This is a genomic window from uncultured Methanobrevibacter sp., assembly GCF_900314695.1.
In the GTDB taxonomy this organism is placed as follows: domain Archaea; phylum Methanobacteriota; class Methanobacteria; order Methanobacteriales; family Methanobacteriaceae; genus Methanocatella.
In genome coordinates, this window is record NZ_OMWD01000001.1 from 1 (window position 1) to 57,671 (window position 57,671).

53 protein-coding genes and 1 tRNA gene (1 of these 54 running past the window's edge) are annotated in these 57,671 nt (G+C 33.7%); 35 read left to right on the forward strand and 19 right to left on the reverse strand.

Going from position 1 to position 57,671, the window contains the following annotated elements; all coding sequences use genetic code 11:
* Positions 1 to 529, forward strand: a 529-nt coding sequence (locus tag QZN45_RS00005; RefSeq protein ID WP_296810301.1) for a transposase, incomplete at its 5' end; no start/stop codon positions are given.
* 36 nt (positions 530 to 565) lie between these two features.
* Here QZN45_RS00005 and QZN45_RS00010 read toward each other — a convergent pair.
* Entirely contained in the window at positions 566 to 1,213 is a 648-nt protein-coding gene (locus tag QZN45_RS00010) for an Ig-like domain-containing protein (protein ID WP_292609850.1), read from the reverse strand.
* Between the two features lie 167 nt (positions 1,214 to 1,380).
* Between QZN45_RS00010 and purD the strand changes: the two genes are divergently transcribed.
* The 3 genes from purD (at position 1,381) to argF (ending at position 4,536) form a co-directional block, all read left to right on the forward strand.
* Positions 1,381 to 2,691, forward strand: a complete 1,311-nt coding sequence (gene purD / locus QZN45_RS00015; RefSeq protein ID WP_292609849.1) for a phosphoribosylamine--glycine ligase — start codon at positions 1,381 to 1,383, stop codon at positions 2,689 to 2,691.
* Between the two features lie 270 nt (positions 2,692 to 2,961).
* Positions 2,962 to 3,558, forward strand: coding sequence for a TMEM175 family protein (locus tag QZN45_RS00020; protein ID WP_292609848.1), 597 nt, complete (start codon positions 2,962 to 2,964; stop codon positions 3,556 to 3,558).
* 66 nt (positions 3,559 to 3,624) lie between these two features.
* A complete protein-coding gene (gene argF, locus QZN45_RS00025; protein WP_292609847.1) occupies positions 3,625 to 4,536 on the forward strand; it encodes an ornithine carbamoyltransferase in 912 nt (303 codons plus the stop codon).
* A gap of 13 nt (positions 4,537 to 4,549) precedes the next feature.
* Here argF and QZN45_RS00030 read toward each other — a convergent pair whose 3' ends face one another.
* Complete coding sequence (locus QZN45_RS00030; protein WP_292609852.1) at positions 4,550 to 4,891, reverse strand: DUF2085 domain-containing protein; 342 nt, start codon at positions 4,889 to 4,891, stop codon at positions 4,550 to 4,552.
* Between the two features lie 98 nt (positions 4,892 to 4,989).
* Between QZN45_RS00030 and QZN45_RS00035 the strand changes: the two genes are divergently transcribed.
* From QZN45_RS00035 to QZN45_RS00045, 3 genes are read left to right on the forward strand one after another with little or no spacing between them, the layout of a single operon-like run.
* Positions 4,990 to 6,684, forward strand: coding sequence for an acetolactate synthase large subunit (locus tag QZN45_RS00035; protein WP_292609846.1), 1,695 nt, complete (start codon positions 4,990 to 4,992; stop codon positions 6,682 to 6,684).
* Positions 6,685 to 7,170 carry an acetolactate synthase small subunit gene (gene ilvN, locus QZN45_RS00040; RefSeq protein ID WP_292609845.1) on the forward strand — a complete coding sequence of 162 codons (486 nt, stop codon included), beginning with the start codon at positions 6,685 to 6,687 and terminating at the stop codon, positions 7,168 to 7,170.
* 2 nt (positions 7,171 to 7,172) lie between these two features.
* Complete coding sequence (locus QZN45_RS00045; RefSeq protein WP_292609844.1) at positions 7,173 to 7,700, forward strand: carbonic anhydrase; 528 nt, start codon at positions 7,173 to 7,175, stop codon at positions 7,698 to 7,700.
* Positions 7,701 to 7,707: 7 nt separating this feature from the next.
* Here QZN45_RS00045 and QZN45_RS00050 read toward each other — a convergent pair whose 3' ends face one another.
* The gene (locus tag QZN45_RS00050) at positions 7,708 to 9,786 is read right to left on the reverse strand and encodes a hypothetical protein (RefSeq protein ID WP_296810308.1); all 2,079 of its coding nucleotides are present in this window, start codon (positions 9,784 to 9,786) and stop codon (positions 7,708 to 7,710) included.
* Positions 9,787 to 9,961: 175 nt separating this feature from the next.
* Between QZN45_RS00050 and ilvC the strand changes: the two genes are divergently transcribed.
* Together ilvC and QZN45_RS00060 are read left to right on the forward strand one after the other, a co-directional pair.
* Positions 9,962 to 10,954 (forward strand): ketol-acid reductoisomerase, encoded by a 993-nt coding sequence (ilvC, locus tag QZN45_RS00055; protein ID WP_292609842.1) that lies wholly within the window; start codon positions 9,962 to 9,964, stop codon positions 10,952 to 10,954.
* Positions 10,955 to 11,014: 60 nt separating this feature from the next.
* Positions 11,015 to 12,019 carry a methanogenesis marker 12 protein gene (locus QZN45_RS00060; RefSeq protein WP_292609841.1) on the forward strand — a complete coding sequence of 335 codons (1,005 nt, stop codon included), beginning with the start codon at positions 11,015 to 11,017 and terminating at the stop codon, positions 12,017 to 12,019.
* A 6-nt stretch (positions 12,020 to 12,025) separates the two neighbouring features.
* Here the strand turns inward: QZN45_RS00060 and QZN45_RS00065 are convergent, their stop codons facing one another.
* The gene (locus QZN45_RS00065; protein WP_292609840.1) at positions 12,026 to 12,229 is read right to left on the reverse strand and encodes an LSM domain-containing protein; all 204 of its coding nucleotides are present in this window, start codon (positions 12,227 to 12,229) and stop codon (positions 12,026 to 12,028) included.
* A gap of 79 nt (positions 12,230 to 12,308) precedes the next feature.
* On the opposite strand from QZN45_RS00065, the gene QZN45_RS00070 reads away from it, so the two are divergent.
* On the forward strand, positions 12,309 to 12,452 hold the full coding sequence (locus tag QZN45_RS00070) for a hypothetical protein (RefSeq protein WP_292609839.1): 144 nt from the start codon (positions 12,309 to 12,311) through the stop codon (positions 12,450 to 12,452).
* A 5-nt stretch (positions 12,453 to 12,457) separates the two neighbouring features.
* On the opposite strand, the gene surE is transcribed toward QZN45_RS00070, so the two are convergent.
* On the reverse strand, positions 12,458 to 13,234 hold the full coding sequence (gene surE / locus QZN45_RS00075) for a 5'/3'-nucleotidase SurE (RefSeq protein ID WP_292609838.1): 777 nt from the start codon (positions 13,232 to 13,234) through the stop codon (positions 12,458 to 12,460).
* A gap of 128 nt (positions 13,235 to 13,362) precedes the next feature.
* Here surE and QZN45_RS00080 point away from each other — a divergent pair, with 128 nt between their 5' ends.
* Positions 13,363 to 14,262 (forward strand): restriction endonuclease, encoded by a 900-nt coding sequence (locus QZN45_RS00080; protein WP_292609837.1) that lies wholly within the window; start codon positions 13,363 to 13,365, stop codon positions 14,260 to 14,262.
* Here QZN45_RS00080 and QZN45_RS00085 read toward each other — a convergent pair.
* Positions 14,248 to 15,309 (reverse strand): oligosaccharide repeat unit polymerase family protein, encoded by a 1,062-nt coding sequence (locus QZN45_RS00085; RefSeq protein ID WP_292609836.1) that lies wholly within the window; start codon positions 15,307 to 15,309, stop codon positions 14,248 to 14,250. The two genes, QZN45_RS00080 and QZN45_RS00085, sit on opposite strands and share 15 nt — an antisense overlap.
* A gap of 3 nt (positions 15,310 to 15,312) precedes the next feature.
* Positions 15,313 to 16,668, reverse strand: coding sequence for a Ni-sirohydrochlorin a,c-diamide synthase (cfbB, locus tag QZN45_RS00090; protein WP_292609835.1), 1,356 nt, complete (start codon positions 16,666 to 16,668; stop codon positions 15,313 to 15,315).
* A 98-nt stretch (positions 16,669 to 16,766) separates the two neighbouring features.
* Between cfbB and QZN45_RS00095 the strand changes: the two genes are divergently transcribed.
* The 3 genes from QZN45_RS00095 to QZN45_RS00105 all read left to right on the forward strand — a co-directional run bounded on the left by QZN45_RS00095 (position 16,767) and on the right by QZN45_RS00105 (position 20,236).
* Entirely contained in the window at positions 16,767 to 18,590 is a 1,824-nt protein-coding gene (locus QZN45_RS00095; RefSeq protein ID WP_296810314.1) for a threonine--tRNA ligase, read from the forward strand.
* Between the two features lie 66 nt (positions 18,591 to 18,656).
* On the forward strand, positions 18,657 to 19,898 hold the full coding sequence (locus tag QZN45_RS00100) for a bifunctional 5,6,7,8-tetrahydromethanopterin hydro-lyase/3-hexulose-6-phosphate synthase (RefSeq protein ID WP_296801515.1): 1,242 nt from the start codon (positions 18,657 to 18,659) through the stop codon (positions 19,896 to 19,898).
* Positions 19,899 to 19,954: 56 nt separating this feature from the next.
* Entirely contained in the window at positions 19,955 to 20,236 is a 282-nt protein-coding gene (locus QZN45_RS00105; protein WP_292609833.1) for a zinc ribbon domain-containing protein, read from the forward strand.
* Here QZN45_RS00105 and QZN45_RS00110 read toward each other — a convergent pair.
* Positions 20,233 to 21,087, reverse strand: coding sequence for a phosphoserine phosphatase (locus QZN45_RS00110; protein ID WP_296810317.1), 855 nt, complete (start codon positions 21,085 to 21,087; stop codon positions 20,233 to 20,235). The genes QZN45_RS00105 and QZN45_RS00110 overlap by 4 nt on opposite strands.
* A gap of 204 nt (positions 21,088 to 21,291) precedes the next feature.
* Between QZN45_RS00110 and QZN45_RS00115 the strand changes: the two genes are divergently transcribed.
* The 10 genes from QZN45_RS00115 to hisB all read left to right on the forward strand — a co-directional run bounded on the left by QZN45_RS00115 (position 21,292) and on the right by hisB (position 34,799).
* Positions 21,292 to 26,343 (forward strand): cobaltochelatase subunit CobN, encoded by a 5,052-nt coding sequence (locus tag QZN45_RS00115; protein ID WP_296810323.1) that lies wholly within the window; start codon positions 21,292 to 21,294, stop codon positions 26,341 to 26,343.
* 11 nt (positions 26,344 to 26,354) lie between these two features.
* Positions 26,355 to 27,062 (forward strand): DUF2162 domain-containing protein, encoded by a 708-nt coding sequence (locus QZN45_RS00120; RefSeq protein ID WP_292609007.1) that lies wholly within the window; start codon positions 26,355 to 26,357, stop codon positions 27,060 to 27,062.
* Positions 27,063 to 27,070: 8 nt separating this feature from the next.
* The gene (locus tag QZN45_RS00125) at positions 27,071 to 27,715 is read left to right on the forward strand and encodes a MotA/TolQ/ExbB proton channel family protein (RefSeq protein ID WP_296810327.1); all 645 of its coding nucleotides are present in this window, start codon (positions 27,071 to 27,073) and stop codon (positions 27,713 to 27,715) included.
* Positions 27,716 to 27,727: 12 nt separating this feature from the next.
* Complete coding sequence (locus QZN45_RS00130) at positions 27,728 to 28,060, forward strand: DUF2149 domain-containing protein (RefSeq protein WP_292883697.1); 333 nt, start codon at positions 27,728 to 27,730, stop codon at positions 28,058 to 28,060.
* Positions 28,061 to 28,304: 244 nt separating this feature from the next.
* Positions 28,305 to 30,932 carry a DUF3344 domain-containing protein gene (locus QZN45_RS00135; RefSeq protein WP_296810331.1) on the forward strand — a complete coding sequence of 876 codons (2,628 nt, stop codon included), beginning with the start codon at positions 28,305 to 28,307 and terminating at the stop codon, positions 30,930 to 30,932.
* An 84-nt stretch (positions 30,933 to 31,016) separates the two neighbouring features.
* The gene (locus QZN45_RS00140) at positions 31,017 to 31,601 is read left to right on the forward strand and encodes a flavodoxin family protein (RefSeq protein WP_296810334.1); all 585 of its coding nucleotides are present in this window, start codon (positions 31,017 to 31,019) and stop codon (positions 31,599 to 31,601) included.
* A gap of 48 nt (positions 31,602 to 31,649) precedes the next feature.
* Entirely contained in the window at positions 31,650 to 33,215 is a 1,566-nt protein-coding gene (locus QZN45_RS00145; RefSeq protein ID WP_296810336.1) for a flippase, read from the forward strand.
* Positions 33,216 to 33,276: 61 nt separating this feature from the next.
* A complete protein-coding gene (locus QZN45_RS00150; RefSeq protein WP_292609023.1) occupies positions 33,277 to 33,969 on the forward strand; it encodes a TOBE domain-containing protein in 693 nt (230 codons plus the stop codon).
* A gap of 11 nt (positions 33,970 to 33,980) precedes the next feature.
* A complete protein-coding gene (locus QZN45_RS00155) occupies positions 33,981 to 34,181 on the forward strand; it encodes a 4Fe-4S binding protein (RefSeq protein WP_292609026.1) in 201 nt (66 codons plus the stop codon).
* Positions 34,182 to 34,220: 39 nt separating this feature from the next.
* On the forward strand, positions 34,221 to 34,799 hold the full coding sequence (gene hisB, locus QZN45_RS00160; protein WP_292881830.1) for an imidazoleglycerol-phosphate dehydratase HisB: 579 nt from the start codon (positions 34,221 to 34,223) through the stop codon (positions 34,797 to 34,799).
* Between the two features lie 104 nt (positions 34,800 to 34,903).
* On the opposite strand, the gene QZN45_RS00165 is transcribed toward hisB, so the two are convergent.
* Complete coding sequence (locus QZN45_RS00165) at positions 34,904 to 35,731, reverse strand: F420-dependent methylenetetrahydromethanopterin dehydrogenase (protein ID WP_292609032.1); 828 nt, start codon at positions 35,729 to 35,731, stop codon at positions 34,904 to 34,906.
* A 267-nt stretch (positions 35,732 to 35,998) separates the two neighbouring features.
* Positions 35,999 to 36,070, reverse strand: a tRNA-Val gene (locus QZN45_RS00170).
* Between the two features lie 123 nt (positions 36,071 to 36,193).
* Between QZN45_RS00170 and QZN45_RS00175 the strand changes: the two genes are divergently transcribed.
* Both QZN45_RS00175 and uppP read left to right on the forward strand, forming a co-directional pair.
* Positions 36,194 to 37,117: a branched-chain amino acid transaminase gene (locus tag QZN45_RS00175; protein ID WP_292609034.1), complete on the forward strand. Its 924-nt coding sequence runs from the start codon at positions 36,194 to 36,196 to the stop codon at positions 37,115 to 37,117.
* 12 nt (positions 37,118 to 37,129) lie between these two features.
* Positions 37,130 to 37,963 carry an undecaprenyl-diphosphatase UppP gene (uppP, locus tag QZN45_RS00180; protein WP_292609037.1) on the forward strand — a complete coding sequence of 278 codons (834 nt, stop codon included), beginning with the start codon at positions 37,130 to 37,132 and terminating at the stop codon, positions 37,961 to 37,963.
* Between the two features lie 28 nt (positions 37,964 to 37,991).
* Here the strand turns inward: uppP and cobT are convergent, their stop codons facing one another.
* Positions 37,992 to 39,059, reverse strand: a complete 1,068-nt coding sequence (cobT, locus tag QZN45_RS00185; RefSeq protein WP_292609040.1) for a nicotinate mononucleotide-dependent phosphoribosyltransferase CobT — start codon at positions 39,057 to 39,059, stop codon at positions 37,992 to 37,994.
* Positions 39,052 to 39,555 (reverse strand): hypothetical protein, encoded by a 504-nt coding sequence (locus QZN45_RS00190; RefSeq protein WP_292609043.1) that lies wholly within the window; start codon positions 39,553 to 39,555, stop codon positions 39,052 to 39,054. The genes cobT and QZN45_RS00190 overlap by 8 nt, the downstream gene beginning before the upstream one ends.
* An 82-nt stretch (positions 39,556 to 39,637) precedes the next feature.
* Between QZN45_RS00190 and QZN45_RS00195 the strand changes: the two genes are divergently transcribed.
* The 6 genes from QZN45_RS00195 to QZN45_RS00220 are packed head-to-tail and all read left to right on the forward strand — an operon-like array spanning position 39,638 to position 46,376.
* Positions 39,638 to 41,236, forward strand: a complete 1,599-nt coding sequence (locus QZN45_RS00195; protein ID WP_292609046.1) for a bifunctional N(6)-L-threonylcarbamoyladenine synthase/serine/threonine protein kinase — start codon at positions 39,638 to 39,640, stop codon at positions 41,234 to 41,236.
* A gap of 55 nt (positions 41,237 to 41,291) precedes the next feature.
* A complete protein-coding gene (locus QZN45_RS00200; protein ID WP_292609049.1) occupies positions 41,292 to 41,843 on the forward strand; it encodes an XTP/dITP diphosphatase in 552 nt (183 codons plus the stop codon).
* A 38-nt stretch (positions 41,844 to 41,881) separates the two neighbouring features.
* On the forward strand, positions 41,882 to 42,280 hold the full coding sequence (locus tag QZN45_RS00205) for a 30S ribosomal protein S15 (protein WP_292609052.1): 399 nt from the start codon (positions 41,882 to 41,884) through the stop codon (positions 42,278 to 42,280).
* The gene (locus tag QZN45_RS00210) at positions 42,270 to 43,604 is read left to right on the forward strand and encodes a DHH family phosphoesterase (protein WP_292609055.1); all 1,335 of its coding nucleotides are present in this window, start codon (positions 42,270 to 42,272) and stop codon (positions 43,602 to 43,604) included. The genes QZN45_RS00205 and QZN45_RS00210 overlap by 11 nt, the downstream gene beginning before the upstream one ends.
* Entirely contained in the window at positions 43,597 to 44,793 is a 1,197-nt protein-coding gene (locus QZN45_RS00215) for an aconitase X catalytic domain-containing protein (protein ID WP_342764019.1), read from the forward strand. Before QZN45_RS00210 ends, QZN45_RS00215 begins: the two co-directional genes overlap by 8 nt.
* 53 nt (positions 44,794 to 44,846) lie before the next feature.
* Entirely contained in the window at positions 44,847 to 46,376 is a 1,530-nt protein-coding gene (locus QZN45_RS00220) for a Mur ligase family protein (RefSeq protein WP_296810343.1), read from the forward strand.
* 11 nt (positions 46,377 to 46,387) lie between these two features.
* On the opposite strand, the gene QZN45_RS00225 is transcribed toward QZN45_RS00220, so the two are convergent.
* The gene (locus QZN45_RS00225; protein WP_292609064.1) at positions 46,388 to 46,789 is read right to left on the reverse strand and encodes a pyridoxamine 5'-phosphate oxidase family protein; all 402 of its coding nucleotides are present in this window, start codon (positions 46,787 to 46,789) and stop codon (positions 46,388 to 46,390) included.
* Positions 46,790 to 46,991: 202 nt separating this feature from the next.
* Between QZN45_RS00225 and QZN45_RS00230 the strand changes: the two genes are divergently transcribed.
* A complete protein-coding gene (locus QZN45_RS00230) occupies positions 46,992 to 49,313 on the forward strand; it encodes a DEAD/DEAH box helicase (RefSeq protein ID WP_296810347.1) in 2,322 nt (773 codons plus the stop codon).
* On the opposite strand, the gene QZN45_RS00235 is transcribed toward QZN45_RS00230, so the two are convergent.
* From QZN45_RS00235 to hisS, 4 genes are read right to left on the reverse strand one after another with little or no spacing between them, the layout of a single operon-like run.
* Positions 49,310 to 50,059: a sugar phosphate isomerase/epimerase gene (locus tag QZN45_RS00235; RefSeq protein WP_296810350.1), complete on the reverse strand. Its 750-nt coding sequence runs from the start codon at positions 50,057 to 50,059 to the stop codon at positions 49,310 to 49,312. The genes QZN45_RS00230 and QZN45_RS00235 overlap by 4 nt on opposite strands.
* A gap of 9 nt (positions 50,060 to 50,068) precedes the next feature.
* Positions 50,069 to 51,910, reverse strand: coding sequence for a PINc/VapC family ATPase (locus QZN45_RS00240; protein WP_296810352.1), 1,842 nt, complete (start codon positions 51,908 to 51,910; stop codon positions 50,069 to 50,071).
* A gap of 1 nt (position 51,911) precedes the next feature.
* Positions 51,912 to 52,316 (reverse strand): phosphoribosyl-AMP cyclohydrolase, encoded by a 405-nt coding sequence (gene hisI, locus QZN45_RS00245; protein WP_296810355.1) that lies wholly within the window; start codon positions 52,314 to 52,316, stop codon positions 51,912 to 51,914.
* A gap of 1 nt (position 52,317) precedes the next feature.
* Positions 52,318 to 53,613 carry a histidine--tRNA ligase gene (gene hisS / locus QZN45_RS00250; protein ID WP_292881854.1) on the reverse strand — a complete coding sequence of 432 codons (1,296 nt, stop codon included), beginning with the start codon at positions 53,611 to 53,613 and terminating at the stop codon, positions 52,318 to 52,320.
* Positions 53,614 to 53,698: 85 nt separating this feature from the next.
* Between hisS and aroE the strand changes: the two genes are divergently transcribed.
* Together aroE and QZN45_RS00260 are read left to right on the forward strand one after the other, a co-directional pair.
* Complete coding sequence (gene aroE / locus QZN45_RS00255) at positions 53,699 to 54,550, forward strand: shikimate dehydrogenase (protein WP_296810358.1); 852 nt, start codon at positions 53,699 to 53,701, stop codon at positions 54,548 to 54,550.
* A gap of 13 nt (positions 54,551 to 54,563) precedes the next feature.
* Positions 54,564 to 55,244, forward strand: coding sequence for an ATPase (locus QZN45_RS00260; protein WP_394346741.1), 681 nt, complete (start codon positions 54,564 to 54,566; stop codon positions 55,242 to 55,244).
* Here QZN45_RS00260 and QZN45_RS00265 read toward each other — a convergent pair.
* Both QZN45_RS00265 and QZN45_RS00270 read right to left on the reverse strand, forming a co-directional pair.
* Entirely contained in the window at positions 55,227 to 56,741 is a 1,515-nt protein-coding gene (locus QZN45_RS00265; RefSeq protein WP_296862973.1) for a replication factor C large subunit, read from the reverse strand. The genes QZN45_RS00260 and QZN45_RS00265 overlap by 18 nt on opposite strands.
* Positions 56,742 to 56,750: 9 nt before the next feature.
* Positions 56,751 to 57,671, reverse strand: the 3' portion of a protein-coding gene (locus tag QZN45_RS00270) for a replication factor C small subunit (protein WP_292609090.1). 27 nt of this gene lie beyond the right edge of the window; the window shows 921 of its 948 coding nt (coding positions 28–948); the start codon falls outside the window, past its right edge; its stop codon occupies positions 56,751 to 56,753.

Genomic DNA, 57,671 nt, shown 5'->3' on the forward strand with positions numbered 1-57,671 from the left:
ATACCAAAAAAGACTATCCCGACAAAAAAACAATAGCAACCGCTACAAAAAAACACTAAAAACCTACTGGAAATGGATAGACCAAAAAAAGAACAAAATAAATGACTACTATCACAAAATAACCACAAAAATCGTTAAAAAATACGACATAATCATACTCGAAGACCTAAACATAAAAGGAATGTTTCAAAATCCTCACTACAGTCCAAAATTACAAAAAATCGCATGGAAAAAATTTATCGAAATGCTCAAATACAAAGCCGAAATATACGGAAAAACACTAAGACAAATCAGCAGATGGTACCCATCAAGCAAAACATGTGGCAACTGCGGATACTACAACAAAGACCTAAAATATGAAACAGAATGGAAATGCCCACAATGCCAAAAAATACATGACCGAGACATAAACGCAGCTAAAAACATTCGAAAACAAGGATTAAAAGATTTAATCGATGAAACAATGAACCTCTGGAGCAGGGGGGATAGCACGGTAATTCTACTCTCGTGGGAGAGTATCAGCCCGTGAAGTAAGAATCCTCGACTTCTCCAAAGTCGAGGTAGTTCAATCTAAACCATTTTCAGAAACAATAGGTTGGTTGTTAACGAGGTCCCACATGCTCATACCGTCAGATTGTCCTCCTCTGATTATACCGTTGTCATCATACCAAACATTGAACTCTTCATCGTAGTATAAGTTAGGTCCTGGTCCTTCAGAAAGGCTTGAACCAGATGATGAATTGGATGATGTAGTTTTCTCATTATATTTTACAGTACTTGCAGTGGAATTTCCAGATACCTTTTCGGTTTCTGAAGTAGTTCCTTGTTCAATAGTTATGGTTTGGTTTGCTTTGCATCCGTTGTATTTATCGTTACCGCCATAGGTCACGGTAACTTCATGATTACCAGCAGCTTCATTGTTTAATACAAGTCCGCCTTTACCGTTATTGTCGGTTTTAATTGAGAAGTTTTGTTTTTGACCATTATCCTCAAAAGTAATGTTTATTCGTTGATCTGCAATTGCTTTTCCTTGAGAATCTTTAAGTTCAAATTGCACCATTTCTCCGTTTTTTAAGTGTGAGTTACTTAAGAAATTGATTTGTGTATTTTGTTTATTACCATCTGCAGCAGCGGATGTTTGTGCGAATGCAATTCCTCCAGCAACAGCAATGATGATAATAGCTAAAATAGCAATAATTATATTTCTATTCATTTTAATATCACCTATATTTTACATTATTTATATGTGATATATTAAATTTTCTAGGTCATGAACTATTTTGAAGTTTAATGAAATAGAAGTAATATTAATTCTGTTATATAATTGAAACATTTTAAATATTTTCAGTTACATATTTTAAACTAATAGGAGACTAGATTATGAAGGTTTTAGTTGTTGGAACTGGTGCTCGTGAACATGCTATCGCTGATGCCTTAAAGGATGATGTGGAATTATATTGTTACATGAGTAAGATTAACCCTGGTATGTCCAAAATCGCTGAGTTTAAACAAGGTGATGAGGGAGAAGTTGAAAAAGTAGCTGAATATGCAGTTGAAAATGACATTGATATTGCATTTATTGGTCCAGAAGCTCCACTCGGAAAAGGAATCGTTGATGAGCTTCAAAAAAATGGAATCAAATGTGTTGGACCGACACAAAGTGCAGCTAGAATTGAAACTGATAAGTCATTTATGAGAAAACTCTTTGAAGACTATAAAATCGAAGGATCTTTAGTTTACAAAGTATTTGATAATTCTGATGATGTTTCTGCATTTTTAGATGAATTTGACCGTGATGTTGTAGTAAAACCGGTTGGATTAACTGGCGGTAAAGGAGTAAAAATTGTAGGTGACCATCTTAAAGACAATGAAGAAGCAAAGGAATATTCCTGCGAAGTAATTGATAATGTAATGGGTGGATTTGCTCAAGTAATTATTGAAGAAAGATTGATAGGTGAAGAATTCACTATCCAAGCATTTTGTGATGGAGAACACTTGGCCCCAATGCCTGCAGCACAGGACCATCCTCACGCATTCGAAGGAGATGTCGGTGCAATCACCGGAGGAATGGGATCTTATTCTGATGTTGGTGGATTATTGCCATTCTTAAGCCAAGAAAATTATGATGCTGCCGTTGAAATTATGCAAGAAACCTTAAAAGCTATTGCTGAGGAAGCAGAACCATATAAAGGAATCCTATATGGTCAATTCATGTTAACTGCTGATGGGCCAAAACTCATTGAGTACAATGCCAGATTTGGAGATCCTGAAGCAATGAATGTATTGCCTCTTTTAAAAACTCCATTGGTCGATGTTTGTCAGGCTGTTGTCGACGGTACTTTGGATAATGTAGAATTTGAAGACAAGGCTAGCGTGTGCAAATATATTGTGCCAGATGGATATCCTGAAACTCAATATGCTGGAGAACTGATTGAAGTGGATGAGAAAGCTATTGAAGAAATGGGTGCCAAAGTATTCTATGCTGCAGTTTCCCAGGAAGATGATGGAATTCATTTGTCTGGTTCAAGGGCGTTAGGTATTGTAGCTAGTGGCGAATCAATTGAGGAAGCTGAAAAAGTAGCTGAAAAGGCATGTGAGTTTGTTAAAGGTAATGTTTACCACAGAAGAGATGTTGGTACTCAGGATCTTGTCAACAAACGTGTTGAACATATGAAAGAAATTTTAAACTAAATTTCTTTTTACTCTTTTTTTGGATTTGGTGGTATTATCAAAAAGGATGATGAATACGAAGAATTTCATGATTATGAAAGTTTAAGAAATTATTTCAACACTCAACTTTTAGATATAGCTGAAGACTTAGATGAAGAAGATGTCGAAAAAATCAGAAACTTTAGAGCTTATTTTCAAGAAAAATACTTAACTAATCTCGATGTCGAAAAAAAAGTAGACAATATAAAAACCGGCTTTTTTCATAGGGTTAGGCAATCTTTTGAAAGCAACATGGATATTGACCCTGGAAGATTGATTGGTTTGACTGATGGTATTTTTGGAATGGTTATGACTCTTCTGGTCTTTGGTATGGCTTTGCCTCAAGCTCATTTGATAACAGAAGGGCAGTTTATAACTTTTTTAAATTCAATTGCTCATTCTTTTGGGTTGACTATTGTTAGTTTTATTCTAGTCAGTTCTTTTTGGATTTATCATCATGAATTTATAAAAATTAATTCATTAAATATGCCTTTTTTATGGATTAATATATTATTTTTGGCTTGCATTTCATGTATCCCATTTACAACATCTATAATAGGTTCTTATTCAATGTTTTTCATATCTAATGTGCTGTTTGGATTAAATATATTTTTGACAATTCTGTTCTTTTCAATTATGTATATATATGCATATAATATGGGATTTTTAGAGAATAATCCTTCAAAAACTGAAAAGAGATATGTTTTAAAAACATTCCTCATTATTATGGGTCTTACTATTGCTGTAAATCTTCTTGATTTCAATTTTTCAGAGGATTTTATTTATCTGTTCTTGCTGGTTCCAGTAATTTCTACATTGAGGGATATTAATTTTAAAATGAAGTCATAGAAACATTTAATATATATAAATGTAATATATTTAATTTTGTTAAGATTATTCTAAGGGGAATTATTAATGGGTAATTTGATATCAATATGTGATATAAAAGATGATGTTCAAGACATTTTGGATTTGGCTATAAAAATTAAAGCAGGTGAAACGGAGAAAAGTCCTCTTGAAGGTAAAACATTAGCGATGATATTCCAAAAATCATCAACAAGAACTAGAGTTTCTTTTGATGTTGGAATGTATCAGTTAGGCGGAAGAGCAATCTTTTTATCTTCTAATGATTTACAGATGGGAAGAGGAGAACCGATTTATGATACTGCAAAGGTTTTAAGCCGTTTCGTTGATGGAATAATGATTAGAGCTGTTGAACATTGTGATGTAGTTGAATTAGCCCAACATTCTGATGTACCAGTTATTAGTGGATTAACCAATGTGGAACATCCTTGTCAGGCATTGGCTGATGTATTAACAATTAAAGAACATTTTGGAACTTTTGAAAATAAGAAAATATGTTTCGTCGGTGACGGAAATAATGTATGTAATTCCCTTTTATTAATTTCCCCACTTTTAGGAATGGACATGTCTATTGCTTGCCCTAAAGGATATGAACCTAATGAACATGTTTTAAGAATTGCAAATGAGTATGCTAAGGAAATGAATACTAAAATCACTGTTAGTGATGATTTAAATGTTGCTTTAGATAATGTTGATGTTGTCTATACTGATGTTTGGGTTAGTATGGGTGATGAAGCTGAAGAATTACAAAGGAAAGCGGCCTTATCTCCTTATCAAGTTGATTCAGATTTAATGAACTTGGCAAATGATGGTGCTATTTTTATGCATTGTCTACCTGCAGTCAGGGATCAGGAAGTTACAACAGCGGTCATTGATGGTCCAAATTCTGTTGTTTTTGACCAGGCAGAAAACAGACTGCATGCTCAAAAAGCTATTTTATATTACTTTTTAAAAGATGAATAACTGCTGTATATAATTACAGCAATGCAATTATCTTCAAAAGCCATTGAATTACTATTTTTAAAAAAATTATTAATCCTATTCCACCAATCACTCCAGTGATAAATCTCAATGTGTTATTGCTCTGTCTAAAATTCAATAATTGTGTAAATCCGTCGATTGATGTTGGTATCAAAAGTATTATTGAAAAAATTAATAAGTTGAGGCTATAGTCAATATTAAAAAAATAGTCATAAATTAAAAAAATGATTAATCCAGTATAAAAGCCGGTACATCTGGCGCACACTGGAAATTGATGCCCTTTGATAAAAAAGCTCCTTTCAGGTTTTCTGTGGCATATTAAATTTTTATAATTCATTTTAATCCTTTTTTTTAAAATATTTTTTTTCAATTAAGATAATTATATATATTTTTGTATACATAAGTTAGTGTATAATATATAAAAAGGTTATTACGATGAGAGGCGGAGAAGCGATAATTGAATCCCTCAAGAATATGGGGGTAAAAACTATATTTGGTTATCCTGGTGGACAAACAATTCCATTCTATGATATGTTATATGATGCAGATATCGATCATATCTTAGTTAGGCACGAACAAGCGGCAGCTCATGCGGCAGATGGTTATGCAAGAGCTTCCGGAAAAGTTGGTGTGTGTTTGGCTACTTCAGGTCCTGGTGCAACCAATCTTGTAACTGGTATTGGAACTGCTTATATGGATTCTTCTCCTATTGTGGCAATCACTGGTCAAGTTCCTACTCATTTAATTGGTAATGATGCATTTCAAGAAGCAGATATAATTGGGATTACTATGCCTATAGTAAAACATAGTTATCAACCAAAAAACCCTGATTTAATACCTTCAATGATTAAATCTAGTTTTGAAATTGCTTCTAGTGGAAGACCAGGTCCTGTTTTAATAGATGTTCCTAAAGAAGTTCAAGAGGGTGAATTAACAAAATTTGACGACTCTTTAATTGAAACTCCCGGTTATAATCCGACTGTTAAAGGAAATATCAAACAAATCAAAAAAGCTCGTGATTTAATTAAACAGGCTAAAAAGCCAATGATTTTGGCTGGTGCGGGAGTAATCATATCAAATGCATGCTGTGAATTGAAAACGTTAGCTAATACAATCAATGCACCAGTAATGACTTCACTTTTGGGTAAAGGAGCTTTTGATGAAACTGATGATTTGGCATTAGGTATGCTTGGTATGCATGGTAGAAAAGTTTCAAATGATTATATTAATGAATCTGACTTGTTGATAGCTATTGGTGTAAGGTTTTCAGACAGGACCACTGGTAGGCTGGATAGTTTTGTTCCGGATACTAAAGTAATTCATATTGATATTGATCCGGCAGAAATAGGCAAAAATGTGGATGTGGATTTGCCTATTGTAGGTGATGCAAAAAATGTTTTATCTTCATTAAATAAAGTTTTAAAAGATTATAAAGTTCCATCAGAAGTAAATGATTGGACTAATATGATAAAACAAAAAAATAAAGATTTAAAACCTCGTGTTAGTTATGATGATGTGCCATTAAAACCACAAACTGTTATAAAAGAAATTTCAGATGTTTTAACTCCTGAATCAATTTTAACAACTGATGTAGGTCAAAATCAGATGTGGGCAGCACATTTCTTTGACACTCAAAAGCCACGTAAATTCATTTCATCAGGCGGTCTTGGAACTATGGGATTCGGATTCCCAGCAGCGATTGGTGCAAAAGTGGCTTGTCCGGATGATCCTGTTGTATCTATAAACGGTGATGGTGGATTTTTAATGGTTTGTCAGGAGTTAGCTACTGTTCGCGAATATGACATTCCTGTTATTGCAGTTGTTTTGGAAAACAGAACATTGGGAATGGTATATCAATGGCAAAGCTTACTATATAATGAAAGGCACTCTCAAACATTGTTGGGTAATAGCCCTGACTTTGTTAAATTGGCAGAAAGTTTTGGTGTAACTGGAGTAAGGATTACACAACCTGGCGAAACTAAAGAAGCTTTATCAAGTGCAATTAAAGATAATGAACCTATTTTATTAAATGTTGTTATTGACTCCGAAGAGGCACTTCCTATGCTTCCTCCTGGAGCTGGAATTAATGAGATGATTGGTGAATATAAACTTGAAAGGGATGTGATTTAAATGGATACAGAATATCACGTTATTTCCACATTGGTTGAAGATAAACCAGGGGTTTTGCAAAAAGTAGCTGGAATGTTTAATAGAAGGGGATTCAATATTGAAAGTATAACTGTAGGTAAATCAGAAGTAGAAGGACAATCCCGTATGGTAATTACTGTTCATGCAGATGAAAAAGGGCTTGAACAGGTTACAAAACAATTAAATAAATTAATTGATGTTATCAAGATTAAAGATATTACTAAATCTGCTGTTAAAAGGGAATTGTGTCTTGTTAAGGTCGCTGTTCCTAATGCTAAAGCAAGAGCAGAAATAATGCAGTATACAAATATTTTCAGAGCACATATTTTAGATGTTTCGGAACAAACATTGATGGTTGAGCTTACTGGAGATAAGGAAAAGATTAATGCATTCATATCTTTAGTAGAAAATTATGGAATTAAAAGAATAGCCCGTACTGGCCTTACAGCTATGTCAAGGGGAGTATAAAAATGACTATATTAGAAAACGTATTAAAAGACAACAAGGAATTTGTAGAAAACTTTGAAGGCGAAGAAATGTCTCATCATGCAGCTAAGAAATTAGCTATATTAACCTGTATGGACTGCAGACTAATCGACTTTTTTGAACCAGCACTTGGTCTTAAAAGAGGAGATGCAAAAATCGTTAGAAACGCAGGAAACTCCATTGTAGGTGAAGATGCAATCAGATCTATTGGTGCAGCTTTATACAACCTCGGTGCTGAAGAAGTCATGGTTGTAGGTCACACAGAATGTGGTATGGCTGGTGCTGATGCTGAAGCTTTAAAAGAAAAAATGCTCGCTCGCGGTATCAAAGAGGAAGATATTGCTAAATACGATTTGGCTGAATGGATTGGTGGATTTGAATCTGAAGAAGAAAACGTTAAAAATGTTTGTGAAAAAATCAAAAACCACCCATTAATACCTGATGTACCGGTACACGGTCTTATCATCGATATCGTAACGGGTGAGTTAAAAGTTTTAGTAGATGGTTATTAATTCCCATCTATTTTTTTATTTTTATCAAACTTTTTTTAGATATGCTGTAGTTTTTATTTCCGGATGAAATTACAACTTTGTGTTTTCCTGTTTTTAGGTTTTTGGTGTTTATTTTAGCTATTCCTTTTTTATTTGTTTTAACTGTGTATGTTTTGAATTTTTTACCACTAAACACTTTTATTTTAACTTTAACGTTAGAAAGCATTCTTTTTGTTTCTTTATTTTTGATTGTAACTTTGAAATATTTTGATTTTTTGAATTTATTGGTTACTTGTGGAGCTTTAACGATTGTTCTAGCTTTATCAATCTTAATTGATGTTGTTTTCATGATTTCTTTTTCGACAATAACCTGGATTTTATGAACTCCTGCATCAAGTTTTGTAGGAATTTCAAAAATCACATCTCCATCGGAACCTGCTGGTTCACGATATGTTTTGTAGTTTTTACCTGTAAATACTTTAAAAATGACAGTCCTGTCTGATAAATCACCAGTATGGTTACCTACCATTTTTATTTCTAAAAAGCTATTGATTTTTGAATATCTGTTGAATTTAAAGTCTTTAATTAATTTTATATCTGTTATTTTAGGATTTACAGTCAAATTCACTTGTGTGAAGTATCGTTTACTGTTAAAAAGGAATTCATCATCAAAATAGTATACGTTAAGGCTTAATTCTCCAACAGTGTTAAGGGTGTATTTTGCGTTCCCATTTTTATCTGTAAAGACAAAACTTGTATATGGTTCATTTGGATTTTCGATAAATAATTTAACATCTTTTACTGGATTTCCAAAACAATCTTTAACGTTGAAAGTAATGCTGTCATTTATGTAATAGGTAATATTTTTATTAAATGATACTCTGTAGAGTGTATCAAAATTAATGTCCTTGTTGTTGATTTCGTATTTTCCGGTATTGTTTATCAGATATGAGTTTTCGATGATGTTGCTTGTATTCGCTATAGAATTCATGTATATTATAATTGTATTGGATAGATTTCCGTCGTTGTAAAAGTTGGAATTGTTTATATTTAAATTTGAGATATGGGATTCAATTGTTGTTTTATAGAAATTTGAGTTATTTGATTTGATATTGGTTTCTGTTGCTTTTATCTTGGAGTTTTCAGCAGTTGAATTTTCAATTATAAAGATAGATTCATCAGAATAAATGTTCGGTGTAAATTCAAAAGTGGAGTTATTGATTAGGGTATTTTTTAAAATCACTTCACTTCCTTTGTTGTAATATCCTCCTTGAAACATAAGTTCGGAGTTATTTAATATTGCCTGTTCAAAGTTAATATAGCTATATTCAAGGTCAATTACAGGTCTATCAAATGAGGTGTTGCTAACGTTGATTCTGTTTGACCATCCTTTTAAATTTGAATTGCGGAATTTTAAGTTATCTATGTTAATGTTATAATGGGATAGTGAAATTTCTGAATTGTTTAGACTGGAATTTATCAAATCTATGTTATTTTGCATGAATATTATTGAGCTTCCACAGATAAAAATGAAGTAATTGTTTTTTGAAGTAATTGTAGAGTTATAAAAAGTACAATCGATTATTTTTGAATAGTACTTGTATCCCTGATATAAGTTCAATTCAATTTTTGATTCATTGAACACGCAGTTATCAAAGGTATTATTCAATTCCTTGCTGGTAAAATTTGCATTGATAAATTTACAATCTAGAAAGTCCATTTTATGGCGACTTATCAAATTTAAATCTTTAAAGGTAATATTTTTAAAAATAATGTGGGTCCCGGTATTTCTGATGTCGTAGAGATCCTTTGCAATAATGACTGTTCCATTGTAGTCCGGTTCCGGTTCTTTTTCAGTATCTAAAAATAAAGTGGAATTTTTACCATCAATGATTGTCTTTTCTTTGATTCCTTCAATGGAAATGGATTTGTTTAGATATAAGTGTGTTTCCTTTTCAGGATTTAGTTCATATGTTTTTTCATCAAGTTTTATGCTTCCTTGATCTTCACATTCATCTATTAAATTTTCAATATCTCCAGTATCGGTATTATTTTCAGATGCGGATACGATTCCGATGCCTAAAAATAAAATTAATGAAAATAACAATATTGAATATAATTTTCTAATAATATCACCTAAATAACTGTATACTATATGTTACAGTTAATAGTATTTAAAATTATATTTTAGGTTACTTTTATAAATATAAAAAATCATATTTATTATTTGATATTTATTTGATATCTTAACTTTTATCAAATTATTTAGCGAGATGATTTAAATGAAAATGTACTACGATGCAGATGTAAATACAGATGCTTTAGAAGGTAAAACCATTGCAGTAATTGGTTATGGTTCCCAAGGTAGAGCACAATCTAGAAACATGGCTGACAGTGGAGCTAATGTTATTGTTGGTGTAAGAGAAAATGGTAGTTCTTGGAACTTAGTCAAAGAAGATGGCATGACTGTAAAAACCATTGAAGATGCAGCTAAAGAAGCTGATATCATTCACATTTTACTTCCTGATGAAATCCAAGAAAAAGTATACAATGAACAAATTGCACCATATGTTGAATCTGGCAACACCATTTCATTCTCTCACGGTTACAACATCCACTTTGGTTTAATCAAACCTGATGAAGATGTAAATATTGTAATGTTTGCACCTAAAGGACCTGGATCCATGGTAAGAAGAACTTACGAAGAAGGATTCGGTATTCCTGGTTTAGTAGCAGTTCAACAAGACGCTACTGGTGATGCTTTACAACTTGCATTGGGCATGGCAAAAGCTTGTGGATTAACCAAAGCAGGTGTTTTAGAAACTACTTTCCAAGAAGAAACAGAAACAGACTTGTTCGGTGAGCAAACAGTTTTATGTGGTGGTATTACTGAATTAATCAATGCAGGATTCACTACTTTAGTTGAAGCTGGTTACCAACCTGAAATCGCTTACTTTGAAACCTGTCACGAAGTAAAACTCATCGTTGACTTAATCTATGAAAAAGGTTTTGCTGGAATGTGGCACGATGTAAGTAACACTGCTGAATATGGTGGATTAACCAGGGGTAATAGAATTATTACTCAAGAAGCAAAAGACGGTATGAAAGCTGTTTTAAAAGAAATCCAAGATGGAACCTTCAAAAAACAATGGGCTGAAGAAAACGCTACTGACGGCGCTAACTTAAAAGAAATGAGAGCTGCTGAAGGTCAAAAAGATATTGAAATTGTTGGTGAAAGATTAAGGAAAGCTTGTGGATTACAAAAAGACGATTAAGTCTTTTTAATCCTTTTACTATTTTTTTTATATAATATTTTTTTTTAATGTGTGGTAATCATGGCATTTATTGGTATGGACCATGGAACTACTGGAATCTCTTTTTGCATAATGTCTGATGACGGAGATATTATCGATATTTTTAAAATTGGAAGGGAAGAAAGTAAAAAAGGTTTAGTTTCCGCTAGCGAGGAACTGACAAAACGTATTGATTTAAATTCTGTGAAGTTAATGGCCATTACTTATGCAATGGGTGATGGCATAAATAAAATTTTACCTACTGAAAATGTCAAGGACAGAGGAATTTTATCCATTAACGGTGCAGGCAAGGTAACTGGTGGTGGAACATCAGTATTTTCAGAGTTGCAGGAATTAAATATTCCTTCCGTAATGATTCCGGGTCTTCACAAGGATTCCACTTCTCTGGATAGATTGTTCAGAGCCGCTTATTCACACCAGGCAAGTCCGGAAAAGGTAAGCATTTCATATAATGCAATTAAGGAAACTGGCTGGGGCAACTTCATTGTTGCAGATATCTCTTCAAACAGTGTGGATATTCTAATTGAGGATGGAAAAATTAAAGGAGCCATCGATGCATGCCTGGGTGCTATGGGTATTGTGCATGGACCTATTGATTTGGAAATGATTAGGGATATTGATGAGAACAATGCATCTGCAAACGATTGTTTTTCTCATGCTGGAGCAATTAAAATTGCAGGAATCGATGGTAAAGTTGCCAATATGAAGGACCAACTTTTGGAAAACTATAAAAATGGCGATGAAGATGCTAAATTGGCAATTGATACATTAATCATGACTGTAGCTATGGAAATTGCCGGTTTGGATATTGCTTGCAATAATGATATTGAAGGTATTGTTTTAACAGGATCTGTTGGAAGTGCAACCGAACCCTTTAACTTTGAAGATGAAATTAACAAATATTTCAAAAATAAGTATCAATTAAAAGTTATTTCAAAAGAATCGGGTGCAATTGGTGCTGCACAAATAGCAATGGATGTTTTTAATGGTGAAAAAGAGATTTTAGGAATAGAAGTAGATTTCTAAAATTTCCTAATCTTCTTTTAAACTAATAAATATGATATTTCCGCCTTTAATGGTTTCGAGGCCATTTTCATTTTCAAGGACGAGATTTAAATAATTATCTATAGCAATTACTTTTCCTTCACTTTGATAGTCGCCTCTTAAATCTACAGTTACATATTTATTTTTAAATTGAGTAAAAAGTTTATTTACATTATCTTTATCGTGACTCATTTTTTCAAATCCTTGGTTATAATTCTATTTTTATTTTGAAGTTTCAACTTTAAATACTTTAATGTTGATAATATATATTATGGCAATTAATCAATTAGAAGAAAATTTAGAAGCAATTACAAGAACAATTGAACAGTTAAAAAGAGATGGTTGTAGCGATGAAAAGATTTTAAATGAACTTCGTGAAGAAAGAGATAAAATACTTAAAGATTTAAATTTATAAGTATTTTATTTTAACATTTCTTTTAATAAACTCATATCACTTGTTAAATCTATTTTTAAGGGAGTTATTGTAGTTTTATGCTCCTTACGTAATTCATATCCATCACTGCCGGGTTCATCAAAATCGTATGGCTCTCCACCAATCCAGTAGTATGGTTTTCCACGGGGATCCAGACGTTCATGAATGATGGGTGTATACATTCTTTTTCCTAATGTAGCTACTTCAAACTCCTCATTAATCGGATTTTCAGGAATATTCACGTTTAACAAATCAATTCCTTCCGGCAAACCTTTTTTTAAAACAATTTTGGCTATTTTATTTAGCATTTTTGTAGCGAAATCGAAGTCTATTTCGACTTCACCGTTTTCAAATTTAATATCGTCCCTGACTACTTCCTGTGAAATTGCTATTGTTGGAATTCCAAAACTTGCCGCTTCAATAGCAGCTCCTAAAGTTCCGGAGGTTGTCAATTCTGCTTTTCCTAAATTATAGCCTGTGTTTATTCCAGAAATCATGATATCGGGATGTTTGGATAATATTTCAAATAATCCGATAGTTACTGCATCGGTAGGGGTTCCGCTTACACCATATCCCAAACTTCCGTCTTTTAATGTATATTCATTTACTCTTAATGGCTCATAAAGTGTTAATGCATGTCCAATACCGCTTTGTTGTGTTTCAGGTGCCACTACATATGTATCGCATAATTCATCTACTGCTTTTTTTGCAGCAAGGATTCCTGAAGCGGTTATTCCATCATCATTACTTATTAATGCTTTCATATATTTATTAAGGTATAACCTTGTTAAAATATTTTTAGATTTCTAGCAAATTATGATAAACTTTAATAACAATTTAATGTATAAAATATATTAGTAATTTTTTTTTAAAAACACATGCGGGTGGAAATTTGGAAAAACCACAACTTATTAATTTCATAGCTAAGGTAATGGAGGACTCTGGTTTCAAGGTTTATAAGAATTTTAAAACCTCTCAGAAAGTCATAGATATATATGCCATATTGCCAACAACACTTGGGGATTTTGGTGTTGTTGTAGCATGTAAAAACTATGATAAAGACTTTGAAATTGGGGTGGATGTTTTAAAAGAGATGGAAGAAGTTGGAGAAAGTTTAAAGGCATCCAAGGTCACAATTGTTTCTTCTTCTTATTTTTCAAGTCAGGCAACCAATTATGCACTTCGTAAAAACATTAAATTGGTAGATCGGGATAATTTGCTGGAACTTGCTAAAAAATACCAAGATAGAACTTCTCAAACTACTTTGGATAACACTTCCTATGATGGCGGAGCAGCAGCTTATATTGATGAGGAATATCCTGAATATAGTTATGATGCTTCAGATATGGAATATCTGATGCAGAGACGTGAACAAAATCCTGTTGTTTATAAAAATACTCTTTATAGGCAAGATGATGGAGGAGTTCACCATGGTGGATTTTCTTCTCTATTGAATAGGGGGGCTCACGCTCCGAGGGATAGTAGTTTTGGTTATACTACCTTATATAACTATAATCAAAGAAGCCTTCAGAATTCACGGTTCTTCCAATTAATTCAAAATCCAATTATAATGATTATTGTTGTTGTAGTTGTTGCTTATCTTCTTTCATTTATCTGCGGAAGGCTGTTAAGACTTGATGCTGGTATCACCGGATTAATCGAAATGCTTGCCGCATTGATTTTATCTTATGGTTTATCATTATATGCTGAAAGAAATGGTGATTTCATTGTAAGAGGAACATTCATATTCTTTATTTCATTAGTAATATTAATTATATTAATTTTTATTTAATTTAATATAATTAAAATTCATTATTATTAAAATCAAACCTAAAAGATATAAAAACCAAATCATTATGTCTGTTGGTCCGGTTTCTATCCAAATTAATGTGTGTGTTAATATTATGGAGTAAATCCCTACTCCTATTCCTTCTTTTATTTTATGTACTAACTGTAAAAATGTTCCCATAAATAACATTTGAATTGTAAGTCCGATTAATCCGAAATCAAGATATACAGGACCAAACAATGTGGATGTTAAGCATACGTCATAATGAAGTACATATTGGCCGATAAATGTTCTTGGACTTCCTGATGAAAAAATCATGCTTAATATATGTCCGTGTGTGCTTCCGCCTAAAGGTATTATTTTTTCAAATACTTCTAAAGTGAATGCAGCTCTGTAAAAAACAAGTTCTAATGGGTTTAAAGTCCAATGCTGGTTTGCAATTGATTGTGATGCAATGTATCCGACTGCTAACATTCCAACGACAATTATGGCTATAAAGATTATGCCTAATTTTCTTGATATTTTTTTAAGATAATAAAGGGTAATAAAAGAGCTTCCTAAAATTCCAAGAACTGAAGTTCTATATCCATTTAAACCGAAAATCAATGCTCCGAGAATTACCAGTAGCAGATATTTCTTACTGTAATACTTTGCAAGCAGGATATTTATCATTATTAAAAATAGTGGATAGGCTACTCTCCAGATATTGGTTGTGGCATTTGATTTCAATACGCTATTGAATAGGGGAATTCCTCCAAGCAATACCATGTTGAGGGTTTGCAGAATCAATGCGATTATGACAAGTGCCAGTATGAGTTTTTCAGATAGAAAATCCAGACTTTTAGTTTTTTCTACATTAATTTTGTATTTGATACATACTGCACCGACTGCAAAAATGATACATGCAAATATAACGGTCAATATTACTTCTGGTTTCAATGGATCTTCAAATCTGTAATTGAATGAGCCTATATATCCCATTGCTAAAAATACTAGTATTGCAACTACAACTAACAATGGTTGGAAAAGGTCAATTTTTTCAAATTTCATTTTCTATCCTCCAAGCTCTTTTGCAGATATGGCCAGATTTCCTCCAAAATCAGGCATTGCAGCTACATGGGTGTGAACATAACTTGCAAGAGTATTTCTCTCAATAAATCCATCTTGGTTATTGTATGATCCTTTTCCTCTCAATATATTGAATGCCAGCTTGTGCTGAATGTTACTTGAATCAACCAATACTTTGGAGTAATGGAATTCGTGACCGTGGAATTTTTCTCCTTTTTTGGATATGATATTGTCTTCGGTAACTTCGGCAATTGTATACTTTAGCGCTTGCACCCTGTCTGTTAAAATTGCTTTGTAAGGATATACATTAACAACTTTATCTTCATGGATGGAATTCATAAGATACATTAAACCACCACATTCAGCAAAGATAGGCCTATCTTCCAAGTGGAAAGTATTAATTTCTTGAAGCATTTTTTCATTTGCGCTAAGTTCCTTGGAAAAGAGTTCAGGATATCCTCCACCGATATACAATCCATCTACATCAGGCAATCCTTCATCGTTTAAAGGTGAGAAATATTCAATTTTAGCATTATTTGCCTCTAAAGATTCTATATTTTCCTTATAATAAAAATTAAATACTTCATCGTATGCAACTCCAATTTTAACCTTTTGTTTGTTCAATTTATTCCAAATCGGAACAATATCTGATGTAATTTTTGGAGCTTCGCCAGCAATTTCCACCAGTCTGTCTAAATCAATTGAATTTTTTATTACTTCAGACCAGATATCAATATATTTAAGTGAATTCTCTTTTTCACGAGCAGGAACAAGACCTAAATGTCTTTCTTCTATTGATATTGCATCATCACGTACAATACCGCCAATTACCTCGGTTTTAGTAATCTCTTCAATTGACCTTTTTGTTTTTTCGTAGTGAGCCTTATTTTTAACTTTATTCAAAATAACTCCGGCAATATTTATTTCGGGATCAAGAGCCTTAAAGCCCAAAACCAAAGCCGCCGCACTTTTAACCAAACTTCTGGAGTTTATGATTAAAATCACCGGTGCCTTTAAGGATTTGGCTATTGAAGCTGTACTTCCTATGTCATTGACAGAATCAATTCCTTCATAAAGGCCACGAACGCCTTCAATCACGGCTATATCTTTTCCCACCATAGCCTTTAGATAGGAATCCCTTACTTGGCCGGATTCCATAAAAAACGAATCCAGGTTTCTGGATACATTTTCGGTAGCTAATGTATGGTAGGATGGATCGATATAATCTGGCCCAACTTTAAAAGGTTGGACATTGTATTTTTCGCTTAAAGCCTTCATTATTCCGGTAGATATTGTTGTTTTTCCAACTGCACTACCTGTCCCTGCTAAAATAATTCTCATAATTAGTAATTTGCATCTTTATTATATAACAATTTTTTGTATAAATCATTTTATATAATATTAAAAATAAAATTTAAACTATAATATATGGTGATTAAATGAGAATTTTACTAATCCATTCTGATTATTTAAATTATACTGTAAAGAATAAAACACCTGTTGCTGAAGAAATTGAGGATGCTAAAATGCAAGGAGCATTCGACGATTCTTTAGTGGTATTTACAAGTGTTGAAAAAGAAGATGAAGATAATCCAGAAGGTATTGTTAAAAATTTAGTCAGTGAAGTTATAAAAACCAATGAACAAGTTAAAGCTGAAAATATTGTATTATATCCATATGCTCACTTATCTTCTTCATTAGGTTCTCCAAAAGTTGCTATTAAAATTTTAAAAGATACTGAGGAAGCTTTGCTTGCTGAAAATTTAAATGTTAAAAGAGTACCTTTCGGATGGTATAAGGCATTTGAGATTTCCTGTAAAGGTCACCCATTAAGCGAACTTTCAAGAACTATTACTGCAGACACTGAAGAAGAAAAAGTTGAAAGAAAACCATCTAAATGGCAAATCCTTGAAGGGGACAAAATAACTCAAATTGATGACTTTAAATTTGAAAACAGAGCTTTCAAACAACTTGTTGATTATGAACTTGGTCAGGGAGCATCTGATGAAGGCGAACCACCTCATGTCAAATTAATGAGAGAAAAAGAAATCTGTGATTATGAACCTGCTTCTGATGTTGGAAACCTCAGATGGTATCCAAAAGGAAAATTAATCAGAGATTTGCTTGCCGATTATGTTTATGACTTAACTGTCGACCGTGGAGCAATGCCGGTTGAAACTCCAATCTTCTATGATTTGGACAATCAAGCAATTTATGAACATGCTTACAAATTTGGTGAAAGACAATACAGAACCGACACCAAAAAGAATTTAATGCTTAGGTTTGCAGCTTGTTTCGGTGCATTCAGATTAATGTCCGATTCATATTTGACATGGAAAAATTTCCCTGCCAAAATTTTTGAATTGACCAGATACAGTTTCCGTTTTGAGAAAAAAGGAGAAGTTGTTGGTCTTAAAAGATTAAGGGCATTTACCATGCCTGATTGCCACTCATTCTGTTGTGATGTACATTCATCTTTAGAAGAATTCTCTCAACAAACTGACATGTGTATGCAGACTGGTAAAGACTTGAATTTAGATTTTGAAGTAATTTTCAGAGCAACTCAAGACTTCTTTGAAGAAAATGAAGAATGGATGTATGAAATTGCTCGCAAGTTCAACAAACCAATTCTTTTAGAAATCTTGCCTGAAAGACATCATTACTGGATATGTAAAATAGATTTGGCAAATATTGACGCTTTAGGTCGTCCTATTGAAAACCCAACTGTTCAAATCGATGTTGAAAGTGGTAAAAGATTTGACATCACCTACTTGGGAGAAGATGGCGAACAGCACAATCCTACAATCTTGCACACTTCACCAACTGGAAGTATTGAAAGGGTTTTATGTGCAATGCTTGAAAAAACTGCAATTGAAATCAATGAAAGATCTCCAATGTTGCCAACATGGTTAAGTCCAATTCAAGCAAGAATCTTAACTGTTGGAGAAAGTCATAAAGAATTTGCAGAAGAACTTTATTCTAAAATCAATGCTTCCAACATCCGTGTGGATATTGATGATAGGGATGAGAGTATTGGTAAAAAAATCAGAAATGCATCTAAAGAATGGATTCCGTACATTTTTGTTGTCGGTGACAAGGAAATGGAATCCGGCAAGTTCCAAGTAACTGTTCGTGAAACTGGTGAGAAAGTAGAAATGACAGTTGATGACTTGATTAGTGAAATTAATGAAAAATGTGAAGGAAAACCTTTCAGAAAATTGCCTTTGCCTAAGGATATTTCAAGAAGGATTAACTTCCAATAATTATATTTACAAATAAAAACATATTATAAAATGTTATTATATGACGGAGGAAATTTAATGGACCCAATGTACAGAATAGGAGAAGCTCTTATTGGAGATGGCCCTGAATTAGCTCACGTTGATTTATTAATCGGTGATAAATTCGGCCCTGTTGGTCAAGCTTTTGCTAATGGATTATCCAATTTATCTGTTGGACACACTCCTTTAACAAGTGTAATCAGACCAAACTTAATGACTAAACCAGCTACTTTAATTATTCCTAAAGTAACTGTTGGTGATTTAGAAGATGCTAGTAAAATTTTTGGACCTGCACAAACTGCTGTTGCAAGAGCAGTAGCTGATGCAGTTGAAGATGGATACATTCCAAAAGATATAGTGGAAGACATTGTAATTAATGTAAGCGTATTTATTGATCCTTCTGCAAAAGATTTCAGAAAAATATATCAATACAATTACGGAGCGACCAAATTAGCTATCAGAAGAGCAATGGAAAATTACCCATCCATCGACAAAGTACTTGCAGAAAAAGATCGTGGAACTCACCCAATTATGGGATTCAAAGTCAAAAAACTTTGGTCACCACCATACTTACAAGTTGCACTTGACCTTGATAATGAAGCAGCTATGGAAAGAATCATTAGCGATTTACCTGATAATGATAGAATCTTACTCGAAGCAGGTACTCCACTTGTTAAAAAATTCGGTGTAGGAATCATCGGCAAAATCAGATCTTTACGTCCGGATGCATTCATTATTGCTGATTTAAAAACTTTAGATGTTGGTCGTGTAGAAGTTAAAATGGCAGCAGATGAAACCGCTGATGCAGTAGCTATTTCCGGTCTCGGTACTGTTGAATCTATTGCTAAAGCTATTCATGAAACTCAAAAACAAGGTATCTATTCAATTCTTGATATGATGAATGTAGCTGAATTTGAGAAAAAATTAGCCAAACTTCCTGAAGACTTAAAACCAGATATCGTTTTATTACACAGAAATGTTGATATGGAAACCTACAGAGCAGAACATGGTGAAGACACCAGTGACATGACTGAATGGGGTAATATTAAAGATATCAAAGCAGCTCTTGGTCCTAAAGGCTTAATTGCTGTTGCTGGAGGAATCAAACCTAATAATGTAGAAGAAGCTATCAATAAAGGTGCAAACATCATTATTGCTGGTAGATACATTATCGGTTCTAGAGATGTTAGAAGAGCAGCTCAAGATTTCTTAGAACATTTCGACCCAGATCCAGACAACATGAGACTTGCTATGGATGAAGACGAAAATATTGAAGTGAAAGACGACTAGTAAATTAGATTAATTTCTAATTTATTTTCTATTTTTTTTTAAAAGGAGTTTTTATTATGGGATTTTGTAATTCATGCGGTAGACCAATAGTCAGAGAAGATTACGGAACTAACAAGGATGGCAGTCCTAATGATGAATTTTGCATAGATTGTTATCAAAATGGAGAGTATACAGAACCAGATATAACTCTTGATGAAATGATTGTTAGAAAAACAAAAGAAATGATGGAAAAAAATCCTAGATTGCCAGAAACACAAGCGACTGGTATAACTGCTTTTTTTATTCCTGGATTGAAAAGATGGAATCCTGAGTTTCAGGATGATTATAAAACCCTTTAATTTCCACTATTTAAAATAAATTCTTTAACCTTGTTAGCGATGTATTCATCGTGGCTTCTAGTGGATTTAATATTATATATTTCTTCCTGTAAATCGTTAAATTTGTCAACTAAATCATTATATTCTAGACGTAATGAATCATAATCTTTTTCTAAATCTTCATTAAGTTCATAAATTTCAGCATAACTGGTTTTTGTACTGAGATTTTCATGTTTTAGCTGATCATATTTGGAAGTGATTTGATCGTAACTGCTTTTGATGCTTTCATGTTCTTCTCTTAAGTTGGAACATTTTGTTTTCAAGTTTTTATTTTCTTCCTTAATGCTTGAATATTTGGTTTTGAGATTTTCATTTTCGGTTTTCATATTGACGAATTTAGTTTTTAAATTTTCGTTTTCTATGATTAATTTTGAATGTTTGTCTCTGATTGTTTCATTTTCTTTTTTCAAGCTGTCAATATTATTTCTATTTAAGGTATTGTATTGGTCTTCAATTTCATTAATAACTTCATTTTTTGCAGCGATTTCAGCTTTGAGTTCTTCGATTTCTTTTTCGTATTCTAAAGTAGATGGATTAATGTTATTTTCAAGTTGATTTCTCAATTCTTTCACTTCCTGCACATGCAAATAATTAGCTATTTTTAAAGACTCACTTTCTTCCTCTCTACTTTTAAATGTTTCAATTTCACTTTGTGGTATAATAAGTACTTCTTCTTGGTTATTGTATATGTCTTCATTTTTTGGAACGGTGATTTGAATTTGTTCTGTAGTATATTTCTTCCTTTCACCATTTTTTAGAGTTCTATGATACTCTCTTGAATATTTTTTTACAATACCTTTTCCAACTTTCATACTATACCCTTACACTATTATGTAGTATATATTGTGTTTGAAAGTATAAATATTTTTATTAAAATGTTGTTTTATGCTGTTTTATCTTTTTTTGAAAGGTAATACTTTTTTCTATTATTTGTGAAATAAGTAATACTTTAAATATATTTATTAATATTAAAAGTAATAATTGATATTAAGTTTATATTAACTGTAGGTAGTATTATGTTTTTAAAAAATAAAAAATATTTTTGTGTATTAATTTTATTAATAACGATTTTTATCATCCCTTATTCATTTGCATTGGATAATTCCACTTCAGATGATGTATATCTTTCAGATAATGATAATACTGTATTAAATGATAATGCTGTTGAAGAATCAGTCAACCATGATAATTTGGGAAGTGCTGATTCATCAAAATCTCAAAATATTACTTTATTTATTGTAAGTGATAATCCTGGAACTAACATTTTGGATAAGGCTAGTGATGAATTGAGCAGTTCCCAAAATCTTAGTAATATCAATTTGGTTATTCGTAGTGGTGAACAGATAAAGGAAATGAATGATGTTGAATTGGTAAACTTGCTTTCTTCCTGTGATGGATTTGTTGGTGAATGGATAAGCAGTGATGTAGATTCAGTTTTAACAAATGTCTTGGGAAAATACCCCAATTTGTCAAACAAGGAATTGTTTCTCATATTGGAACCACCTTCAGGTAAATTAAATTCAGGCTCCAGTTCAATAGGATTAATCAGAAACAATACAATAAATTATCAAAAGATTTTCACAACTTTTTCAGACCAGGAACTGATTTCATATTTTGAAAATACAAAAAGAGGCAAGTACTATGTTGATGTTTACAATTACATCGACAAGAGTGCCACCAAGTTTAACCCGCTATTCAATCAGATGGTTCTTTATAAAAATATAAATGATAAAGAAAATCTTAAAAATCAGATATTGTATGCATTAAACTATTTGGGCACTGCTTTTGAAGTCAGGGCTCCAACATTTACTGGAGTAAAACAGTATGGAATCTATAGGGACAGATGGTACTCCCTTGATGAATATATTGCAACATTCTTCAATCCTGATGCTTCCAGAACCATTGGTATATTAGAAAGTACAATGTATATTGAATCCCAGCAATTGCATCCGTGCTATGGCATTATTGAGTCATTAGAATCAAGAGGATATAACGTAATCCCTATCTTTGCTGCAGGGGGATCTGCTGAACAATTGAAAGTGATGATTGAATCTTGGACCAGCGCAAAAACTGACTATTCAGGATTTTTGAAAAATTCATCCAATTATGACATTTATGTTGATGCTATAGTTTCAATGGTTGCTTATGGTGTCGGGGGTCAAAACTTCTCCAACGCCACAAACTTTTTTGAAGAAGTGGGAGTGCCTGTATTTAGAGCCGTCCACTCTGATTATGTTTCCAATGAAATGTGGGAATTAGGGTCTACAGGCCTTACAACAGAAAAAAGTGATAAATGGTGGCACATTACCATTGCTGAAACTCAGGGAATCATTGATGCGACATTTGTCGGGGGTCAATCAAAATATATTTCTAATAGAACAGGAGCACAAATCACTACCTACCTCCCTTATGATAGAAATATTGAGTTATTGGCTGACAGAATTGATTCATGGGTTGATTTAAAATACACTTCCAATATTGATAAGTTAATTTCAATAATTTATTATAATTATCCTCCTGGAAAGCAAAATATAGGTTCAAGTTACTTGGATACCATAACCAGTATCTATAACATGTTAATAACTTTAAAAAATGCAGGTTATGATGTTGGTGAATTACCTGCCAATGTTACTGAACTTGAGAATTTAATGCTTAAATGTGGTATTAATGTAGCTACTTGGGCACCGGGAGAACTTGAAAAATTAGCAAACCAGTCTGGTGTTACATTATTGTCTGTTAAAGAGTATACAAAATGGTTCAATTCATTGGATGAAATTGTTAAAATACAAGTTACAGAAGGACCTGTTGCATACATTGGTGAGCTTTCAAGGCGTGCAGTTGAGCTAAACTATACAAAAACAATTGGAGATACAATTGATGATTGGTATAATCAGGTTGTTGCTCTGCTTCCAGAAGAAAATGCCGTAAAATCCAAAAGTGTTTTAAGCAATATAGTATCCAGCTTAAAAAATTATACCAAAACTCAGGATGTAAAATATTATAATCTATTCTTAAAGTACTTTGAAGAGTTTAAAAAGTTAAATATTTCAGGTTTAAACGGTTGGGGAGATGCACCTGGTAATGTAATGGTTGTCAATAGAAATGGAATTGACTATTTTGTAATACCTGGTTTAACCTATGGAAATGTATTTATTGCCCCTGAACCTCAAAGAGGATGGGAATCTGACATTGAAAACTTGTATCACTGTACTGCTGTAGCTCCAACCCACCAGTATTTGGCAGCTTATTACTATATGCAGACCAGATACCATAACGCAATGATTTTCGTTGGAAGACACGCTACACATGAATGGTTGCCTGGAAAAGAAATTCTGCTTTCAGCTACAGATTACGGATCAGTTGTAGTTGGTGATGTGCCACAATTATACTTCTATATTGCTGATGGTTTGGCTGAAGCTATTCAGGCAAAAAGAAGAGGTTTTGCAGTTATCATTTCTCATTTAACCTCTCCAATGTCATATACTCATTTATATGGAAACTTGACTGCTGCGGCTAATTTGGCTAAAGAATATGCTGATAATCCAAATACCAAAACTGCCGATAAATTGCGTGATTTGATTATAAAAAATGATTACTGCACTAATTTGGGTCTTACAAAAGAAGAGGTAAAAACTATTTCTAATGCTTTGCTTGTCGATAAGGTAAATATGTTTTTAGTGGAAATGCAGTCTACATTGTATCCATTGGGACTTCATGCTTTGGGTCAATCCTGGAGTGAACAGGACTTGGCAAGTACAGTTTCCGCAATGTTGTCTTATGATTATGTTCTTGACAACAATCATGGCGTTTTAAATTTATTCACTGAACTTTCAAACTACTACTATTCAAAAGGATATAATCAGCTATCTGCATCTGAAAGAGAATTTATTCTAAACAAATCCTATGATATTGTAAAAGCATTGATTTATTGGGATGTTGATACTGTCAATAATATTTTAATAAGTCAAAATCAAAAATTCAACAATCCTACATTTTTAGCCTGTCTTGAATTGGCTAAAAAATATATTGACCTTATTAATTTCAGTGTTTCAAATGAATTGAATGCAATGCTTGATGGATTAAATGGCAGATATGTTCCAGTTGGTGAAGGTGGGGAACTTGTAATAAAGCCTGCAATTCTTCCGACAGGTAAAAACATGTTCCAAGACCAATCATCTGAACTTCCAACAATGGATGCTTGGGATTATGCAAAAAATCTTGCTTTATTAACACTTGCTGATTTAAATGACACTACTGAAAAGATTATCATGGGTATCTGGTGTGTAGAAACTGCAAGAGATGATGGTGCATTGGTTTCTGTTGTTCTTTACCTATTGGGTATGAAGCCTGTCTGGACAGATTCTTCAAGTGCAGGTTATGACGATGAAGGTAATCCGACAGGTAAAAAAGTGAATGCAATGCCTGAAGTAATCAAACTGGATGACTTGACACGCCCTGACGGTTGGGCTAAAAAAAGAATAGATGTAACTGTAATCACAAGCGGTTTATTCAGAGATTTATACTCCTCACAATCAATATTAATGGATAATGCATATCGTGTTGCACTTGCAAGATCATACTTGACAATAACAAAGGATGCTACTTTAATGAATTCCGCACATGGTAAACAATTGCGTGAAGCTCTTGAAGGTGTAATGCAAAGTATTAACTATTATGGAATTTATAACGAGCCGTTAAATTCAAATTATGTGGCACAGCACTGGATTGAGGATACTTTATTCTATTTAAGTCAAGGCTATAATGCTACTTATGCCGGCGAATGTGCAATAACTCGTATTTTTGCACCGCCTAATGGTGATTATGGTGCAGGAATATCAAAATTGGTATCAATGTCCTGGACATGGAATGATACAAGTGAACTTGCAGACTTTTACCTTGGAAGGATGGGTAATATGTACTCCAAAAACTATTGGGGGGATACAAACCCATTGGTATTCTTAAGGGCTCTGTCAAACTCAGATACAATTGTGGCCAGTCGTAATACTAACCAATATGGTGTATTGGACAACGATGACTTCTTTGATTATTGGGGCGGTTTGTCAATGACTGTAGAAGATATTTCCGGTAAAGCTCCTAAATTCAACGTATTGATGTATGCGGATAAGAACAATGCATACATTTCATCATTGGAGGAAGTAATGTATAGAGAAATTGCTGCAAGATATGATAATCCAGATTGGATTAAAGGAATGATGAAAGAAGGTTATAGTGGGGCTCGTTACATGTCAAATAAATTCGTAAGTAATCTGCATGGATGGCAAGTAACAAGACCATCAGCCGTATCAGATGGCTTGTGGGATAGAATTTATGATACTTATTATAAGGATAAATACAATATTGGCGTTAAAGACTGGTTGATGAGCGGAAATAATGCATATTCACTTATTTCCATGAGTGGAACAATGCTTACTACCATCCATGATGGATATTGGAAAGCAGATAAGGCAACAATAAGCGATATAGCAAATACTTGGGCTCAAGCAACAGTTCAAAATGGTGTGGCATGTTGTGACTGTAGTTGTGGTAATATTGCGATGATGCAATGGGCTGTGCAATATGTCAATCCGGATATTTTGGCTCAACTGCTTCCTAAATTATATGAGGCAACTAAAAATCCGGTATTCAAGAATAATACTCAATCAACTCAGCCACCTGAAACTGAATCAAAAGATAATCAAAAAGAAGCTTCAACTCAAAATCCAGTAAAAGGATCAACTTCTTCCTCGACTGTTAAAACAAATTCCAGTTCTACAACTACTCAAACTACTGCTCAAAGTGGTGACAATGCTCAGGGAGAAGCATTTTCAAATGTAGGTGCTGGAAGTGAATCAGTCCAAGCTGGAAGTTCATCTGCAGAGGGAGCGGATGTCAAAAAGTCAGTTGAAATAAATCCGATATCTTCCCAATCAGCCAGTGAAGTAGGTTTGTCAATAGTGGCTGTTTTAGCAATTTTATGCTTGATTATGGTTGTTGCTGTCGGATACTTTAGAAATGAAGATGATAAAGATAAAGTTCAAGATTTAGATAAGTTATTTAATGAAAGATAGTGGGTGTTTTAATGGATGCAATTAATATTTTATGGCAACTCGGAATACTGTCCGCAGTTTTAATTTTTGGAATCAAATTGGGCCTTGCTACAGGCCTTGCAAACATGTCAAAGAGATATTTGGCATTGGTGTCAATAGGATATGGTGGGGGAGTTTTAATATTGACGGAAATTTCCTCATTTTTCACAGATCAGATTACAGATTTAATTTATACTTACAATTTCGAATTTTTCTTAATCATGGCAATAATCATGATTTTGGCAGGAATATTTACAATAAGGGAGTATAAGGTATTTGAAAAAAATACTACTGCGGCCACTTGTATGGCAGTAGTTGCTCCATGTCCTTGTTGTTTTGGTTCCATTATAGTGAGTATAATGCTTGTTGCACCTACTGTAGGTTTAGGATTGATGAATTTAAGTGTAATTGTGGCTTTAGCATTAGTTTTAACAATCGTTGTAACTTATTATGCTTCTAATTACTTGGTAAAATTCATTGATAAACCTTATCCAATAGTATTAGGCAATTTCATGTTCTTTTTAGGAATTTATTTCCTGTTGTCCGCACTGTTTTTGCCGAATATTACTGCAATGATTCAAAATCCAATGGAAGCAATATCAATAGCATCTCCATATTCGTTAATTGGAGCATTAATATTGGTACTTGTCGTAGTGGCTATTGGTGGAGTAATATCTAGGAGAAATAGTAATTTTAATTAGGTGATTTAATGGTAACAACTATTCCTGGAAGTGAAGTATTAACATCAACATTAAATATGATTTCACAAAGTCTGCAAATTCCTGTAATCATATTTTTGGTAGTTTTTGCAGTCTTTGCAGTACTTGCAATCGGAGGATTGATTTCTGAATATACTTCAAGAAAGAAAATCACTCCCGAGCTAATTGAAGAATTAATCTATTCCATATCAAATGCAACCTCTTTAGATGAAATAAAAAATGTTATTAAAAATGCAAATATTTATGAATCTCAAAAAGTTGTTTTAATTAAGATTTTACGTGCAAATTCTCTAACTCCGGAATCAAGACATGCCTTGGCTAAAAAATTAGTTGAATTTGAAGAAAATAAATTTGCAAAATCAATCGAGAGAACTGATGTTGTCACACGTATAGGGCCAACATTAGGGCTGATGGGTACTTTAATCCCTATGGGACCAGGTCTCGCTGCTTTAGGTGCTGGAGATGTAAATACATTGGCTAATGCTATTATTGTTGCTTTTGATACTACTGTTGTTGGTATCGGTGCGGGAGCTGTAGCTTATTTTGTTTCCAAAGTAAGGCGTAGATGGTATGAAGAATACTTGTCCAATTTGGATGCGCTTGCAGATGCATTGCTTGACAAATTAAACCAATAAGGGGTTTTGCTGATGGTTAGAGATAAATCTAAAAAACGTTTTTCAGAAGGTGAAGAAGACCCAATGGCCGGAACCTCAAACCTTGTAGATGCAATGCTTGTTATTGCTGTAGGCTTATTAATATTTGTTGTTATAAGCTGGAATATGCAGAGTGTGGTATTCCAAGATAATCAAAATCAGCAGAAAGCCATTCAGGAGTCTTCGCCTGATGTAACGGAAGTCAGTGAAGGACAAACATTGAATGAAACTCCCGAATCCTCTAACAGTTCAGGTCAGGGTTATATGGAAATGGGTAAAGTTTACAAGGATCCTTCAACGGGTAAGCTAATAATGGTTGAAGGTTAAGGGTAATACTTTTTGTTTTTAGCTATTTGCTAATTAGTATTACTTTTTTCTTATTTTTTTAGAATATTTATTACTTTTTTTTAAAATAACCTTCAAATTATATATATTTTTCCATTTTTGAGAGCAAATACAAAGTTTTATATGGGTATTACTTTATATTAATATAATAGTATTCTTAGTAATATAATTATCATTATTTTTATTATTACTAAATACTTGAGAAAAAATGTAATTAAGTGAGATTATGAAAAATAAGAGTTTAATATTTTCAATATTTTTGGTTTTCATAATTGTTCTTAGTGTCAGTGCCATATCTGCTCAGGATGTGAACGATACTATTTCTACAACTGATGAAGAAACAGTTATTGGGGATGCTGAACAAGTTTCAGGAACTGTTTCTGGGGATGTTGATGTTGCAACTGAAAATCCATGGAATACAACTGGAGAATTAAGTTATGACATCCCTGCTGATGCTAAAACAATTAAAAGTGCTGATGTTTATGTGAATGTTTATGGTGGTAGTGCTAAAAATACTCATGGTGCAAATGCAAACATAAGTATTTCAACAGCTAATGGAAATGAAAGTTACTCTGAATCCTTATGGACTGAAGATGGATCAGCTGACGGTACTGTTTACACATTAAATAATCATACTACAAAATGTTATTCAGATTATATGATTCATTATGATGTAACAAGTTTATTAAATGGATTAAACGGAACTAATTTAAAAATTAAAGTTGATACATTTAAAATGGAAAATAAAACATTTGATGGTAGAATAAAGTTAATGGGGTTAGTTTTGGCATATGATGACGGTGATAATGATATCGTTAATTATTGGGTAAATGATAATCAAATTTGGACAAATTCAAATACAACCCTCATTTTTGATACTTCTGCATTAACTGAGGTATTGGATATGTCTTTAACCAATATTGCTCTTTCCAGTCAGGATGCTACTTATCTGTTGAATGGTGAATTTTTAACAGATGCTGAGCACAAATCCGGTAATTATTATCAATATAACAAATGGAATATTGCTGATTACTTCAACAGCAGTAAAAAAACTGAATTCACTGCTATTGGAACAGCTGGAAGTTATGGTGTATCTTATAAAAATGTTTTATCTGTATTAACTGCTAAACCTGGTGTTGTCCAAGCTAGTGTTTCTTTAGCCAGTGAACGTAAAAATTCTAATTTGGATATTATTTATCCAGGTACTTTTAATCAATTTACCATCAATGTAAATACAAATAAAAACGGTAAATATGTCATTAGATTATTGGCAGATGGTAATGTTGTAAATTCCACTGAAGTTTATATAAATTCTAGTTCCAAAAAAATAACTTTAATGGATGAGACCGTAAGGCCTGTTGATAATACTACTGTTTCCACCGGTGCCGGCGGTTCTTATAATAAGGTTAATTATACTGTTCAGTTATTCTTAAAAGATGAGCTTTTAAACGAATCATCTATTAATGCAGCTATTTTATATAATGGTTATTTATCTAAAGACTATGCTTATCCTAACACTGGTTTGGAATCATTCTTGAATGTTACTATTTCCGGTGACATTGTCATTGATGTGGCTGGTGCTTATGCTAGTGGTACTAATAATAGGGTTGATACATGGAATGTAGCTTTAACTAATGATTCAACTATTGTTAAAGCATTCGTTTATGCTCCATATTGTTATGGTGGTGCTGATGATGAAAACTTATACAATGTGACATTTAATGGTGTAAAACCATCTGTTGTTTCATTTAGTAGGGATCAAGCAAATATCGTATCTACTTCAGGTTATGGATTAATTGTTTATGATGTAACTGATTCAATCAAAGATGGAGAAAATACTTTCGTTTTAAACAAAACTCACTCAACCGGTGCATATCCAAGTATTTTAATTTACCTATACAATACTACTGGCAGTCCAATCATTAAAAATGTATATATTTATAATGGTGCTGATCTTGTTGGTATGACTGGTAATGGTGCTAATAGGCCTATTTCTGTAGATTCAGTATTGAAAATTGATTCTTCCGATGTTGCTAGTGCTGTTGCATATATTTTCGGTGCTGGTGCTAAGGATGATAGGGCATCTATTGTTGTTAATGGCGAAAAAGATGATGATGCTTGGAATACTAATTTAAGTGACCAAGTTAATGTTTATGCTAAAGATATAAGCAAAACTGTTAAAAACAATAATGAAATTTCCATTATTCTCAACAATAACATGTTTACTGCATTACAGCAAATTGTCGTCTTAACCAAAAAAGAAACTCCTGTTGTTGTAAAAAATGAAACTGAAATCACTGCCCCAAGTGTAACAAAAGTTTACAATGTAGCTAAAAACTTAGTTGTCACTTTAAAAGATGTTAATGGTAAAGTTATTTCAGGTGCTAAAGTTATTATTACCTTGAATGGTAAAACTTACACCAAACCTACAAACGCTAAAGGTCAAGCTATTTTGGACCTTCCTAATTTAGCTCCTAAAAATTATAAAGTATCAGTTAAATTTGCAGGAGATTCTAAATACAAAGCATCTAACTTAAGCACTGCTAAAGTTGTTGTTAAAAAGGCTAATCCTAAAATGTCTGGTAAAACCAAAGTGACTTACAAAGTTAAAACAAAAACTAAAAAGTACGCTATTGTCTTGAAAAACAACAAAAAACAAGCCATGAAAAAAGTTAAAGTCACCTTAAAAGTTAAAGGTAAAACTTATAAGGCAACTACCAATGCAAAAGGTAAAGCTGTATTTAAGATTACCAAATTAACTAAAAAAGGTAAATACACTGCTAAAGTTAGATTTGCAGGTAACAAATACTATAGTGCTTTAAATAAAACAGTTAAAATTACTGTTAAAAAATAGGGATTAATTTCTCTATTTGATTTTTCTTTTTTTTTATTTCTCAAATTACCAACTTATTTTAACTAATTTTCACATAGTATCTTTATGAAAATATTTGGAATTTGTGCAAGTCCTCGCAACAATACTACAGAATATGTTTTAAAAAATGCATTGGCTAAACTTGAGAGTCATAATTTTGATACTGAAATGTTTACTTGCATGGGAAAGGAAATTAAACCTTGCATGCATTGTGATTACTGTTTGGAAAATAAGAAATGCATTATCGAGGATGATATGTCAAGTGTTTATGAGGGTCTTCAGGGTGCTGATGGGATAATATTGGCCACTCCTATTCAAAGTGGGGGAATAAGTTCTAACTTGGCATCAATCATGGATAGAACACGTGCTCTTGAAGCTGTTGATTACAATTTGCTGAGGGGAAAAATTGGCATGAGTATTGCCGTTGGTGGTGACAGAACCGGCGGTCAGGATTTTGCACATCTGAAAAATATTACATACTTCATGATTCACGGTATAATTCCTGTAAGTGGTGGACCTTTCGGCTCTAATTTGGGTGCTTCTTTTTGGTCAAATGATTCAATTGACGATATTAAAGAGGATGATTATGGAATGGACTCACTGGATCGGACTTTACATGAATTTGAAAATTTTTTAAATAAGTACATTTAAATAGTACAATCTATTATATTATAAGTAACTAATTTTTAAGGGTATATTATGGGAAATAAGTTGGTAAGAGGTAGTTTGATAATTTTCATTGGTAACATAATTTTCCGTATCGGTGGTTACCTTTACCGTTTTTTAATGGCAACACTTTTAGGTCCTACTGGTACTGGTATTCTTGGAATTACCATGTCTTATCAAGGTATTTTTCAAACTTTGGCTTCAGGAGGGCTTCCTCCAGCAATATCCAAATATATTGCAGAATATGAGGCTGTAGATGATCATAATATGGCCAGACAGACGGTGTATACGTCTTTAAAGATGATGATATTTATAGGCCTGGTTTTGGGAGTTTTAATGATTTTTGTTATTGCTCCACTTATGGCGAATGTCTTTTTAAAAAAGCCTGAAACATTAGTTCCAATTCAAATTATTGGGTGCATAACTCCGTTCAGTGTAATTTTGGGTGGTTTAAGAGGTGCATTCCAAGGTGTATATAAAATGGAATATATCGTTTATACCCGTGCTGTAGAGCAATTGTTCATGATTTTATTCGCTGTTGGCTTTATTTTAATGGGTTTATCAGTTGTAGGTGCTGTATGGGGTACCGTAATCGGTTATGCTCTTGCGGCTTTCACTGCCGTTTATATTTTTAAAGTTTATATGCCGAAATATATTCCACAATACAGTGATGATTTTCATTTCTCATTTTCCCAAGAGCTGAAGCTGGCTGTCATGTTAATCAAGTTCGCTATTCCTGTTATCATTACAGCTATTGCTGAAATGCTTATCTTCAATATCTGTACCTTGGTTATGGGTAAGTTTTTAACACTTGAAAGCGTCGGATTTTTCACTGCGGCAGATCCTATTTCCAGACTTCCTTTAATGATTTCCATTTCTGTTGCGACTACAATTCTGCCTGCTTCATCTGAAGCATTCAAACTCCATGATATAGAAGCACTTCAGAAGTATGTTGGTCAATCTTATAAGATTTCATTACTCTTTGTAGTTCCAATGTGTATTGGTCTTGCCCTATTCGCCGTTCCTACTTTACAGGTATTTTACTTTAAAAATCCTTCTTATGTTAATGGTGCTGCTGCTTTAGGAATATTGGCTATTGGAATGACATTCTATTCTATTTTCGCTATTTCCACAAGTATTGTTCAGGGTGTTGGAAATCCTAGAATTCCAATGTACATATTGGTATTCGGTTCAATTGCAACCGGAGTTCTTTCTTGGATTTTAGCTCCGATTTTAGGAATCGCTGGTGGTGCAACTGCAACCACAATTGCCTGCTTCCTTATGATGGTTCCATGCGTTTATTTTGTATTTAAGCTTACTGAAACCAAAGCTCCAACGATGGCTGTTGTAAAAATATTGATTGCAACATTTATTATGGGGGCAGTAGGTTATTTCATTCCTAAAACACCTATATGGTTATTCCCAGGAATTATATTCTGTATGATCGTTTATTTCTTTTCATTGATTTTGGTTAAGTTTTTTGCCAAAGAAGATATTGCGACATTAAGGGGTTATTCATCTAAATTGGGTCCTCTTGCTAAAATAGTTAATAAACTTTTAAATCTTGTTGAAAAAATTGAATTTAGAAATAAATCATAAGAAAAGTTATTTAATATATAAAAAATATAAACAATATCAGTTATAATTGGGGGATTATAATATGACTGATGTAAAAGCAGGGGTTGAATATAAAATTAATGTTGATGGCAATTCTTTCTTGCTGGACAGTAAAAAATTCAGACTTTTAGAATCAATTCTGGATACTGGTTCTCTTACTGCGGCGGCAAAGTCCATCGATGTTTCTTATAGGACTGCATTAAATTATATTGATAAAATTGAATCATCACTCGATGTTAAAATTGTCAGTACCACTAAAGGCGGTAAAGGTGGTGGTGGAGGAACATCACTCACTGAAGAAGGTTACTCAATTTTAAAAGAATGTAAAAAAATCAATGCCATTATGGAACTTCATAAGGATGTTAATGAAATTGAAGCGGAAGTAATTAAAGTTGATGATGCTAAAGGTGTCATGACAATTAAAATGCATGATTTTGAAATCAATGCTCCTTTGAATAGGAATTATGAAGTTGGAGACAAGCTATTGGCATTGATAAGTTATGATAATATTTTCTTAATGTTGGAACCTCAAACATCCAGTATACGCAATATCCTGAAAGGACAAATTGTTGAAATGAGACTTCAAAATGAAGTTATTCGTGTTAAAATTGATGTTGGAGGAGTTTATCTATTTTCAGACATTACTTTATCTGCAGAAAAGGAATTAAATCTCAGTATTGGAAAAGAAGTCTTTGTAGGATTTAAAGCAATGTCTGTAGCTACTTTAAAATTATAAAAGGTGAAATTATGTTGCAAATTTTAGTTGATGAAGATAAATGTATTGGATGTGGGAACTGTTATGATATTTGTCCGAAAGCTGCTAAAATTTGGAAGATTGGTAGTGTAGCACATATATTGGATTTAAGATATTGTCATGTTTGTACATTATGTGCAATGGAATGTCCTGTAGACTGTATTAAAATCATACGTCCGGGTGAAGAAGCTTAAATAATTAATGCTAAAATCAATTATTTTGTAGGTTAGATTATGAGTAGAATTTCAAATGTTTCAAGAAAAACTTCCGAAACAGACATTACTATAAAGATGAATCTTGATGGTGAAGGCAAATACAATATTTCAACAGGAGTTAATTTCTTTAATCATATGTTGGAATCATTCTCAAAGCACAGCATGATTGATTTGGAAGTTGATGCTTCTGGGGATATCGAAATTGATGACCACCATACTATAGAGGATGTTGGAATATTGCTTGGTGAAGCTTTCCTACAGGCAATTGGTGATAAGAAAGGTATTAAAAGAATGGCACATGCTATTGTTCCGATGGATGAATCAGTTGCAACAGTTGCAATCGATATTAGCGGGCGCAGCTATTGTAATATGAATCTTGATTTCAAGAATGAAAAAATAGGGGACATGACATCCGATATTGTAATCCACTTTTTCGAATCCTTTGCAGGTTCCGCTAAATTAAATATTTATGGGACAGTTGAGGGAGTAAATGATCATCATAAGGCTGAAGCTGTTTTTAAAGCATTCGCCAAATCCTTAAAAGAAGCCATTAAAGTGGAGCATGATCAGATTCCTTCCACAAAAGGAGTATTATAGCTATTAAGTTAACTATCTTTTTTTTAATTATTTATAAAAATCTTAAAAATAGCTGTTTTTCTAAAAAAAGTAAAAAATAAAAAAAGTAAAGTAGCGTAAGCTACTTATTCTGGTTTTGAGATTAAGTCTGTTTTACAACCTGGGTTTCCTTCTTTCATGTGAGGGGTTCTTAAAACAGTATCATTTGCTTTTTCGATTTCTCTTGCTTCTTGTGCTAATTTAGCAGCGCATGCAGCAATTTCGTGAGCAGCAGCTACTAATGGGATGAAGTTTTCGAAACCTTTAGTCATGAAACAACCTTTCATGTCTAAGTTAGCAACGGATCCAGCCATTTCGTATGCAGCAATAGCTTTTGCTTTTGCGTATGGGTTTGCGAATCCACCAGCTTCTGCAGCTTTTTCAGCAGTAACAATGAGTTTAGGTAATTCGATTGATCCAGCTTCTGCTTGTTCGATTACAGTGTCAATGGTTTGTTGGACTAATCTTAATGCTCCGGTTTCAGCTAATACTTTTAAGATGTCGGAGTTGAAAATAGCCATTTCAGTTGGGTCTAACCATTCTCTTTTTGCACCAATCATTGGGTCAGACATTACGATAATGTATCCTAAACCTTGTTCATCCATTTCATCTTTTTTACCTTTACCAGGTGCGTCACCGACGATAATAGCAGGAATGTCTTTTGCGGATAACATTTCTCTTGCTTTAGCTGGTCCAGGAGCTCCTGGGTTTGGGCTAATGAAGATTGCGAAATCTGGTTCAAAAGCGTCTATTTTAGGTACGACGTCTTCTACTTGTTCAGGGTTCATTTTAGCTCCAGATCCAAAGGTTCTTACATCGATATTTGGTCTGTCTGCTCTTTCGTCTAACAATAGGTCAATTACTGGTGAAGTACCAATATTACCACTTTTAATAATAGCAATTTTAACTACCATAATTAAGTCTCCTTTTTCGATATTAATAATTTTAATTCAAAAACTATTTAAATTTTATTATTTAAAGTTTTTAATCATTGTAAGAACTATTTTTGTAAATACTATTCATTATTGTAATAAAATAGTTAATAGGTTATATAATTTTTAATTTTTATGAAATTTTTTGACAAAATAATTGTTAATATTGCTAAATTTTTGGAAAAAATTACTTATAAATCAATGAGCAAATTTCCATGAAAATAAGAATTTTTAAAAAATAGATTTGAGTGGTTCCGACGAGATTCGAACTCGTGATCCCCTCCTTGTAAGGGAGGTATCATACCACTAGACCACGGAACCAACAAATATTATTATGATTTTATTAATATATAAACATTTCGGTTTTTAATATTTTTGAGTAGATAATTTAATATAATTAATAACTATATATCTATTATTACAATAAAAAAATGAAGTGATAAAATGGCTTGGGATGACACAGCTAGTAAAATATGGATAGATGGAAACATGGTAGATTGGAAAGATGCAAATATTCATGTACTTTCTCATGTTGTCCATTATGGTACAAGTGTTTTTGAAGGTATTCGTGCATACAAAAACGAAAATGGTGTTGCAGTATTCCGTTTAAAAGAACATGTACAACGTTTATTCGACTCTGCAAAAATTTACAAAATTGATATTCCATATACTCAGGAAGAGGTTGAAGAAGCAATTTTAGAAACCGTTCGCGTAAATGATTTAGATGGTTGTTACATCCGTCCTATAGTATTTAGAGGATATGGTGAACTTGGTGTAAATCCTTTAAATTGTCCTGTTAATGTAGTTATTGCTGCCTGGGAATGGGGATCATATTTAGGAGAAGAAGGAATGGCAAATGGTGTAGACATTGGTGTTTCATCATGGAGAAAACCTGCACCAGATACTTTCCCTGCTCTTGCAAAATGTGGAGCAAACTATATGAATTCTCAATTAGCTAAACTTGAGGCTATTGATAACGGTTATGATGAAGCTATCATGTTAGACTATGAAGGTCACGTTTCTGAAGGAAGTGGAGAAAACATATTCCTTGCTGAAGGGGAAAAATTATTCACTCCTGCAATGTCCTCATCCAATCTCAAAGGAATTACTAGAGATTCCATCATGACAATAGCTCGTGATTTAGGATATGAAGTTGTTGAAGAAGTAATTTCAAGAGAAAGATTATACTCTGCAAATGAAGTATTTTTCACAGGAACTGCTGCAGAAGTAACTCCAATCCGTTCAATCGACCACAGACAAATTGGCGCCGGTAAAAGAGGACCAATCGCTGAAAAAATACAAACTGCCTTCTTTGACATTGTTGAGGCTAAAACAGAAGATAAATACAATTGGTTATCTTACATTTAAGCGGTGTAGTATATGAATATAATTCAAGCGATTATTATTGGTGTTGTTCAGGGATTGACTGAATTTTTACCGGTAAGTAGTTCAGCACATTTGGTTTTTATCCAAAATATTTTAGGAGTTGAAAGCTCTCTTGCTTTTGACACCTTTCTTCATTTGGGATCATTGCTTGCAGTTTTATGGTTCTTCCGTGCAGACATTATTAAAATGATTGTGTCATGGATTTCCAGTTTGTCTGATATTGTACATGGAAGATTTAAGGAAGGTTTTTATGAAGATCCTTACAAAAGACTTGCATGGTACGTTATTTTAGCTACAATTCCTGTTGGTCTTGTCGGAGTATTTTTTGAAGATTCTGTAGATGCATTATTTTCAGGTGCACTATATGTTCCGGCATTCTTCTTATTTGTAACAGGTACCATTCTTTACTTGTCTCAAAGGATGACTAGCGGTAATATTAATTTCCATAATGTTGGTCCAAAAGAATCATTATTTATGGGATTAGGTCAAGCTTGTGCTATTTTACCGGGACTTTCCCGTTCAGGTACTACAATAGCTGCAGGTCTTGTCATAGGTTTGGATAAGGAATTTGCTGCAAAATTCAGTTTTATATTATCTATTCCAGCGATTCTTGGAGCATTCCTATTGCAAGTCAAAGATATAGGTTCAGCTATGGATGCTAATTTCTTGCCAATAATTTTAGGTTTTATTGCAGCATTTATCGCAGGGTATGCGGCTATTAAATGGATGCTTGAATTAATTCAAAAAAGAAGTTTGGATATTTTTGCTTACTACTGTTGGGCAGTAGGTATAATTGTATTCATGGGTTCAATTGCCCACATATTCTAAAAATTAAATTTATAGAGATTAAAAATCTCTATTTACATACTTTTTCTATTCTTTTTCTTAGTTTTTCAACAGAATTTCCTAAAACAAGTGCAGAATACATTGCGCCTCCGGCTCCTGCACCCTCTTTAACAAATCCTTTCAAATAATTTTTCAATCCTTCATGACTTGACTCTTCAAATTTAGGGTCTACAACATTAACGGTAATGCTGTCGTCAATCTGTTTTAAAATGCCGAATAAATCTGCGGTTTCATCGCCGGCAACATATACTGTTGTAGCCAAGTTAATTCTTGAAAAATCAAAAGTAGGTTGTATGGATTTTATAATTGCACAGACGGCTGCCATCTGTGTTCCGCCTGCTAAAATAATTGGAATGTCAGAGCCTAAAACTATTCCTGCAATTGCAGGTAATGTCGGGTCACCCACTGCGCCGATTGCTTGGATTGCATCTATATCATCTTTTTCAGGGTCAAGTCCAGCGTTTTCCAATCCTTCATCTACAACTTTTGTTTTCATGTCATGAGGGTTATGAGGCATGCTCCCGCTTACTTTTTCATTGGCTTCATAACCGAGAGCCCTTAAAACTCCGAGTGCAGTAGTAGTTCCTGCAGCTATACTTTCACCAATAATGAGCATTTCATGTCTTCTGGATAATTCAGCACCTAAGTCTTTAGCGTTTTCAAAAATTTCAAGAGGATTCAATACTCCTTTCCCGGTTCTAATGTCTCTTCCATATTCCTTTCCAAATGTGAGATATTCAATATCTGGCTTGATTTTAGAACCCGCATCTATTATTACAAATGGAATTTCTGAAAGTTGAAGTGATGCTTTTGTTAGTCTTGCAGGGGTTGGTGCTGCCGCATCTCCAACTACAGTTTCAGCTGGTGCGTCACAACACCTGACTTCACCTAAAACCATAAATTCAGCATCTGATGCAGGTGTATATTCAGTTAAGTCTGCTGATGGTCCAGCACCTGAAATTCCATCTATCAATGATGTTTCGGTTGTTCCAATTGTAAGTAAAAATACCGGATCTTCACATTCCTGTAACATTTCTGTTAATTCTTCTGATCCGTATGTTGTAACTCCATCAATCATCTTTTTCACCTAGTCTTTTTAATTGTTCAATGATAATTTTATTTTGATTAATGATTTTTTTATTTTGATTCATTATCTTTATTAACATTTCTCTTTCTGGCAATTCATTGTCAGTTTTAAATGTTTGTCCGTCTCTGGATCTTGGAGGGATTTTAATCTGGTCTTTTGGAGGAAGTTTGTCTTCTTGTTTTGGCATTGCAGGTATCACTCCTCTTGAAGCACTGTCCTCTCTTGAGATAAAATCAACATATCTATGTGTTACTTTATTTTTTCCTCTCTCTTCAAGCAGTTCCATTAATCTTTCGTCTACGTTATCAACACCAACAAGTTGTTCTTCTTCAACTTCATGAATTAATCTTTTTTGAATGTTATATGCATTGTATATTGGAATTCCTCTAGCATTACATTCATTTTTGAACATATCATGGATGTTGATGTCTCCAGTTAATTGCTTTACTCTTTTCTGTTCTAATGTATTAGCACTATAAAATCCCATGATTTCACTTTTGTTTTTTAAATTTAAAAAATATTTTTATATATTCTTAAATAGTAATATACTAATTAATTAAATTTTTTAGTTGATTGTCTTGATAAGTTTAGGAATTGAAGGAACTGCAGAAAAAACTGGTGTAGGTATTGTTGATAGTGACGGAAATATATTGGCTATGGCTGGAAAACAATTATTTCCTGAAGAGGGTGGAATTCATCCGAGAATTGCTGCTGAACACCATGCCAAATGGATTCCTGAACTAATTCCTCAAACTATTGAAGAATCAGGTTTATCTTACGATGATATCGATTTAATTTCTTTTTCACAGGGTCCGGGTTTAGGCCCTGCTTTAAGGATTGTTGCAACCTCTGCAAGAAGCTTGGCTTTATCTTTGAATAAACCAATAATTGGGGTAAATCACTGTATTGGTCATGTTGAAGTTGGAAAATTAGATACTGGTGCTAAAAATCCAGTTTCCCTTTATGTAAGTGGTGGAAACAGTCAGGTAATTGCATATGAAAGTGGAAGATATAGGATTTTCGGTGAAACTTTAGACATCGCTATTGGAAATTGTCTGGATCATTTTGGCCGTGAGACTGGACTGGGCCATCCTGGAGGTCCGGTAATAGAAAAACTTGCTAAAGATGGTTCATATATTGACCTGCCTTATGTTGTAAAAGGAATGGATTTTTCCTTTTCAGGATTGTTGTCTGCAGCTTTAAGGGAAGCTGAAAAAGGAACTCCCATGGAAGACATTTGTTTTTCACTTCAGGAAACCGCTTTTGCAATGCTGGTTGAGGTTACTGAAAGGGCACTGTCACACACCCAAAAGGATGAGGTGATGTTGTGTGGAGGGGTTTCAGCAAATTCACGTTTGCGAGAAATGCTTAAGACAATGTCAGAAGAGCATGGCGCCAAATTTTACATGCCTGAAATGAAGCTTTGCGGTGATAATGGGGTTATGATTGCTTGGCTGGGTCTTTTGATGTGTAAGGAATTCGGGCCGATGGATTTGTCCCAAACTGGAATAATTCAAAAATTCAGAACTGATGAGGTGGACATCCCTTGGATTGACAATTCTAAAAGCTATCTAAAATTAAGTGATGATTTGATAGCTAAAGGCGCCGAATCAAACATCGTCAAGGCAAATTATTTGGGTGAAAAAGCGGTTTTAAAGGATAGGGTTCCTAAAAACTATAGAATTTCTGAAATCGACAACAAAATTAGAAAAGCCAGATGTAAAGAGGAAGCAAAACTGCTGGCAGATGCTAAAAGAGCAGGTGTTAAAACTCCAATTCTATATGATGTTGATTTAAATAACAAATCAATACTTATGGAAGAAATTGACGGTGTAATGGTAAAGGATGTTATTGATGAGAAATTATCATTTAGAATCGGTGAGGAAATATCAAAGCTTCACAGCGCCGGCATAATTCATGGAGACATTACCTCTTCAAATGTCATGCTTCAGGATGATAATCTTGTTTTCATCGATTTTGGTCTTGGCAGGTACTCTTCTTTAGATGAAGACAAGGCAGTTGATTTGCTTGTTTTGAAAAAGTCATTACAAAGCATTGATTATAATTTGGCATTGGACTATTTTGATGCTGTTTTAAAAGGTTATGATAATGATTCTGTTGTTAATAAAATAGATGATATTGAATCAAGAGGAAGATATACTCATTAATTTTTTGGAATAGTTTTTAGTTAACTATATTAAAAATTTAAAATATACTATTTTTATGATAACATTTATAACTGGTAACGAACATAAAGTTAAAGAAGCAGAGAATATTTTCAAAGATTATGACATTAACTTAGAGCATATTGATTTAGGTTACACAGAACCTCAAGGAACTCTTGAGGAAGTGGCTATATCAGGCGCAAAATATGCTTGTCGTAAACTTGGAAAGCCTGTGATTGTTGAAGATGCTGGTTTGTTCATTAAAGCTTTAAATGATTTTCCTGGAGTCTATTCACACTACGTTCAAGATACTATTGGAAATCAGGGAATTTTAAAGTTATTGGCAGACACTGATGACCGTTATGCCGAATTCAGGTCAGTTATTGGGTACTGTGCCCCCAATTCTGAGCCCAAGACTTTTTTAGGCAAGGTTTCAGGTGAAATCGCAGTTGAAGAAAGAGGAGATTTAGGATTCGCTTTTGATCCATTGTTTTATGTTCCAAGTGAAGGTAAGACTTTTGGAGAACTTACAACTGATGAAAAAAACCAATTTTCACATAGAAAAAATTCATTAAAAAAATTTATTGAATGGTATTCTAATCAAGAATAACTAATTCATACTTATTTAAAAATTAAAGAGGTTATATTATGGCAAGACCAGAATGGGTAACTTATAGTGACGAAGAAATTGAAGAAATGATTTTAAAATTTAACAAAGAAGGTAAAAGTACTTCCGAAATCGGTATTGTATTAAGAGACCAATATGGAATTCCATCTGTAAAAGATGTTACTGGTGAAAGAATCACCGAAATCTTAAAAAGAAACGGTCAAGCTGGAGAATACCCAGAAGACTTATTAAACTTAATTAAAAGGGCTGTAAATATCAGAGACCACTTAGAAGAAAATCCTAAAGACTTACATTCAAAAAGAGGTTTAACTATCATTGAATCAAGAATCAGAAAATTAGCTTCTTACTATGTAAGTGAAGGAGCATTACCAGAAGGTTGGAGATACAATCCAAAAGAAGCAGCACTCCTTGTTAAATAGGGCTGAGGAAGCTACTAATGTGCTTCGTGAGCACATAGAAAAGGATAGTGTTATAAGAATAATTTCTCACAATGATGCTGATGGAATTTCATCCGCTGCTGTTATAGCTAATGCTTTAGCTGAAGAAAATGTTCAATTTCACACTTCCTGTATTCCACGTCTTAAAGAAGATATTGTAAATCAATTAAGACATGAGAAATATGATTTATTCATTTTCTCAGATATGGGTAGTGCTTTTGTAAATGAGTTTAATACTTATAAGCATGATGTAATTATTGCTGACCACCATCAGGTCAATGACACTGAATCGGAAAGCAATGTTGTCCATATAAATCCGCATCTCTTTGGAATTGATGGTAGTAAGGATTTATGTGGTGCAGGTTCAAGCTATTTGGCTGTTCGTGAACTTGGTAAAAAACATTTGGCATATTTCGCTTTAGTTGGTGCTTTTGGTGATATGCAAGGTCAAGGCGGATTTACAGGTGTTAATAAATTAATACTTGATGATGCTTTGGAAAGTGGGGTTCTGGAAATTCATGAGGATTTAAAGATTGTTTCAAAAGCTTCAGAACCTATTTTTAAATCCCTTGCTTATACATTTTCACCACCTCTTCCAGGTATTAGTGGAGATTTGGAAGGCGCTCAGGCATTTCTGGAAAAAAGGAATTTGTCATATGGAATCAAATTCACAGATCTTGAAGATGAGGAAAAAGATCTCTTGAAGGATGCGCTTATGAATATCAATCCTGATATTTTCGGAGATTGTTATACTGTACCGAAAGAAGTGCCTTTATTACGCGATTTGGAAGAGTATTCATATATTCTTGATGCATGCGGTAAAAACAAAAAGCAAGGCTTGGGGTTAAGCATTGCTCTTGGTGAAAAAGACAAGGCTTTGGATGCTGCTTTAAGACTTCAAAGACAATACCGTGACCAAATCGTTAAGGGGCTAGAATGGATTAAAAGGGAAGGTGCAGTTCAGCTTTCAGATATTCAATATTTATATAGTGAAGATAAAGTATTAAAATCTGTAATGGGAACAATTGCTAGCATTGGCTTATCTGTAGAGTTGTTGGATAATTCTAAACCTGTAATTGGAATGTCAAGACTCCATAATGATATTAAAATTTCTGGTAGAACAACAAGAGAAATGGTTAGCAAAGGTGTAGATTTGGGCAGTGCCCTTAGAGACTCTTCCAACAATTTCGGTGGCCAAGGAGGAGGTCATGATATTGCTGCTGGAGCTATGATTCCTTTTGAAAGCAAAGATAATTTTTTACACCTTGTTAATGAAATGGTTGAATATCAATTAAGTAATGATTAATATGTTTTTAACAAAAAAAGAACAACAAATGTGTGATGGAGAGTTTGGAGAAACTATTAGAAAAAGCATGGATATCCTGGTTGCTTTAGGAGATATCTACGGTGCTTCAAAATTGGTGGATATTACATCTGCACAGGTTTCCGGTGTTTCTTACAAAACTATTGGTGAAGCTGGTTTAGAATACTTACAAGACTTGGCCGGTGACGGTTTAGGTGTAGCAAGTGTAAACGCATCTTTAAACCCTCCTGGAACTGATTTGGACAATTGGGAAAAACTTGGTTTTCCACGTGATTTTGCAATAAAGCAAAATCAGATTGTAGATGCTTATGGAGAACTTGGAATAGCAAAAACCTGTACATGTACTCCTTATTTGGTTGGTAATGTTCCTAGATTTAGAGATCATATTTCATGGTCTGAATCATCTGCCGTTGCATATGGTAATTCTGTAATTGGTGCAAGAACCAATCGTGAAGGCGGACCTGCTGCACTTGCTGCAGCAATCGTTGGAAAAACTCCATTATATGGTTTCCATTTGGAGGAAAATAGGAAAGCTAATTTGGTTGTTAATGTTACAACTGAGTTAAAAGGCGCTGACTTTGGTGCATTAGGTTACATTATCGGTAAGGTAGTAGGTGGAGGAGTTCCATTATTCAAACTTCAAAATACTCCAAACAACAATGATTTAAAAACTTTGGGAGCAGCTCTTGCTTCATCAGGTTCTGTAGCATTATATCATGTTAAGGATGTTACTCCAGAAGCGGATGTCGCAGGTGAAGAAGAAGTTGAGGATATAATGTTCATATCCGATAAGGAAATTCTTGAAACTCGTGAAAAGTTAACTACAACTGACAGAGAACCTGATTTGATTTGTTTAGGATGTCCTCATGCATCCTTGGAAGAGATTAAACAGGTAGCTAACATTGTTCGAGGAAAAACTATTAAGAATAAATTATGGATTTGTACATCAGTTAGCGTTAAAGCAACTGCTGATAGGATGGGCTATACCAAAACTATTGAGGATGCAGGAGGTAATGTTGTCTGTGATACTTGTATGGTTGTAGCACCTATTGAAGAGATGGGCTTTGAAGTAATTGGTGTAAATTCAGCAAAAGCTGCAAACTATGTTCCATCAATGTGTGGACTGGATGTTGTTTATGGAGATTTAGAAAATCTTGTTCGTTTTGAATAGATTTTCTCAAATATTCTTTTTTTTTAATTTAATATGTAACTGGAAGTAAAAATATGGATGAATCTGACTTTAGAAAAGACACCACCTTTGGAGTGATTGGTGTTTGCGGTGCTAATGGCAATTTAATTGCAAGAATCCTTAAAGAAAGAGGATTCAATGTCATTGGAACTGATATTTCACAAAAACAAGATTGCAGATTTGCAAGTGCTCTTGAAGGTTATGATATTGAAGTTTTTTATGGTGAAACTCCAGATGAATTTTTTGAAAAGTCAGATTATATAATTCCACCTGCCAGTTTATCCAAAGATTCTAAAGTTTATAAAAGAATCAATAAGCCAGTTTTGGAATTAACTGATGTTATAGAAATTTTTAAGGCTAAAAAACCTGTATTTGGAATAACCGGCACTAATGGTAAAACAACCACAACAACTTTGCTTAAAAAAATCGCTGAAGACAATGGAATAAATCCTTGTAAACATAATCTGGAGGGAATGCAAGGGAATGCGGAATTCATTCCGATTTTGCAATCTAGATTGGATGCTGATGTTGGAATTTTGGAAGTGGGAACCTTTGGAGTTCCGGGCACTGTTGAAAGAATCGTTAAAAATACTGATATGGACTGCGGTTTGATTACAAACATTACTCCTGACCATTTAAAGGATTTGGGCAGCTTTATGGATTATGCCAATGTTAAGGGAGAAATGATTAAAGAGTTGGATGGTAAAAAAATCATTGTCAATGGTCATGATCCAACAATAATTGGGCTTTTAAGGCAGCTGAACTATAGCGGCGAAGTGATTACTTTCGGTGTTGATGTAACTCCCGATTCAATCGGTTTAAAGGAATGTGTCTGCGGTAATGAAATCACTGTTAAGGAAATTATTTCAGGTTGCGGTTATTACTTTTGTAAATGTGGCATAACAACTCCTCAAGTGGACTACATTGCAACAAATGTGGACCTGAATAATAGAACCTTTGATTTGCACACTCCCGAAGGAAAGTTAACTGTTAAAATGGCGATTGATGGGCTTCATAATGTTTATAATGTTACTGGAGTAATTATTGCAGCTCGCGAATTTTTAGGATTGCCTTTTGATAAAATCTTAAAACCAATATCCACTTTTACTGGTGTGGAAGGAAGAATGGAAAAAGTGGATACAATTGACGGCAAAACTGTTTTTGTAGATTATGCTCATAACCCTGCAGGCGTTAAAACTGTATTAAAAGAATTTCAAAAGTTGTTTGGGGAGTTTACAACAGTCATTACAATCTCTTCCGAGTCAGGTTATTCAAGCGATTTAGATATATTTAATAGTGTACTTAAATTTTCAAGATTTGTTGTTCCTGCATCTCCCGTATCTCAAAGGATAGCTATTGAAAAATTGAATGAAAATTCAAGGTTGAATGATAGGATATTCTTGAACCACATGAGTGATTTTAAAAAAGAGGGCACTCTTGGTGCAGATAAGGATGATGTGGCGGATGGTATAAGAAAAGCATTGAATTTGGATTGTGAAATGATAGTGGCCATTGGTGAGGCAGCTACCAAGTTCAAATCCGTTATTCATGATTTTAAGGAATAGATTAATCTATTCTATAATTTGTAATTTTTTGGTGGATTGCCTGAAAAATCGGCTATGGTTGCTTTTCCAGAGACTGTAAATACCTCAAAGGTTGGATTGTCTGCAGTTTCGTATAGTGATTTAACTAATTCATTTGAATCGATTACTTTTTGTTTTAACTCAAGATTGTCAGTGAATTCGGCTTCACCAGCAATTCTTAACCATGCAAATTCGGGTGTTGCAACTACAATTTCACAGTTTGGATTTGCATCTAATTCTTTGAACATTGGTTTTGTGTTTGCAGTGCAGAAGTATGGTTTTTCATCCTCTTCAAAGTAGAATAGTATTGGTCTTACTTTTGCATTTCCGTCAAGTCCGCTGGTTGCTAGGTATATTAAATTATTTTCTTTTAAAAAGTTTATTACATCGTTCATTTTAGTTCTCCTAATATTTTGTTGTTTGTAGTTTATTTTAAAGAATATAAAACGTTTTTGTAACTTGGGGGTAACGCAGTAACCTTTTAGTAACTGCTATTACTTTTCAGATGCTCTCTCTCAATGTTTATAAATATTTAAAAGAATAATAGTAGTAAGGTATTGTAGATTTAAAAATTTGTTTAGTTTAGAGGGCTTTGTTATGACTAGTTATATTAATCATCCTTTACTTAAAAAAGATGCAATCGAATCAAGACTGTATCAGCAGATTCTAGCGGGGGATGTGCTGAAAAAAGGAAATACTATGGTTGTAGCACCTACTGCATTAGGTAAAACAATTGTGGCAATATTGGTTGCAGCCGACAGATTGAATAAAGTCAAAAATTCCAAAGTCCTTGTTTTGGCACCTTCCAAACCTTTAGCGATTCAGCATGAAGACAGCTTTAAGGAATTTTTAACTCTTCCGTGCACTTCTATAACAGGAGCTATTAAAACTGATGAGCGTGTTAAAAGGTGGGAAGAATCCAGAATTATTTGTGCCACACCTCAAACAGTCGAATCTGACTTATTGAATGGGCGTTATGATTTAAGTAGTGTTTCTCTGATTGTTTTTGATGAATGCCATCATGGTGTTGGATCTTATTCTTATGTTTATTTGGCATCAAGATATGTTCGTGAATCCAAATTTAATTTAATATTGGGTTTGACAGCATCTCCGGGTTCAGACAAATCAAAAATTAATGAAGTTTGCAAAAATCTCTATATTCAAAACATTGTTGTTAAAACAGAAGATGACACTGATGTTAAACCATATTTTAATCCGGTTGAAATTGATTGGGTTAGAATTAAAATGAGTGAAGAGTTGGAAAAAATTAAAGTCCATGTTAATAAGGCATTGAAGATTAGACTTAAAGCCTTAAAAAATATGGGTATTATTAAAACAGTTTCTGTTGGAAAAACTGATGTTCTAAAAGCTAGAGGTAGGATTCAAGGTGAAATTGCCAGAACCACAAATCCGGACAAGGATTTGTTTCAGGCCATTTCAATATTGAGTGCTGTTATCAACCTGCAGCATGCCGAAGAGTTGATTGAAACTCAGGGTGTATCCACCTTCAATAAATATGTTGCAAGGCTACGTAAAAAGAAAACTAAAGCTGCAAAGTCATTACTCTGGGATGATAATTTTTCACGTGCTGTTAAACTTGCAAGAGATGCTGAAAAAAATGGTTGGGAACATCCAAAATTAAGGGAACTATCTAAAATTCTTAAAAAGGAGCTTGGATTGGGGGATGGTCAAACTAAACTTCAGTCAACAAGATTCACAGAAAATGAAGATGACAGTTCTTCTAAAATCATTGTTTTTACCCAATATAGGGATACACTTGAAATGATTCATCAAAAGCTTGAAAAAGATGGAATTAAATCCGCTAAATTTTTTGGTCAGGCAGCAAAGGATGGCAAAAAGGGTTTAACCCAAAAGCAACAGAAAGCCATTATTAAATCATTTAGAATGGGAGAATATGACGTTCTTTTATCAACCAGTGTTGCAGAGGAAGGTATTGATATTCCTGCTGTTGATTTGGTAATATTATATGAACCGGTTCCTTCTGAAGTTAGGATGATTCAAAGAAGAGGGAGGACTGGCCGTAAAAGAACCGGTCGTGTGAAGGTATTAGTAACAAATGGAACCCGAGATGAGGCTTATTTCTGGTCTTCCATTAATAAAGAACATCATATGAAAAACCAATTGATTGATGATGATGTTTTAAAGGAATTAAATCAATCTGCAGTTCAAAGAATGGAAAACGAAAAGAAAGTTAAAGTTATTGACAAGCCCAAAAAAGAAAATGATTTCCCGATTGTTTATGCAGATTCACGTGAAGGAAATTCAAAGGTAATCAGGCATTTGACTGAAATGGAGATGGATGTTAAAATTCGATCAATGGCTGTTGGGGATTATCAGGTTAGTGATGAGGTAGCTATCGAAAGAAAAACAGCTAAAGATTTTGTCGATTCACTTATAGACAAGAGATTATTTAAGCAGGCTCGTGAATTGTCTGAAGAATTTAAAAAACCTTTATTGATTCTTGAAGGTGATGATTTATATGCGGGTATGGTTAATGCTAATGCAATTAGGGGATCTATTGCATCTATCGCATTGGATTTTGGAATAAGTATTATTCCTACTCGGAATGCTCAGGATACTGCAGCAATGATTAAGAGAATTGCAATACGTGAACAAAATGGAGAACATACTCCTGTTCAAATCAGAACTGATAAAAAGCCTGTTAGTTTGCTTGAACAGCAATTGTTTATTATAGAATCATTACCTAATATTGGGCCTGTAAATGCTAAGGCTTTATTGGAGCATTTCGGTTCTGTAGGAAATGTCATCAATGCTTCTGAAAAAGATCTCCAGGAAGTTGAAGGAATCGGTAAAAAAACAGCGGAAAATATCAGAAGTGTTATTGATTCAAAATATCTGTATTTTAAAAAAGAGATTAAGGAAAGAAAACTTCTCTAGAAGTTTTTCTTCATATACTCATAACTTTTTTTAATGGAATCGTAATCATTTACTTCGAGTATGTAGATGCCATCATAATTTTTTGACTCAAGAGTGTTGATGATGTATTTTAAATCAATGGAGCCTTCACCTAATGGTAGGTGTGAGTCATCATCACCTAAATTATCATGCACATGTACGTGTTTTATGGAATCAAAAATCATATCCTCTGGAGCATATCCTACATGGTTTGCATGGCCGATGTCCAAAGTCATATGCATCTCATTTTCTACAAGCAATTGATTCAAATCAACAATATTCTGATAAATCATTGATTCAAAGTTAGGCATATTTTCAATGGTTGCCATAACTCCTAAATCTTTAGCATAATCTCCAATTTCTTTAATTGACTGATTTGCAAATTCATAAACTTCTTTTTTAAAATACTTGTTTGCTAAAAATGATATTAATCCAGGATGAACCACTACGGCTTCAGCATTTATTTCATTTGCCAAATCAATTGAAGATTTAATCTGGGCTATTGAATTTAATCTGCTTTGATCTTGCGGGCTGGAAATATTAACATCCATGAATGGGGCATGAATTGAATACTTTAGGCTATAACTTTCCAATATCTCAGAATCGATAAATTCTGCAGGGTATTGATGTACAAGCTCTGCATATTCAATACCTAAATTTTCAATGAAATCTAAGGTTTTTTCTAGTTCAAATTCTATGCCTGCAAGTGTTGATGCTCCAATTTTCATGTTAATCTCCTATTTTCTTATTGCAGTAATTTCCAATCCCATCTCAATAGCTTCAATGATGAAATCAGAAAGTTCTATTCCTTTTTTAATTTTAATTTCACCTTTTTTGGAGGTAGTTGCGGTTAGCAGATATTCTCCATTTATATAAATGTCAAAATTCTTTCTTCCATTGTCCTTTCCCAATTCTAAAATCAACTGCTTTCTTGTATGGGTAATATCGATTTCAAATGGAGACTTATTCACTGGTTTTTCTTCAATTATTTCCACTCCAAGACTTATGCCAATACTTTCTTCAATCTCAGCAATTCTTTTACCGTTTTTACCGATGATTTTTGGAATAAACTCTTCGGGAATGTAAATATTGGCTCTGTTCGGTGATATTACTTCAACATCAACTTTTGCCTTTTTTGGAAGAATCTTTTTAATTTTTCTTAAAATTTCCTTTTCGGCAATCTTGTCGACAGCTGATTTGTGAGTTTCATCCTGACCAGTTCCATTAACCAAATCCATGTCCATTACGATGGTCTGTTCACCGTAGGTATAAATTTCGTTTTTCAAATCTCCAGTCTCAAAGTCACGAACTTCAATAACAGGTCTTGCAAGGTCGGCTTCCTTCATGCCTGTTGGAACTTTGACGGTCATTTTTGTTTCATAAACATGAGTAACTTTCCCGTTTTCAATGTAAATGCTTGTATCGACAATCGATGGAATCACTCCCAGTTCCACTCTTGAAGCAATTCTCTGGATTGCATCAATAGGTCTTGTCGCATGGACAACACCAATCATTCCAACCCCTGCCAGTCTCATATCTGCAAAAATGCTGAAGTCAGTATTTTTTCTAAGTTCATCATAGATGGTATAATCGGGCCTTACAAGCAGCAGTACATCAGCAGTATTTTCCATGCTACCTTCCAATGGACTGTATTGAGTAATATCATCAGGCAATTGCAAATCTCTTGGAGATTCCATGGTTTTTACAATTTTATTTAATTTTGATGAATAATATTTTGCAATGGCTTGTACGAATGTGGATTTACCTGCACCAGGAGAACCTGAAATCAGGATTCCTTCGGCGTTGGTTCTGATTCTTTCAAGCAATTTGTCGGATAGGTGATACTCATCCAAACTTATATTGGCAACAGGCCTTACAACAGTAATTTCCAAACCTTCAGAGAATGGCGGATAAGCTATTGAAATCCTGTATTCTCTTGATTGAACGACAAATGAACCTTCCTTTGATGATTCCAAATATGTTTTTGAATCGCTTTTTGCCTTATCAAGAATTTCATCTACAATTTCATGAAGTTGTGAGTATGTATATGGCTTGTCATCAAGCTTTACAAAGTCAATATGGCCAGGTGTTCCTTTCTTGGCCATTGGACAAACATTTTCCTTTAAATGCACTGACATTGTATTTTCATCAAAGAATCTTTCAATTGACAATTCCTTTTCAATATATTTCTGTTCAAAATAGTAAACTGGTATTCCCTGAGCTTTCGCTGTTTCGGCTTGCACCTTGTCATTTGTAAGCAATGTTCCCATTTCGGACCTTGCCAAATCTCTTATGATGCTGTCAATTTCACCGCTTTTTGCATATTTTATATCATAGTTGGTTGGACGCTTGCCTTTAAAATCAATGGCCAATTCACCTTCATATTGCATGTGTTGCAATTTTTGAAGTTCCTTTAAACCTTTATGGCCTTCACTTCTATTGGCATTGGCTTGATGTTCAAGTTCGCATACAACTGCTTCTGGCACGATGATTTCAGGATAATCCAGGTCTTCCTTTTCTACAATTTCACTTATTGCACCTATAATGACAGCACTTGTATCGGGGATTATGCGTTTCATCTTAATACACTTCGTCAGGGTTTACGAGTCTTTCAAGGATAATTTCCAAATCATCATCTTTTAAATCTTCGATGTCAACGTTTTCAGTATTCAATTTTCTAAAGAAACATGAAAGATAGCCTTCGTGACATGCTGCTCCTGTTTGTTTAATTTTTAAAACAATTGCATCCATATCACAGTCAACAAGAATCTCTTTAACTTCTTGGAAATGTCCTGAGCTTTCTCCTTTCAACCAGATCTTGTTTCTTGAAGTGCTCCAGTAATGAGCCTTGCCTGTTTCAATTGTTTTTTGGAGCGCTTCCTTATTCATGTTTGCCAACATTAAAATTTGGTTTGTGTCTGCATCTTGGGCCACAGCTGTAATGACCTTTTGGCCATTGATTTCATGTCTAAAGTTAATTTCCATTTTATTCACCTTTGATATGATTTACGATATTGTCAATGTCAACTAATTCCTGATCTCCACTGACCATGTCCTTAACGGTGACTTTGCCTTCTGCAAGGTCATTGGCACCAATAATTATCATCTTTTCAACCTTGATTTTATCGGCATAATTCATTAGTTTCTTGAATTTTTTGCCGTTTAAGTCAACATCTGTTTTGAATCCGTTTTGTCTTAATGTTTGTGTAATTTCATATGCTTTAACTCTAACGTCTGCTGAAATTGGAGCTACATAAACATCCAAGTGTGAAGGCAATTCTTCTGCATCAGTCAATTCTTCAATTGCATTCATTAATCTGTCAAAACCTAATGCAAAACCAGTTGATTCAACTTCCTGACCTCCAAAGAGCTTGACAAGACTGTATGATCCTCCACCGCAAATTTGCTTTTGAGCACCGAGTTCCGGAACATAGATTTCGAACACAATTCCGGTATAATAATCAAGTCCTCTTGCAACGCCTAAATTTAAAGTATAATTTTGAACCTGGAATGCTTCAAGAAGTGATATTAATTCTTTTAGCTGTTCAAGGGCTTCTTTTGGCTCATCATATGGTGCAATCAATTCTTCAACTTCACTTATTATTGATTTGTCTCCAACAAGGTCAATTAATTTTAATAAAATTTGATTTAATTCATCATTGTCGATAACCGGTTCATCGCCACTCAAAGATTCGATTAATAAGTCTTTGTCTCCTTTATCGATTACGACCATGATTTCCCTTTGGGTTTCAGTTGATATTTCAAAGTGTTTGAACAGTCCTCTTATAATTCCTAAGTGGTTGATATTAACGTCTGCGCTTGTAATTCCCAATGATTTGATTGCATCTGAACAAAGTGCAATGACTTCGGCTTCTCCCTGAGGAGTTTTTGCACCAATCAATTCGCAGCCAAATTGCCAGAATTGTCTGAATCTTCCTTTTTGAGGTCTTTCATATCTGAAACAGCTTCCATAGTAATAAAGTTTGATTGGTTTCACAGCTGTTTTTTCAAGTTCATTTAAGTATAATCTTGCAACAGGTGCGGTAATTTCAGGTCTTAAAGTTAATTCCCGGTCTGATTTGTCTTTGAAATTGTATAATTGGTTTACAATTTCTTCTCCGGATTTTGTTGTAAATAAGCTTAATTCTTCAAATAAGGGTGTTTTAATTTCTTGATAACCGTAACTTTCAAATATTTTTCTTAAGGTACCTTCTGCTTGTTTTCTCTTACGCATTTCTTCAAATAAGAAATCTCTTGTACCTCTTGGTCTTGTAAATTCCATTTTTACTCTCCTTGTAAATAATATATTATAATTTAACTATGTATGTACAAAGTTATATAATCTTTGTTAATCAATAGACTAATATATGAAAATTAAAGGTAGTACAAATATTGTCGGTTTAATAGGCCATCCTGTCGAGCATAGCTTTTCACCGCCTATGCATAATGCCGCATTTGATGCGTTGAACATGGATTATGCATATGTTGCATTTGATGTAAATCCCAATGATTTAAAATCAGCGATTGAAGGGGCTGAATCTTTAAACATTAAAGGGTTCAATGTCACTATTCCTCATAAGGTTGATGTAATGCAATACTTGGATGAGCTGGATGAAGTGGCCAGGTTAATCGGTGCGGTAAATACAATTGATTTTAAGAATTTGAAGGGTTATAATACTGATGGAATTGGTGCTGTAAAAGCTATTGAAGAGGTAACATCAATTAAAAATAAGAATGTTATCGTTGCTGGTGCGGGCGGTGCTTCAAGGGCGATTTCATTTTATATTGCAAAATACGGTGCTGAATCTTTAACAATTTTAAACAGAAATGAAGCTAAAGCGGAAAGTTTGGCTAGTGATGTTTCAGATTCAGGTTTGATTGGGGAAGTTGCTTATGATTCAATCAATGCAATTGGCAATTATATGGAGGGGGCTGACGTTTTAATCGATACCACTCCTTTGGGAATGCATCCTAACATCAGCGATGAACCAATCGTTAAGGCAGATATGATGGATGAGGATTTGGTTGTATTTGATGCAGTTTACAATCCAAACGAAACCGTGCTTATAAAGGAAGTGATTAAAGCAAATGCCAAACCTGTTTACGGAATCAAGATGTTACTGTATCAGGGAGCAGAAAGCTTTAAAATATGGACAGGCAAAACCGCACCTATTGACGTCATGGAAAAGGCTTTAAGAAATACACTTAATTTAGAATGATAATATGGATTTGATGTTTGATATTTCAGGATTGGCACAAGATAAGGAAGAATTTTCAACATCCAAAAAAGACGTGTTGAAATTTTTAAAGATTATTGGAGTGGATACCAGATTCATTTCATATACTTCACAAAAAATTTATATTAACAATTTAAGATTTTCAAAGTTTTCAAGAAAACGGGAAGCCACCTTTAAAAAACACTATCCCGAAATCGAAATTGTGAGAAATAGCCTCTTTCAAAAAATTTGTTCAAAATCATCAAAGGTGCTGTCTTTTGAAATCAATCCAAATTCAGTTATTTTAATGCCTAAAAACAATTTTATGGTGGAAGTGTTGATGGAGCCATACACTCGAAAGTATGGTGTGAAATTGGTTTATGAAGGGGATTATGACTATGTTATAAACCCTACAATTCTTGATGATGAGGTCAACGGCATTTTTTCAGCAATTTTTCATGGCGACGGATTGGAATTCAATAAAAAATCCGATGAAATCTATCCTTTGATTAATGTTCCTTTGGATTGGATCAACTCATTTTTAGAAATGGATGGTAAAAAGATTATTGAAAATGAAAATAATGATGAGTTAGCTACTTCCTTCATGGAATTTTTAGAAGATGTAGCTCCTCAATATCGTGAAAATGTTTTAAAGGCCTCTGAATACATTGAAAAAAAATTAGAAGCTAAAAAGTGAAACTTGTTTGTCCCCTTTCTTTTTAGATTTTTCTTCTTCACTTTCATTAACTTCGGCTTCTGGAGGTTCTTCAACTATTTCCTCTTCAGGTTCGTTAATTTCAGTTTCTGGAGGTTCTTCAACTATTTCTTCAGTTTCCTCTTCAATATTAACTTCAAATGGAATTTCTTCTTCGGGTTTGTTTTCAACTTCATTCATCATCTGATTTTGAAGTTCTTCAAATCTCCTGTCACGCTCTTCAGCCCTCATTTGACCTTTTTTCTCTTCCATTTTTTTGATGACCTTTTTAGGGATTTTTTTCTTTCTGAATCGTTTTATTTCATTTTCGTCCAAATCTAAAAAGTCAGAGATTTCCCATGCAAGTTCATCATTTGCAAACATTATTTCCAAATAGGGGAACATTGAAATGGCAATTGCATGTGAAATATGCATTTTTTCTGACATTTTTTGAGCAATTCCGTCCCTTAAGTTTCTTTTACCTCTGTTCCGTCCCATTAATGTAAATATGGTTGGTGTTTGGATTTTTGAGAATTTTTTATAGGTTTCTTTTTTTGATGAGCTTACTCCAATTCCCATGAAATCACTTGCATATTTCCAATAGCCATAATTTCTGCTGCTTTGTGCTCTTCCAAAGTATAAATCTGCTCTAGCTATGTTTTCATAAGCTTTTTTGATTTCATTTTTGTTAGTGTATTCCCTTGGAATATTTTCTGCAATGTATTCCATAACCAATGTAGGGTCTTCGTCAACCCTTAGGGCTTCCCTTACATGTAAGGGGTTTTTACTTTTCAAAACACCTGTTATTGCATTGAATATGTCTGACCTGTCGTCTTTTGTTCTAATGTTTTCAACATCTGCAGGTTCTAAAACATTTTCCTTATCTGCTAGTGACTGTAAGGTGTTTATTGCGGAACGCATATCTCCATTGGACTTTTTAGCAATCAAATCCAATGCCTTAGGATTAGCTTTAATTTCTTCTTTTTGAGCAATTTCCTTAAGTGCTTTTCTGATGCTTGGACTTCTTACCTTAGGCATTTTAATAACTGTACACTTAGGTTTTATGGATTGCAAACGTTTTGAATAAAAATCATTAGCTATCAATATCATCGGATGTTTGGAATTTTTGATGATGTCTCCGATAGCCTTAACTCCGCCACGGTCATTAGTCCCATGAATACCGTCAACTTCGTCCATGATAATTAACTTGTATTCATCACCAAAAAGGGATCTTGATGAGGATGATTCTCCTATTGTACGTTTAATTACGTCTTGGGAACGTTTATCACTTGCATTAAGTTCAATATGTTCTGAAAAATCTTTTGCAATCACTAATGCGAGTGTTGTTTTACCAATTCCAGGGGGACCAACCAAAAGCAGTGGATTTTGAGGATTACCATTTTTCCAGTTGTTAACCCAATCAATAATTATTTTCTTCTCTTTATTGTTACCAACCACTTCATCTAAGGTTTGCGGTCGGTATTTATCAGTCCATAACATTTCCATACCTTAGATAAATTTAGTTAGTAATGCTTCAAGTTGAATTCTAGGATTTGCTCCTTCTCTTATTCTAAAGTCACAATCAGCTATTGCTTCAATCAAATCAATATAAAAATCAGGTTCCATTTTTCCGTCAACAACTCTTTTGGAAACATCAGAATAAATTTGGCTAACCATGTCTTCACCGCTGGTTCCCTGTAAAACCATGGTTTCTCTTAAAATGGTTCTGGCTCCTAGGAAATCTCCCATTAATGCCTTATTAATCATATTTCCTATGTCTTGAGGTTTCGCTTTGGAAATGACTTCATAGACAGAATCTTCAGTGACGGCTTCTCCTTCGCTTGTAGCTGCCTGTAGGACATTGACAGCTTTACGCATATCTCCTTCTGCAAAGTAGACTATGGTTTCAATACCTTTATCATCAGCTTCAAATCCTTCACTTTCACAAATGAACTTTAATCTTTCAGCTATTTCTTCACCTTTTATTGGAGCAAATCTAAAAATAGCACATCTTGACTGGATTGGATCAATAATTTTGGAAGAGTAATTACATGAAAGGATGAATGATGCTGTTTTTGTATACATTTCCATTTCACGTCTTAAAGCGTGTTGAGCATCTTTGGTCATGTTGTCTACTTCATCTAAAAATATTATTCTGAATGGAGTGCCTATAGGTTTAAGTCTACAGAAATTTTTAATGTCGTTTCTTACAGTTTCAATTCCTCTTGCATCGGATGCATTCAATTCCAGGAAGTTTTGTTTCCAATATTCTCCAAGAATTGATTTTACTAGTGCAATTGCTGTTGTTGTTTTTCCAACCCCTGCAGGTCCAGTAAACATTAAGTTAGGCATGCTTCCTTCGCCAACATATTTTTCAAGTCTTGTTATGATTTGTTTTTGTCCTACGATGTCTTCTAAATTTTGTGGTCT

Bases quoted from the DNA above. Each gene is read 5' to 3' on its own strand.
- QZN45_RS00010 (WP_292609850.1), bottom strand. From the start codon at position 1,213: ATGAATAGAAATATAATTATTGCTATTTTAGCTATTATCATCATTGCT.
- purD (WP_292609849.1), top strand. From the start codon at position 1,381: ATGAAGGTTTTAGTTGTTGGAACTGGTGCTCGTGAACATGCTATCGCT.
- QZN45_RS00020 (WP_292609848.1), top strand. From the start codon at position 2,962: ATGGATATTGACCCTGGAAGATTGATTGGTTTGACTGATGGTATTTTT.
- argF (WP_292609847.1), top strand. From the start codon at position 3,625: ATGGGTAATTTGATATCAATATGTGATATAAAAGATGATGTTCAAGAC.
- QZN45_RS00030 (WP_292609852.1), bottom strand. From the start codon at position 4,891: ATGAATTATAAAAATTTAATATGCCACAGAAAACCTGAAAGGAGCTTT.
- QZN45_RS00035 (WP_292609846.1), top strand. From the start codon at position 4,990: ATGAGAGGCGGAGAAGCGATAATTGAATCCCTCAAGAATATGGGGGTA.
- ilvN (WP_292609845.1), top strand. From the start codon at position 6,685: ATGGATACAGAATATCACGTTATTTCCACATTGGTTGAAGATAAACCA.
- QZN45_RS00045 (WP_292609844.1), top strand. From the start codon at position 7,173: ATGACTATATTAGAAAACGTATTAAAAGACAACAAGGAATTTGTAGAA.
- ilvC (WP_292609842.1), top strand. From the start codon at position 9,962: ATGAAAATGTACTACGATGCAGATGTAAATACAGATGCTTTAGAAGGT.
- QZN45_RS00060 (WP_292609841.1), top strand. From the start codon at position 11,015: ATGGCATTTATTGGTATGGACCATGGAACTACTGGAATCTCTTTTTGC.
- QZN45_RS00065 (WP_292609840.1), bottom strand. From the start codon at position 12,229: ATGAGTCACGATAAAGATAATGTAAATAAACTTTTTACTCAATTTAAA.
- QZN45_RS00070 (WP_292609839.1), top strand. From the start codon at position 12,309: ATGGCAATTAATCAATTAGAAGAAAATTTAGAAGCAATTACAAGAACA.
- surE (WP_292609838.1), bottom strand. From the start codon at position 13,234: ATGAAAGCATTAATAAGTAATGATGATGGAATAACCGCTTCAGGAATC.
- QZN45_RS00085 (WP_292609836.1), bottom strand. From the start codon at position 15,309: ATGAAATTTGAAAAAATTGACCTTTTCCAACCATTGTTAGTTGTAGTT.
- cfbB (WP_292609835.1), bottom strand. From the start codon at position 16,668: ATGAGAATTATTTTAGCAGGGACAGGTAGTGCAGTTGGAAAAACAACA.
- QZN45_RS00095 (WP_296810314.1), top strand. From the start codon at position 16,767: ATGAGAATTTTACTAATCCATTCTGATTATTTAAATTATACTGTAAAG.
- QZN45_RS00100 (WP_296801515.1), top strand. From the start codon at position 18,657: ATGTACAGAATAGGAGAAGCTCTTATTGGAGATGGCCCTGAATTAGCT.
- QZN45_RS00105 (WP_292609833.1), top strand. From the start codon at position 19,955: ATGGGATTTTGTAATTCATGCGGTAGACCAATAGTCAGAGAAGATTAC.
- QZN45_RS00110 (WP_296810317.1), bottom strand. From the start codon at position 21,087: ATGAAAGTTGGAAAAGGTATTGTAAAAAAATATTCAAGAGAGTATCAT.
- QZN45_RS00115 (WP_296810323.1), top strand. From the start codon at position 21,292: ATGTTTTTAAAAAATAAAAAATATTTTTGTGTATTAATTTTATTAATA.
- QZN45_RS00120 (WP_292609007.1), top strand. From the start codon at position 26,355: ATGGATGCAATTAATATTTTATGGCAACTCGGAATACTGTCCGCAGTT.
- QZN45_RS00125 (WP_296810327.1), top strand. From the start codon at position 27,071: ATGGTAACAACTATTCCTGGAAGTGAAGTATTAACATCAACATTAAAT.
- QZN45_RS00130 (WP_292883697.1), top strand. From the start codon at position 27,728: ATGGTTAGAGATAAATCTAAAAAACGTTTTTCAGAAGGTGAAGAAGAC.
- QZN45_RS00135 (WP_296810331.1), top strand. From the start codon at position 28,305: ATGAAAAATAAGAGTTTAATATTTTCAATATTTTTGGTTTTCATAATT.
- QZN45_RS00140 (WP_296810334.1), top strand. From the start codon at position 31,017: ATGAAAATATTTGGAATTTGTGCAAGTCCTCGCAACAATACTACAGAA.
- QZN45_RS00145 (WP_296810336.1), top strand. From the start codon at position 31,650: ATGGGAAATAAGTTGGTAAGAGGTAGTTTGATAATTTTCATTGGTAAC.
- QZN45_RS00150 (WP_292609023.1), top strand. From the start codon at position 33,277: ATGACTGATGTAAAAGCAGGGGTTGAATATAAAATTAATGTTGATGGC.
- QZN45_RS00155 (WP_292609026.1), top strand. From the start codon at position 33,981: ATGTTGCAAATTTTAGTTGATGAAGATAAATGTATTGGATGTGGGAAC.
- hisB (WP_292881830.1), top strand. From the start codon at position 34,221: ATGAGTAGAATTTCAAATGTTTCAAGAAAAACTTCCGAAACAGACATT.
- QZN45_RS00165 (WP_292609032.1), bottom strand. From the start codon at position 35,731: ATGGTAGTTAAAATTGCTATTATTAAAAGTGGTAATATTGGTACTTCA.
- QZN45_RS00175 (WP_292609034.1), top strand. From the start codon at position 36,194: ATGGCTTGGGATGACACAGCTAGTAAAATATGGATAGATGGAAACATG.
- uppP (WP_292609037.1), top strand. From the start codon at position 37,130: ATGAATATAATTCAAGCGATTATTATTGGTGTTGTTCAGGGATTGACT.
- cobT (WP_292609040.1), bottom strand. From the start codon at position 39,059: ATGATTGATGGAGTTACAACATACGGATCAGAAGAATTAACAGAAATG.
- QZN45_RS00190 (WP_292609043.1), bottom strand. From the start codon at position 39,555: ATGGGATTTTATAGTGCTAATACATTAGAACAGAAAAGAGTAAAGCAA.
- QZN45_RS00200 (WP_292609049.1), top strand. From the start codon at position 41,292: ATGATAACATTTATAACTGGTAACGAACATAAAGTTAAAGAAGCAGAG.
- QZN45_RS00205 (WP_292609052.1), top strand. From the start codon at position 41,882: ATGGCAAGACCAGAATGGGTAACTTATAGTGACGAAGAAATTGAAGAA.
- QZN45_RS00215 (WP_342764019.1), top strand. From the start codon at position 43,597: ATGATTAATATGTTTTTAACAAAAAAAGAACAACAAATGTGTGATGGA.
- QZN45_RS00220 (WP_296810343.1), top strand. From the start codon at position 44,847: ATGGATGAATCTGACTTTAGAAAAGACACCACCTTTGGAGTGATTGGT.
- QZN45_RS00225 (WP_292609064.1), bottom strand. From the start codon at position 46,789: ATGAACGATGTAATAAACTTTTTAAAAGAAAATAATTTAATATACCTA.
- QZN45_RS00230 (WP_296810347.1), top strand. From the start codon at position 46,992: ATGACTAGTTATATTAATCATCCTTTACTTAAAAAAGATGCAATCGAA.
- QZN45_RS00235 (WP_296810350.1), bottom strand. From the start codon at position 50,059: ATGAAAATTGGAGCATCAACACTTGCAGGCATAGAATTTGAACTAGAA.
- QZN45_RS00240 (WP_296810352.1), bottom strand. From the start codon at position 51,910: ATGAAACGCATAATCCCCGATACAAGTGCTGTCATTATAGGTGCAATA.
- hisI (WP_296810355.1), bottom strand. From the start codon at position 52,316: ATGGAAATTAACTTTAGACATGAAATCAATGGCCAAAAGGTCATTACA.
- hisS (WP_292881854.1), bottom strand. From the start codon at position 53,613: ATGGAATTTACAAGACCAAGAGGTACAAGAGATTTCTTATTTGAAGAA.
- aroE (WP_296810358.1), top strand. From the start codon at position 53,699: ATGAAAATTAAAGGTAGTACAAATATTGTCGGTTTAATAGGCCATCCT.
- QZN45_RS00260 (WP_394346741.1), top strand. From the start codon at position 54,564: ATGTTTGATATTTCAGGATTGGCACAAGATAAGGAAGAATTTTCAACA.
- QZN45_RS00265 (WP_296862973.1), bottom strand. From the start codon at position 56,741: ATGTTATGGACTGATAAATACCGACCGCAAACCTTAGATGAAGTGGTT.